The organism is Micromonospora sp. C51 (genome assembly GCF_018070435.1).
GTDB lineage: Bacteria > Actinomycetota > Actinomycetes > Mycobacteriales > Micromonosporaceae > Micromonospora > Micromonospora sediminimaris.
Map to the genome: position 1 here is coordinate 1 of NZ_JAGPXQ010000047.1, position 43455 is coordinate 43455.

Sequence of the window (43455 nt, forward strand, 5' to 3'; positions counted from 1 at the left end):
GATGGTGAGGAGGTCGGGGCGTGAGGTTGGAGCCGGGGCGGTTGGTCGTGCACCGCAACGTGCGGCGGGGTCGGATCGGCTGGGTCCGGCCGGCGCGGGTGGTCAGCGACGACGAGCGGGGGCTGCTGCTCTGGGTGGCCGAGGGCACGCCGGTGGCCGGCGAGGTCAACGAGGCCGGGCTGGGCATGCGGGCGGTGCCCTTCCGGGAGTGGCTGACCCCGACCTACCGGCTGGCGCAGGGCCGCTGGAACGGCCCACCCTTGTTGAAGTTCCTGCCGACCGGCGCGGCCCACTCCGTCTGGTGGTTTCGCGACGTGCGGGGCCGCTTCGCCGGCTGGTACGTCAACCTGGAGGAATCGGGCGTCCGTTGGGACGACGGCGGGCTGGCCGGTGTGGACATCGTCGACCAGGACCTCGACGTGTGGGTCCGTCCGGACCGCAGCTGGGAGTGGAAGGACGAGGACGAGTTCGTCGAGCGGCTGGCCTTCCCGGAGCACTACTGGGTGACCGACGAGGCGGCGGTGCGGGCCGAGGGTAAACGGGTGATCGCGCTGGCCGAGGCGGGAGTCTTCCCGTTCGACGGCACCTGGTGCGACTTCACCCCGCCGGCACACTGGACGACCCCCGACCGCCTGCCCGAAGGCTGGAATCGCCCGCCGGCACGCTGACCCGATTCATGTGTTCTTCGTCACGTGAGCCCCGCCTCGGGTGACCCTGGCCGGTGCGGTGTGAACGTTCCGGTGGGGATCTGGCAGAATGGCTGGCTGGTATCCGGCGCGTGTCCGGCGCCCTCTAACCCGGGCACGTCGCCAGTCCACCCGAGCAGTCTCCGGCCCAACCCCACTGTGCCGGTTGGCGCTCACCCGTGCACACCACCCGTACCGGGTCGGTGAGATCGCAACAGGAGCGAAACAACCGTGGCCGTAAAGATCCGGCTCCTGCGGATGGGCAAGATCCGCAACCCGCAGTACCGCATCGTCGTCGCCGACTCGCGCACCAAGCGCGACGGCCGGGCGATCGAGTTCGTCGGCATCTACCAGCCGAAGGAAGACCCTTCGGTCATCGAGGTCAAGTCGGAGCGGGTCCAGTACTGGCTCTCCGTCGGCGCCCAGCCCAGCGAGGCGGTGCAGCGGCTGCTGGAGCTGACCGGTGACTGGCAGAAGTTCAAGGGCCTGCCGGCCCCGCCGCCGCTGAAGGTCGCTGCCGAGCGGGCCGACCGCAAGGCGGCCTACGAGGCCGAGGCGAAGGCTGCCGCAGGCGTGGCCGACACCCCCGCCAAGCCCGCGAAGAAGGCCGCCAAGGCCGCCGAGGCGCCGAAGGCCGAGGAGGCCCCGAAGGCCGAGGAGCAGCCCGCCGCGGACTCCGGCGAGCAGGCCTGACATGGCGCTGCGGCCGGCGTTGGAGCACCTGGTCAAGGGCATCGTCGACCACCCCGACGACGTCCGCGTCCGGATGGTCGATTCCCGTCGAGGGAAGCGGCTGGAGGTCCGGGTGCATCCCGAGGACCTGGGCACCGTGATCGGGCGGTCCGGTCGGACCGCCAAGGCGCTGCGCCAGGTGATCGGCTCCATCGGTGGGCGCGGCGTACGCGTCGACATCGTCGACTCGTACTGATGCTGCTCATCGTCGGCAGGATCGGTAAGCCGCACGGAATCCGCGGTGAGGTCACCGTGGAGGTGCGTACCGACGAGCCCGAGACGCGCTTCGCCCCCGGCATGGTGTTGAGCACCGTGCCGGGGGTGAAAGCCGCCCAGCCCGCACCGGACGCTCCCGGTGTGCTGTTCCGGACGCCCGACACGTTGATCGTCGAGTCCGCGCGTCGGCACCAGGAGCGGCTGCTGGTCGCCTTCGAAGGGGTGCTGGACCGCGACGTCGCCGAGGCGCTGCGGGGCACCCTGCTCGCGGTGGACAGCGCTGAGGTCGCCCCGCCCGAGGATCCGGAGGAGTTCCACGATCATCAGTTGGTCGGGCTGGCGGTGGTCACGCCGACCGGCGAGCGACTGGGTGAGGTGGCCCGGATCGACCACGCTCCCGCCTCCGATCTGCTGGTGCTGCGGCGCCCCGAGGGGCAGACGGCGTTGATCCCCTTCGTCAAGGCGATCGTCCCCGAGGTCGATCTCGCCGGTGGCCGGGTCGTGGTGGACCCACCCGGCGGCCTGCTCGATCTCTAGCTGGCGGAGTCCCCTGATGCGCGTCGACATCGTGTCGATCTTCCCGGAGTACTTCGCCCCGCTGGACCTGTCGCTGATCGGCAAGGCGCGGGCCAACGGCACCCTGCGGCTGGCCGTACACGATCTGCGCGGTTGGACCCACGACGTGCATCGCACCGTCGATGACACCCCGTACGGCGGCGGACCCGGCATGGTGATGCGGCCGGAGCCGTGGGGCGAGGCGTTGGACGCCCTGGCGCCAGCGGAGCTGACCCCGCCGCGGCTGTTGGTGCCGTCGCCGGCTGGCGTGCCCTTCACCCAGGCGATGGCCCACGAGCTGGCCGACGAGCCGCACCTGCTGTTCGCCTGCGGCCGGTACGAGGGCATCGACCAGCGGGTTCTCGATCATGCGGCGACGCGGATGCCGATCACCGAGGTGAGCCTCGGTGACTACGTGCTCTTCGGCGGCGAGGTGGCGGTGCTGGTGATCCTGGAGGCGGTGACCCGGCTGCTGCCGGGGGTGCTCGGCAACGCCGGCTCGCTGGCCGAGGAGTCCCACGCGCACGGGCTGCTGGAAGCGCCGATGTACACGAAGCCGGCGACCTGGCGCGGACTGCCGGTGCCGGAGGTGCTCCGCTCCGGCGACCACGGCCGGATCGCCCGCTGGCGTCGCGACGAGGCGCTGGCCCGCACCGGCCACCGCCGGCCGGACATGCTCACCGGGCTGGATCCGCAGAGCCTGGACAAACGGGACGTGGCGGCGTTGGACCGGGCCGGATTTCAGGTGCCCGGACCGGATGTGGCAAAGTAGGGGGGTTGCCGCAGTCGTCTGCGCCCGTGGGCGGCTGCGAGGATCTCCGACCGGGGTCGGTCCGCACCGGCCACCACCCGGGGATCAGTATCACCCATCCGCGCGCCGAGTGACGGTGCGCCGTGAGCCTCACGAGGACGCAGCGATGAACATCCTGGACGCCCTTGACGCCCAGTCGAAGCGCACCGACCTGCCCGACTTCCGTGCCGGTGACACCGTCAAGGTGCACGCCCGGGTGGTTGAGGGAGCCCGGTCCCGGGTCCAGATCTTCCAGGGCGTCGTCATCCGCCGCCAGGGCGCTGGGCTGCGCGAGACCTTCACCGTCCGCAAGCTCAGCTTCGGCGTCGGCGTAGAGCGGACGTACCCGATCAACAGCCCGGCGATCGACCGGATCGAGGTCGTGGTTCGCGGTGACGTCCGCCGGGCCAAGCTCTACTACCTGCGTGAGCTGCGGGGCAAGAAGGCCAAGATCAAGGAGCTGCGCGAGAAGCAGCCGAGCTGACGTCGCGCCACGCCACGCCGCCCGAGCTGCGCGTATGCCGTACCGCCCAGGTCGCACTACCCTGGTCGTACGGGCGCAGCGCGGCGGTGACCCGCCTCCTGTGTGGCGGGTGACCTCCACTACCGCCCGGGGAGCCTCGACGAGGTTCCCGGGCGGTAGTTGTTTCTGCGGACCGGGGAGTGAGCGTGGTACAGGCGCTTGACGACAGCGGTGCGGCCGATCCGTGGCGTCGGCGCACCCGGCGCGGTAAACGGCAGATGCCGCTCTGGCAGGAGCTGCCGCTGCTGCTCATCGTCGCCTTCTGCCTGGCGGTGCTGATCCGTACCTTCCTCCTCCAGGCGTTCTTCATCCCCTCCGGGTCGATGGAAGACACCCTGCTCGTCGGTGACCGGGTGGTGGTCAACAAGGTCGTCTACAACGTCCGGAACCCGCAGCGGGGCGAGGTGGTGGTCTTCCGGGGCACCGACCAGTGGGTTCCGCAGGTGGATGCGCAGCCGCCGACCACCTTCGCCGACAAGCTCGGCCGCACCATCGGTGATCTGATCGGCGTCGGCCGTCCGGGCGAGAAGGACTTCATCAAGCGCGTGATCGCGCTGCCCGGGGACCGGGTGAGCTGCTGTGACGACCAGGGGCGGGTGCTGGTCAACGGCACTCCGTTGGACGAGTCGGCGTACGTGCTGCGGGACTCGCCTCTGGATGTCCCACCGAATCCACAGGAGTGCCGCTCCCGGCGGTTCGCGGAGATCGTCGTCCCGCCCGGTCACATGTTCGTCCTCGGCGACCACCGGCAGGTCTCGCTGGACGCCCGGTGTCAGGGCACCGTACCGATCGACAACGTGGTCGGACGGGCGTTCGCGGTGGTCTGGCCGTCCGACCGCTGGCATTCGCTGCCGATCCCCGAGACCTTCGCCACGGTCGCCCCACCCCCCACGGCGGGTGGGGCGGCCCCGGTACGCCCCGACCCCGACGGAGGTGTCGTCCTGCTCCTCCCGATTGCGGCCACACTATCCGTTCTCGCGCGTTCCGGACGGTGGCGCTCGATCGGGCAACGTAGGCTCCTTCCGTGATTGACGAGCAGACCGACAAGCCGCGCCACTCCTTCTGGAAGGAACTCCCCATCCTCCTCGGGGTGGCGATCCTGGTCGCGGTACTGGTACGCGCCTTCGTACTGCAGACCTTCTTCATCCCGTCGCCGTCCATGGAGAACACGCTCCAGATCGACGATCGGGTACTGGTCAACAAGCTCGTCTACCACACCCGTTCGCCGCATCGCGGCGAGGTGATCGTCTTCAAGGCGCCGCTGGAATGGAGCGGCAATCCGGCGGGAGAGGACTTCATCAAGCGGGTGATCGGCGTCGGCGGCGACCGGGTGGTCTGTTGCGACGACCAGGACCGCCTCCTGATCAACGGCACCCCGCTGGACGAGCCGTACATCTTCTCGGTCGACGGTCAGCGGGACAAGCCGGCGGACCAGGAGTTCGACGTGCAGGTGCCCGAGGGTCGGCTCTGGGTCATGGGCGACCACCGGTCCGCCTCCGGGGACTCGCTGGAGCACTACCAGCAGTCGGGGCAGAACATCCAGTCGGCGACCATCCCCGAGGACGACGTGGTGGGACGGGCGTTCACCATCTTCTGGCCGTTCGACCGGGCCCGGATCCTGACCGTGCCGGACGAGTTCGACGCGATTCCGCAGTCCTGACCAGGGCCGCCCGCTGCTCCGCCGACGACGGGCAGCGCCGGTTGTGCCGGGGCGTGGGCGGCGTCGCAGGAGTCTGGCAGTCTGGTGCGGTGACCGTCTACACCCCGAGGTGTGCCGCTCGCGTCCTGCTTGTCGACGCGAGCGGTCGGTTGCTGCTGTTCCGAGGTTTCGATCCCGCCCGCCCGGAACACGGCCGGTGGTGGTTCACCCCCGGTGGGGGACTGGATCCGGGGGAGACGTACGCCGAGGGCGCGGTCCGCGAGTTGGCCGAGGAGACCGGGCTGCGGCTGACCGTGACCGACGTCGGCCAGCCGGTGCACGCCGACGTCACCGAGTTCTCCTTCGGCGGCGTCTGGTACCGGCAGGAGCAGCAGTTCTTCCTGGTGCGGGTGGCGGCGCACGAGGTCGACACGGCGGGGTTCAGCGAGGTGGAGCGGGGCAGCGTGGTCGGTCACCGGTGGTGGACGGCGGACGAGTTGCGCGGCACCGGGGAGCGCTGCTACCCACTTGACCTTGCAGAGGTGCTGGGCCGCGCGTTGGCCGGCACGACGGCTGGCAGCGAGGGACAGGCATGCTGACTCCACCCCGCACCGTGGTACGCCGGGAGGCCGGGCTCTACGCGTTGGAGCGGGCCCTGCAACGGCGCGGCTTCCGGTACGTCGCCGGCGCCGACGAGGCCGGCCGCGGCGCCTGCGCGGGGCCGCTGGTCGCCGCCGCCGTGGTGTTGCCGGAGGGCCGACGGGGCGAGATCGACGGGCTGGCCGATTCCAAGCTGCTGACCCCGGCCAGCCGGGAACGGATCCATGACGAGGTCGTCGAGCGCGCGCTGGCGTACGCGGTGGTGGTCATCCCGGCCGACGAGGTCGACGCCCGGGGGCTGCACGTGTGCAATCTGGCCGCGATGCGCCGGTCGTTGGCCTCGCTGGCGGTCCGGCCGGAGTACGTGCTGACCGACGGGTTCGGCGTCGACGGCCTGGGTGTGCCCGGGCTCGCGGTGTGGAAGGGCGACCGGGTGGCCGCCTGCGTGGCGGCGGCGAGCGTGCTGGCGAAGGTCACCCGGGACAGGATCATGGTCGATCTGGACGCCGAGCATCCCGGCTACGGGTTCGCCGAGCACAAGGGGTACATCACCGCCGAGCACACCGCCGCGCTGCGCGAGCGCGGGCCGTGCCCGGAACATCGTTTCTCGTACGTGAATGTGGCCGCCGTCTCCGGGCTCGGCGACCGGCCACCCCGCTCTCGGCGACCGTTGGGCGCAAGCCGGGAAGAGCCGATGGAGCGCTCCGGCGCGGCAGGGGGTACCGTCGGCGTGGCGTTGGGCGAGCAGCCTCGGCCTCCGGCGCCGGTGGGGGAAGATGTGGTCATGGAAGGCGGAGTGCGATGAGCGCGGAAGATCTCGAGAAGTACGAGACCGAGATGGAGCTCCAGCTCTACCGGGAGTACCGCGACATCGTCCGTCAGTTCTCCTACGTGGTGGAGACGGAGCGCCGGTTCTACCTGGCCAACCAGGTGGACCTGCACGTTCGCAACTCCGACGGCGAGGTCTACTTCGAAGTCGAGATGCACGACGCCTGGGTCTGGGACATGTACCGTCCCGCGCGATTCGTGAAGAATGTCCGAGTGATGACGTTCAAGGACGTGAACGTCGAGGAGTTGGAGAAGCCGGACATCTCCCTACCCGCCGACTCCGGCTTCGGCGGCTGAACCGCGTACCCCTGAGGGCGGCGAAGGCGGACCCCCACCCGCCGCGATCGTCCCGTGCCCCGTCCACTGTGCTCCTCCCGGAGGTCAGTGTCCGACAGCTGCTCATAGCAGATCATCAGCTCGTGCGTGGACTGTCCACAGGATGCCTGGTCATCCACAGGTGGACCGTCCGGGGCGGCGAAGGTCGAAGGACCCGGCCAGGCTCGACGGTATGCGACCACGGATGCCGATACTTGGTGGCCTCACGACGCTTCTGCTGCTGACACCATCCGGATCGGCGGGCGGTGCGGCCGTGTCGAGCGAGAGATCGATTTCTCCAGCCGCGCCCCAGGCGGATGCCACACCGGACATCGCCGACACCAGGCCGTTCCGGTGGCCGATCGACGGCGTACCGCGGCCGGTTCGCCGGTTCGACCCGCCGCCCCGGCCGTGGCTGGCCGGTCATCGGGGAGTCGACCTGCTCGCCCCGGCCGCCACCACGATCCGGGCGGCCGGCGCCGGTGCGATCCTGTTCGCCGGCATGGTCGCCGATCGGCCGGTGGTCACCGTCGGCCACGCCGGCGGTCTACGGACCACCTACGAACCGGTCCAACCCGCCGTCACGGTGGGCACGGTGGTGCCGGCCGGGGCACCCCTGGGCACGCTGCTGCCCGGCCACTCCGGTTGTCCCGCCGCCGCGTGCCTGCACTGGGGACTGCGCCAGGGAGACGACTATCTCGACCCGCTGGCTCTGCTCGGCCTCGGTCGAGTCCGACTGCTGCCCGTCGGTGACCCCGTCGTCGCCCGGGTGCGTCCGCTCACCGCTGGGCGAGCAGACCGGGCAACCCGACCGCCAGTCGCTCGTACTCCTCGGGAGTGTTGTAGACCTGGCCGCACAGCCGCAGCCAGCCGCGTCCGTTCCAGGTCGTGACCGCGACCTGGGTGGCGAGCCGCTCGGCGATCCGGGTCTGCAACGCCCGGGCAGCGTCCAGGGTCGTGGCGAGGCCCGCCGGCAACGGAATGAGCCGCATGGCCACCGTCGGTCCGCCGGGGTCGGGCAGGTCGGCCGGCGGCACGCCGAGCGCGTCCCCCACCACCCGTTGCCCGTACGCGGCCAGTCCGGCGTTGTGCGCACGTACCCGGTCGACGCCGAGGCTGCGCAGCGTGTAGAGACCCGCCGGAGCACTCAACCAGGACGTGTAGTCCGAGGTGGCCTGCCACTCCAGCCGAGCAGGGAACCCCGACTCCTGTTCCCAGGAGACCACCAGCGGCTCGATCCGGTCCCGCCACGGGGCTGCCACCACGAGCACGGCGGTGCCGCGCGGGGCGTACCCCCACTTGTGCAGGTTGCCCACCCAGAAGTCGGCGCCGATGCTGCTCACCGATGCCGGCAGCATGCCCGGTGCGTGCGCGGCGTCGACCAGCACCGGAACGCCGTGCTCCCCGGCGACCCCGACGATCGCGGCGACCGGGAACAGCCGGGCCGTGGCCGAGGTGAGTTGGTCTACCACCAGCAGGCGGGTACGGCCCGGACGCAACCCGTCTCGCACGATCTGCACCACCTCTTCGTCGGTGGCGGTCAGCGGCACCCGCAGGACCCGGTGCGTCGCCCCGGTGCGACGGCACTCCCGGCGGATGGAGTAGTCGACGGCACCGTAGCCGTGGTCGGTGGTGAGCACCTCGTCACCAGGCCGCAGCCCGAGGGACTGAAGCACCACGGCGGCACCGGTGGTGGCGTTCGTGGTCAGGGCGCTGCCGTCGGGATCGGAGCCGAGGAACCCGGCCAGATGCCGGCGAGTGTGCGCGATCCGGTCGACCAGGCCCTGCGCGAAGAAGCGCAGCGGGTCGGCCTCCATCTCGTCACGCAGCCGTTGCTGGGCCCGCTGCGCCACGATCGGGACAGCCCCGAACGAGCCGTGGTTGAGATGACTGACCGCCGGGTCGAGCGAAAAGAGCAGACGGGCACCCGTGATCGGCTCGGGCGGCGGCGGGACGCTCACCCGATGATCATAGTCGCCTGGTGCCCTCGCGTGGGCCGCCTCGCTCGGGCGGTCCTGCGTGCGCGGCGGGTGTCAGGCGCGCGGGTGGGCCTGACGGTAGGCGGCCCGGAGTCGTTCCACCGAGACATGGGTGTAGATCTGGGTGCTGGCCAGCGAGGAATGTCCCAGCAGTTCCTGTACCGCCCGGAGGTCCGCCCCGCCTTCGAGCAGGTGGGTGGCGGCGGAGTGGCGTAGCGCGTGCGGGCTGGTCCGGGGCAGGCCCGCCGCCTCGGCGTAGCCGGCGACGATCCGGCGGGCCGTGGTCGGATGCAGTCGGCCACCACGGGCACCGAGCAACAGCGCATCACGGGAATCGGGGACCGCCAGCACCGGCCGCCCGTACCGCAGCCAGTCGTCGAGGGCGCGTTGCGCGGGCAGCCCGTACGGCACCGTCCGCTCCCGGCCACCCTTACCGTGTACCCGGACGACCCGCCGATGCTGGTCGACATCGGCGGTGTCGATCCCGCACGCCTCGCTGACCCGTACCCCGGTGCCGTAGAGCAGTTCGAGCAGCATCCGGTCGCGCAGTCGTACCGCCGCCCCGGTGCTGTCGGACGCACCTGTCGCGGGTGAGCCTTCGGCGGTCGCCGGACCGGTGCCCGGTGCGGGCCCACCGGGTGTCGGGCCGTCGGATGTCGGCCCGCTGGGTGGCGGTGTGGCCGGATGGCTTGCGGGTTTCTCGACGAGCAGGACCGCCTGCTCGGGACGAAGCACCGTGGGCAGCCTCCGGCGCGGTCGTGGACTGGCCAGCGTGGCGGCGACGTCGGTGGGCAGCAGCCCTTGCCGGTGAGCCCAGGCGCTGAAGGTCCGGGCCGTGGCGGCCCTGCGAGCCAGCGAGGTGCGGGCGGCGCCGGTCGTGCGCTGCCGGGCCAGCCAGCTGCGTACCGTGTCGAGGCTCAGCTCGGCCACCTCGGTGCAGCCCATCCGTCCAGCATGATCGAACAGCGACACCAGATCGGCGACGTACGCCCGCACGGTGTGTGCCGAGCGGTTGCGCACCGAGGCCAGATGCCCCGCGAACTCGTCCACCGCGTCCCGCAGCGGCGCCGGCAGCGCGTCGTGCATCGCCCGGGTGCTGCTGGCGGCCCGCCCCTGCCCGCCGATGCTGCCCACGGGAACCACCCTACGATCGGGACGCCCGGACGGCGAACAGGTGGCGCGCTCAGCCGGACGTGATCAGGCGGGTAGTGGGGCGTCACCGCCCATCCGCCCGCCCGGTGCCGGTCCGGGCCGGGTGGACCGCCGGCTGGGCGTGACCATGGCGTAACCGTCTTCCCGGCGCACCACCAATGCCAACTCCTCCAACAGCGGCAGTTTGCGCAACACCGTGCGGACCGCAAGGCCGGCCCGCGCGGCGAGGGCGTCCACACCGATACGGCCGCGTCGCGGCATCGCCTCCACGATCGACCGGGCGTCGTCGTCGAGCAGATCGGTGGGGCGTTCGGGCCCACGCGGCACCGGGGCCAACTCGCCGATCCGACCCACCTCCTCCAGCACCTGGGCGAGGCCGGTCACCAGCCGTGCCTCCGGATGCTCCCGAAGCACCTCGTGAGCGCCCACCGACATCGCCGAGGTGACCGGGCCCGGCACCACCATCGCCCGTCGACCCAGGGCGATGGCCCGCCGGGTGGTCTGCGTCGCGCCGCTGCGGGCCGCCGCCTCGACCAGCACGGTGCCCCGGGTGCCCGCCGCGATCACCCGGTTGCGGATGAGGAAGCGGGGGCGCAGCGGCTCCGCGCCTGGCGGCCACTCGCTGACCAGCAGACCGGTGTCGGCGATCCGGTCGAACAGCGCCGCGTTGCCCATCGGATAGGCGCGGTCCACACCGCAGGCGAGCACCGCGACGGTGAGACCACCGGCGTGCAGCGCCCCGCGGTGCGCGGCGGCGTCGATGCCGAACGCGCCGCCGGAAACGACGGTCCAGTCCCGGTCGGCCAGGCCGTAGCCCAGATCCGTGGCGATGTGGGTGCCGTACGCCGTGGCGGCTCGGGATCCCACCACCGCCACGGACCGGTCCAGCGCCTCGGCCAGCGGCCACGAGCCGCGTACCCAGAAGCAGAGCGGCGGTGCGGTCTCGACGTCCACCCGGCGACGGGCGTCCGTCAGGCAAAGCGTGCGCAGCTGCTCCACCGTCCCGGGCCACTCGTCGTCGCCCGGGATGACGACCCGGACACCGAGCCGGTCGGCGCGCCGCAACGCCTCGGCGGCGACCACCCTGGCATCACCTGCACGGCTGCGCGCCGCCACTGACTCGCGTAGCGCCTGCTGTGGTGCTCCGCCGTCCAGCAGCAGGTCCAGCGCGCCCACCGGACCGAACTCGTCGACCAGCCTGTGCACCGACCGCGTACCCGGCTCGGTCAACCAGGTCAACGCCACCCGCGCCAGGGCCAACTCCTCGTGACTGCTCATATGCGCTCTCCCGTCCTGAGTGCGATGGCCTCGCCGACGTCCCCCGCGTCCGGCCGTGCCCGCCCGTCCATGTCGGCGATCGTCCAGGCGAGTCGGACGACCCGGTCGAATCCGCGGGCGGAGAGCGACCCGGAGTCGAGCCGGGACCGCAGCTCGACGGTGACCCGACCGGGCAGTCGCCACGGCGCTCGACGCAGGTCCGGACCGGGTATCTGGGCGTTCAGCCGCCGACCCAGCGGTGCCCAGCGCTCGGCCGCCGCCGCCCGTGCCGCAGCCACCCGCCGGGCGACCACCGCTGAGGACTCGTGACTGGTCGTCTCCATCAGTTCGGCGGCGCGCATCGGTGGTAGCCGCACCTGGAGATCGATCCGGTCGAGCAGCGGACCGGAAAGCCGGCCGAGGTAACGACGGCGGGCCAGCGGGGGACATTCGCATCGGTCGTCGCCGGCCGGGTTCGCGCACGGGCAGGGGTTGGCCGCGATGACCAGTTGGGCGCGGGCCGGGTACTCGGCGCTGCCCCGGCTGCGGGCCAGCAGCACCCGGCCGTGCTCCAACGGCTGACGCAGTGCCTCCAGCGCCGCCTTGCTGAATTCGGGCGCCTCGTCCATGAGCAGCACCCCGCGGTGGGCGAGCGAGATCGCACCGGGCCGGGCGAGCCCTGACCCGCCCCCGACGATCGAGGGGACGGTCGCGGTGTGATGAGGTGCCTGGAACGGTGGGCGCCGGATCAACTGGCCACCTGCCGGCAACAGACCGGCGATCGAATGCACCGCGGTGACCTCCAGCGCGGCCTCGTCGTCCAGTTCCGGCAGGATCGACGGCAGTCGCTCGGCGAGCATCGTCTTGCCCGCTCCCGGAGGACCGATCAGTGCCAGGTGGTGGCCACCTGCGGCGGCGACCTCCAGAGCGCGGCGGCCCAGACCCTGCCCGGCGACCTCGGCCAGGTCGGGACCGGGTGCGGACGGCGGCGGAGCGTCGACCGGCGGCTCGATCAGCGGCGTGCCGTCGCGGACGAAGGCGACCAGCCGGTGCAGGGTGTCCACGCCGCGGACCAGCAGCCCGGGAACGACCGCCGCCTCGGCGGTGTTGCCGGCCGGGACGATCACCCGTTGAACGCCGGCCTTCGCCGCCGCGGCGACCATCGGCAGTACGCCCCGGACCGGCCGCACGGTGCCGTCCAAGCCCAACTCGCCGAGGACCGCCACGCCGTCCAACGGCAACAGGGGAAGCTCGCCGGAGCCACCGAGCAGCGCCACCGCGATCGCCAGGTCGAAGGCCGAACCGAATTTGGGCAGGGTCGCCGGCAGCAGATTGAGGGTGATCCGGCGGTTCGGCCACCGCTGGCCGGAGTTGACCACAGCGGCCCGAACCCGGTCGCGCGCCTCGTGCAGGGCGGTGTCGGGTAGCCCGGAGATCACCACCCCCGGCAGGCCGGCGGCGAGATCCACCTCCACCTCCACCAACTGCCCGGTCACCCCGACCAGACCGACGCAGAGCACCCGGGCGTAGCTCATCGCGCCACCTCGCTTCGCTCGGCGTCACGATGAGCCGTCAACACGCTGTGCCGGATGATTCGCTCGCTGCGCTCACTCATCGCGCCACCTCGCTTCGCTCGGCGTCACGATGAGCCGTCAACACGCTGTGCCGGATGATTCGCTCGCTGCGCTCGCTCATCGCGCCACCTCGCTTCGCTCGCTCATTGGAAGGCGTCCTTGACGTGCTCGACGTGTGCCCGGCCGATGCGGGGCAGCAGCACCGAGATGACATCGAAACGGACCTCGTCGGCGGTGGTGCCGGTGGCGGCGAGCCAGGCAGCGGCGAGCCCCCGTAACCGGCGGGCCTTGCGGGGCACCACCGCCTCGGCGGGGCTGCCGTAGGTCGCGGTGCGCCGCGTCTTCACCTCGCAGAAGGCGAGCACCGGCCCATCCCAGGCGATGATGTCGATCTCTCCGGTGCGGCAGCGCCAGTTGCGGGCAACCGGGCGCAGTCCCGCTTCGATCAGGTGACGTACGGCGCAGCGTTCCCCGTACTCGCCGATCGCCTGGTTCCGCTTGGTCATGAGCGGCACCCTGCTCCCGTACGGGGTCCTGCGGCGACCCCGCCCTGCTGGCCTGTGGACAGCCGAGGGTGTTGTGGACGAACGGACGATCATGGCCTAGATGTGCTAAAGCGGCCTTTGTCCCTGGTCAGGTGCGGGGTCGGATGGCGCACGAACCGCCGGTCGCATACGGTGCCGGGCGTGGACGGACGACGCAGTTTCGACGACCAGGAGTCGCGCTGGTATCCGGGCGACCGTGAGGGTGGCTACGCGGACCCGCAGTGGCGTCCGGTGGGAGCGGGGCACTACCCCGGCGACGAGCCGCACGCGGTACCCGAGCAGCGCGGCGACGATGACGACCGGTACGGCTCTCCGCGACCCGGTGCCCTGACAGATCCGCTCGGGGATGTCGCGGCGGAGACCGAGCGCTACCGGGCGTCGCGTTCCCGCCGGGCGGAACCGGCGGAACCGGACGTCTCCGGTGAGTTGCCGGTCGATCGCTCCGGCTGGCGTGCCGCCCGCGAGGCGGGCCCGACCAGCGGCGGGGCGCCGGTGTCGGCCGATCCGACCCGCGCCGCGCTGGCCGGATACCCGATCGTCGGGGCCAAACGTGGGCCCGAGGTGACAAACCCGTTGGAGCAGCCAACCGGGCCGGTGCCGTCGGTGGCCCCCCGGACGGAACCACCGGTGGGGGAGGCCCCGCCCGGCTCCGCCGACGCCGTGACCGCTCACCCGGTGACGGGTCACCTGGCAGCGGGTCACCCGACCCCTGGTCACCCGACGGGCGGCGTCCAGCCCGGGGTGCCGGCCGGGGACGGCGTCTACCGGACGCGGCGTCCGGTGCTCGCGGTGCTCTTCGCCGTGCTGGTCGTGATCTTCGAGCTGCCTGCGCTGCGGGTACTGCTGCACGGCGCGACCGCCGACCCGGTCGCCGCCGGGGACGTGTTGGCGGGCACGTTCCTGGTCTGCGGGCTGCCGATCTTCGCGGCCGGCCTCTACGGGCTACGGACGACCGGGTTGTCGCTGAGCGACGGCGCGCGCGGATGGCTGCGACCGCCGACCGCGTACCTGACGGTCGGCCTGGCGCTCTTCCTGGTTGCCGCGATCGCCGCCGGTTGAGCGGAGTCTCGCCGCACCCGGGCGTGGCACGGTCGGGAGGGCGCGTACACTGGTCAACCGGCGACCGCCTCGTGCGGTCGACCTCGCGTGCCCTCCTCACGAGTCGTCGTGCGGCGGCGGCCTCCCTGGTCCCGACCCCGGTCGGGCCCACCATGGTCGACGACCGGGCACCAGGACGCCCGGCCGCCGGCCGGGCGAGACAACCAGGGACCGCTAGGAGTACGAATCATGGCCGTCGTGACCATGCGTCAGCTGCTGGAAAGTGGTGTTCACTTCGGGCACCAGACCCGGCGCTGGAACCCGAAGATGAAGCGCTTCATCTTCACCGAGCGTAACGGCATCTACATCATCGACCTGCGTCAGACCCTCGACTACATCGAGAAGGCGTACGACTTCGTGCGCAACACGGTGGCCGAGGGCGGCAGCATCCTCTTCGTCGGCACGAAGAAGCAGGCACAGGAGGCGATCGCCGAGCAGGCGACCCGCGTCGGCCAGCCGTACGTCAACCACCGCTGGCTCGGCGGCATGCTGACCAACTTCCAGACGGTGTACAAGCGGCTGCAGCGGATGAAGGAGCTGGAGGCCCTCGGTGACCTCAGCGGCACCGCCGCCGGCTACACCAAGAAGGAGACCCTGCAGCTCTCCCGCGAGAAGATCAAGCTGACCCGCACCCTGGGCGGTCTGCGGGACATGCAGAAGCTCCCGGCCGCGGTCTGGGTGGTCGACACCAAGAAGGAGCACATCGCCGTCGACGAGGCCCGCAAGCTGGGCATCCCGGTGATCGCCGTGCTCGACACCAACTGCGACCCGGACGAGGTCGACTTCCCGATCCCGGGTAACGACGACGCGATCCGCTCGGCCGAGCTGCTGACCAGGGTCGTCGCCGCTGCCGTGGCCGATGGCCTGATCGCCCGCTCCGGTCGTCGCCGGGGCGGCGACGAGAAGCCGGAAGCGGGTGTCGCCACCGACGAGCCGTTGGCCGAGTGGGAGCGCGAGCTGCTCGAGGAGCCGAAGAAGGCCGCCGAGCAGCAGCCGACCGCCGAGCAGCCGACCGCCGAGCAGCCGACCGCCGAGCAGCCCGCGGCCGAGCAGCCGGCCGCCGTCTCCGGCCAGTGACCGTACCGCCGTCCGGTCACCGTCCGTTTCACCGACGGTGACCGGCGGCGGGTAGACCGGGCACGAACCTCTCGGAACCGGGTAATCGTCACCTCAGACCATTCCACGCAGTCTCAACACCGAAGAGAGAGCCATGTCCCAGATCACCGCCGCGGACGTCAAGAAGCTCCGCGACCTGACCGGCGCCGGCATGATGGACAGCAAGAAGGCCCTGACCGAGGCCGAGGGCGACTTCGACAAGGCCGTCGAGATCCTGCGCGTCAAGGGCGCCAAGGACGTCGGCAAGCGGGCCGGCCGGACCGCCGCGAACGGTCTGGTCGCGCACTCCGGTAAGGCGCTGCTCGAACTCAACTGCGAGACCGACTTCGTCGCGAAGAACGACAGCTTCATCGCGCTGGCGCAGCAGCTGGTCGAGCACGGCGAGCGCGCCGGTGTCAGCAACGCCGAGCAGCTGCTCGCCACCGAGATCGACGGCCGTACCGTCGCCGACCTGGTTCAGGAGCAGTCCGCCAAGATCGGCGAGAAGCTGGTGCTCAACCGCTTCGCCAAGCTCGACGGCACGGTCGCGGTCTACCTGCACCGTAAGGCGCAGGACCTGCCGCCGGCGGTGGGCGTGCTGGTGCAGTACACCGGCAAGGCCGACGAGGCGGGCGACGCCGACGCGCGTGGCGCGGCGATGCAGATCGCCGCGATGCGGCCGCAGTACCTCACCCGCGACGAGGTGCCGGCCGAGGTCGTCGAGTCCGAGCGGCGTATCGCCGAGCAGACCGCCCGCGAGGAGAACAAGCCCGAGGCCGCGCTGCCGAAGATCGTCGAGGGCCGGGTCAACTCCTTCTTCAAGGACTTCGTCCTGCTTGAGCAGTCCTCGGTGACCGACAACAAGAAGACGGTGAAGCAGGTGCTGGCCGAGGCCGGCATCGAGGTCACCGGCTTCGTGCGGTTCGAGGTCGGCCAGGCCTGAGCCGGCTCGGGGCGCACCGCGCCCGTGGGCTGGGAGCAACGACGAGACGAGGAGGCCGCCGGTGTACGCGACACACACCGCGGCCTCCTCGTCCCATAAGGTCGGCAGCGGCAGGTACGCGCACCTGAGCGCGCCAGTGGGGGAAGGACGGGCGGATGACGCAGGTTGTGAGTGACCGGACGTTGGCGGCGGACGATCCGACGGCACCACCGCCCGGCCGGGCCCGGCGGGTGGTGTTGAAGCTGTCCGGTGAGGTCTTCGGTGGTGGCGCCATCGGCGTCGACCCGGACGTGGTGCAGGCAATCGCCCGGCAGATCGCCACCGTGGTACGACGGGGTGTGCAGGTCTCCGTGGTGGTCGGCGGCGGCAATTTCTTCCGTGGCGCGGAGTTGCAGAAGCGGGGCATGGACCGCGCCCGGGCGGACTACATGGGCATGCTCGGCACGGTGATGAACTGCCTGGCCCTCCAGGACTTCCTGGAGAAGGAGGGCATCGAGACCCGGGTGCAGAGCGCCATCACGATGGCCCAGGTGGCCGAGCCGTACATCCCGCTGCGGGCGATCCGGCACCTGGAGAAGGGCCGCGTGGTCATCTTCGGCGCCGGCGCGGGCATGCCGTACTTCTCCACCGACACGGTGGCCGCCCAGCGCGCGCTGGAGATCCACGCGGACGTCGTGCTGATGAGCAAGAACGGCGTGGACGGCGTCTACACGGCCGATCCCCGGATCGATCCGACCGCCAGCAAGTTCGACTCGATCACCTTCTCCGAGGTGCTGCGTCGCAACCTCCGGGTCGCCGACGCGGCCGCCTTCAGCCTCTGCATGGAGAACGGCCTGCCGATGCTGGTCTTCGGCGCGCAGGGCGACGACACCATCGTCCGGGCCGTGGGTGGCGACAAGATCGGCACGCTGATCACCACCTGAGCCGACCGCCGACGGCGATCTCGGCGGTCCCGGTGACCCGACAAGCCCACGACGAGCACAAGAAGGAGGCGAGGAGACCGGTGATCGACGACACCCTCCTCGAGGCCGAGGAGAAGATGGAGCGTGCGGTCGAGCACGCCAAGGAGGAGTTCGGCGCCATCCGCACCGGTCGCGCGACTCCAGCCATGTTCTCCAAGGTCATCATCGACTACTACGGCAGCCCGACCCCGCTGACGCAGATGGCGTCGGTGGCCGTTCCCGAGCCGCGGATGGCCATCATCAAGCCGTACGACAACTCGCAGATCAACGCGATGGAGAAGGCGATCCGCGACTCGGACCTCGGGGTCAACCCGAACAACGAGGGCAACCAGCTGCGCATCCTGCTCCCGCAGATGACCGAAGAACGCCGTCGCGACATGATCAAGGTGGCCCGGCACAAGGGTGAGGAGGCGAAGGTCGCCATCCGCAACATCCGCCGCAAGGGCAAGGAAGAGCTGGACCGGCTCGTCAAGGACGGCGAGGTCGGCGAGGACGAGGGCCGTCGCGCGGAGAAGGAACTGGACGACCTGACCCAGCGCTACGTGTCGCACGTCGACGAGTTGGTCAAGCACAAGGAGTCCGAACTCCTGGAAGTCTGACGCCGAGGTCACCGCCCGCTTGATCATGAAGTTGATGTCCTCGCCACCGGCGTGGCGTGGTGACAACTTCATGATCAAGGAGGTGGGAGCGGACACCGGTACGTCCTGCCGGGCGGACGGGTGCAGTAGGCTCGGCACGATTCCCGGTGACCCGACGGTGAACGGTGGGGATCGGCCAGCCGACAGGCCGGCACATCAGACGGAGCGCCTCGCGCGGGTAGGGGATGGTAGTGGCTGTGCGTCAAGTGGTGGATCTCGTACCGCTCCCCCCTGGTGCGTGATGTCCCACCTCGACCCCTACGGCGGCGCCGAGGCCCGTGACTGGGATCGCCCGGACCGACCCACCTCGCTGCCCTGGCCGGACCCGGACGTGGAACCCGGTCCGTGGGGCCGCGGCCCGCAGCCCGGTGCCGAGCTGTACGCCAACCCGCGCACCCGACCGGGTCCGCAGGCCGAGCACCCCTACGCCCGCCGCCCCGACGACCGGGGTGGCCCGGCCGGTGCCGAGTTTGGCGAGCCGTACGACGCTGACCCGGATCGACGCGGCCGGTACGTCGGCGACCGGCCGGCCCAGGAAAGCCGGAACGGACGCGGACCCGCCAGCTGGGACCAGCCACCGCACGGGCGCAACGGAGTCCGCGACCTGGACCACGGCGACGCGCCCACCGCGCAGATCGCGCCGGTACGGGTGGGTGACGGTCGGGACCACGGCGACGCGCCCACCACCCAGCTGACGCCGGTGCGGGACCATGACGACGCGCCCACCACCCAACTCGCGGCGGTGCCGCCCGGGGACGTAGCCCCCGAGACACCACAGCACGACGGGCCGGACGCCTCGGGCCGGCGTCACCGGGGCCGCCGTCGGGCCGGTGCCGGCCGGCCGGCCACCCAGTCGGGGGCGAGCCGCGCCGGGCGGAACCTGCCGGCGGCCATCTCGGTCGGCGTGGGCCTGGGCGCGGCGGTTCTGCTGCCCCTGTTCCTCTACACCCCGGCGTTCCTGCTGGTGCTCGCCGCCGCGTTCGGCGTCGGCATCTGGGAGATGTCCCGCGCGGTGCGTCGTGGCGGCGCCGAGGTGCCGCTGGTGCCGCTGGTCGCCGGTGGGGTGCTCACCGTCACCCTGGCGTGGTTCGCCGGGCTGGACGCGCTCCTGCTCGGCCTCCTGGTCACGGTGGCGGGCACCTTGGTCTGGCGGCTCGGCGACGGTACGGCCAACCTCCGGCGGGACATGACCGCCGCGACCCTGATCTCGGTGTACGTACCGTTCCTCGGCGGTTTCGCCGCCCTGCTCGCGTCGTCTCCCGGTGATGGTGCGCTGCGGGTGCTGGTGACGCTGGTGGCGGTGGTGCTCTCCGACACCGGTGGGTACGCGGCCGGTGCCAACTTCGGCAAGCGGCCGATGGCCCCGACGATCAGCCCGAAGAAGTCCTGGGAGGGCTTTGCCGGCTCGGTCGGCGCGGCGGCGTTGGGCAGTGCCGTACTGCTCTGGCTGCTGTTCGACGTGGCACCCTGGTGGGGTGCCGTGTTCGGGATGGCGGTCTCCGGCGCCGCGGTCCTCGGCGACCTCGCCGAGTCGATGATCAAACGGGATCTCGGCGTGAAGGACATGAGCAACCTGCTGCCCGGCCACGGCGGCCTGATGGACCGGCTCGACTCCGTCCTGTTCGCGGTGCCGACGGCGTACCTGCTGCTCGTGGTCTTCGTTCCGGCGGTGAACTGAGGCATGGCCCACGCCGGCGGGACCGGGGCACGGACGGGGCGGGAGCGGATCCGGCACCTCCGCAGGGGTGCGTTCCGAGCCGGGCGTGCCAGACTGGACGTGCTATGACGAGTCTTCCCCTGATGCCGGTCGACCCGGACGCGCCTGGCGCACGTCGGGCGGCGATGCCACCGCAACACCTCGCCGACCTCGACCTCGACGGCCGAAAGGACCTGGTCACGAAGCTGGGCGAGTCGGCGTTCCGGGCCCGGCAGGTCTCCACCCACTACTTCGGCCGGCTGGTCCGCGACCCCGCGCAGATGACCGACCTGCCGGCGTCGTCCCGCGACCGCCTCGCCGACCAGCTGCTGCCCCGACTCCTCACCCCGGTCCGCGAGCTGGCCTGCGACGACGGCGCGACCCGCAAGGCGTTGTGGCGGTTGCACGACGGCTCGCTGGTGGAGAGCGTGCTGATGGGCTACCCGGACCGGGTCACCGTCTGCATCTCCAGCCAGGCCGGATGCGGCATGGCGTGCCCGTTCTGCGCGACCGGTCAGGCCGGCCTGACCCGCAACCTCTCCACCGCCGAGATCGTCGACCAGGCGGTCTACCTGGCGGGCGTGGCCGCCTCCGGCAAGGTCGCGGGGTCACCGCCGAGGCTGTCGCACGTGGTCTTCATGGGCATGGGGGAGCCGCTGGCGAACTACAACCGGGTGATCGCCGCGATCCGCCGCCTGGTCGCGCCGCCGCCCGAGGGGCTCGGCCTGTCGCAGCGGCACATCACCGTCTCCACGGTTGGGCTGGTGCCGGCCATCCACCGACTGGCCAGCGAAGACCTCTCCGTGACTCTTGCGTTGTCGCTGCATGCCCCCGATGATGAGCTGCGCGACGAACTCGTGCCGGTCAACCAGCGCTGGAAGGTGTCCGAGGTGCTGGACGCCGCCTGGGCCTACGCGGCCCGCACGGGCCGTCGTGTGTCGATCGAGTACGCGATGATCAAGGACGTGAACGACCAGCCGTGGCGAGCTGACCTGCTCGGCCGGCTGCTGGCCGGCAAGTTGGCCCACGTGAACCTGATCCCGCTCAACCCGACTCCGGGCAGCCGCTGGGACGCCAGCCCGAAGCCGGTCGAGCGGGAGTTCGTCCGGCGGTTGCGCGACGCCGGGGTGTCCACCACGGTGCGGGACACCAGGGGTCGCGAGATCGACGGAGCATGTGGGCAGCTGGCCGCCGCGGAGGACAGTGGCACCGACCCGGCCGGGGAGATGACGGCGTGACCGGGCGTGGCGAACGAGACCAGGAGACATAGTGGCGAGTCAGGGTCAGCGTTTCCGGCGTAAGGCGCTCCGCCGGGGATACAAGGTTGACGAGGTGGACGCCTTCCTGGACCGGGTCGAGGCGACACTCGCCGGGCAGCCGGTCGGAGCGCCGGTGGCCTCGCAGGAGGTCCACGACGTCGTCTTCCGGGTTCGCTTCAACGGCTATGACGAGTGGCAGGTCGACCTGCACCTCGACCGGGTCGAACGGCAGCTGGCGGAGCTGGAGGAGCGCGGCGGCATGTCCGGTCGCGGCGATGGCCGGATGGGCCCGATGGAGCGGATGGGCCCCGGCATGCGCGAGGATCGCGGCATGTCCCCGGTGCCGCAGCCGCCGATGCCGCCCCGGACGATGCCGGCACAGGCCGGCCCGCCCTACGGCCGCTACGACGAGCCGACGGGCGCCTTCGCCGGTGGGTACGACAACGCTCCCCGGGGTGGTTACGACGGCCCGCGTGGCGCCGCCGCACCGATGGGCCCGGGCGGGCCGATGGGTCCTCCCGGCGGCATGGGTCACGGCGGGCCTCCGCCGCGTGGACTGCCCGCCGGCCCGGGCGGCTACGGTCCGCCGGACGCGCCGGGTGGCTACGGCCCGCCGGACGGTCCCGGCGGCTACGGTCCGCCGGACGAGCAGCGCTTCGACGGGTTCGAGGCGGGTCGGCACGGCCGTACGGACATGACCGCCGAGATCAGGCTGCCGGACCGGGACCCGCGGCGTGGCCCGGCGGGACCGCCCGGCCTGCCGCAGCAGGCGCTCGGCGGGCCTCCGATGGGCGGCCCTCCGGCGATGGGCGGCCCGCCCGCGATGGCCGGTCCCGCGATGGGTGGGCCTCCGATGGCCGGCCCGCCCGGCAGCGACCTCTACCGGGTGGACCAGATCCGACGTAGCTTCCAGGTCCGTCGCTTCGGCAGCGGGTACGACCCGGACCAGGTGGACCGGTTCTTCGAGTCGCTGCTCGGCGGGATGGCCGGGCGCAACCAGATGCCGGTGAACCCGAAGGACCTGGACACGCTGCGCTTCGGGCTGGTGCAGGGCGGCTACTTCGAGGCCGAGGTCGACGCCGCGCTGAAGAACGTGCAGGACATCCTCTTCGGCCGCTGACCGACAGCGATGCGCGAGGGCCCGCCTCCGGGGAACCGGAGAGCGGGCCCTCGCGCTTGCTCGCCCAGGTGGGTGCGGCGGTCGGCCGCCAGGTCGCGCAGAGCCCGGTCGCTCAGCAGCGCAGGCCGTTGCGGGCTGACCAGATCGTCAGGAGCGCAGGCCGTTACGGCGCAGCACCACGTCACCGATCACGATGAGCAGCAGCAGCGCGGCCAGGCCGATCAGCCAGAGGTTCTCGACCCTGCCCTCGTGGTTGCCGCAGAGCATGGCCAGCAGCACGAACGCGGTGAGCACCGCGCCGATCCGCCCGGCCTTACGGTGCCCGGGCTTGTGCTGGTCTGGCGACGTTACCGGCTCGCTGCCTGCCACTGTCGGTCCTTCCTCGCGAACGGATCTCCGGCTAGTCTGGCACGTCCCCCGCGAAGGTTTCCGGCCAGGGCCGATGGGCCCCGCTCTGGTGGGTGGAAGGGCACTACCGGCGTCGCGGGGCGAGGACCAGACTGCCTCCGGTAGCGTTCTGGGGCGTACACCTTGATTGTCTTTTTGAGGGGGAACTGCGGTGCGAGTGACCGGTACGGGGCACGCCAGCATGCGGATCGACACGCCCGCGGGCAGCATCCTGTGCGACCCGTGGGTCAATCCGGCCTACTTCGCCTCCTGGTTCCCGTTCCCCGACAACTCCCAGCTCGACTGGGAGGCCCTCGGTGACGTCGACTACCTGTACGTCTCCCACCTGCACCGGGACCATTTCGACGCGGCGCACCTGAAGCGCTACGTGTCGAAGAAGGCGACCGTGCTGCTGCCCGAGTTCCCCACCTCCGAGATGGAGGACGAGTTCCGCGAGCTGGGCTTCACGAACTTTCTGAAGACCCGCAACGAGGAGGTCGTCGAGCTGGACGGCGGCCTCAAGGTCATGATCCAGGCGCTGACCAGCCCGACCGACGGTCCGATCGGTGACTCCTCGCTCTGGGTGGAGTACGACGGCGTCCGGCTGCTCAACCAGAACGACGCCCGCCCGACCGACCTGAGCACCTTCGCCGAGTTGGGCCACGTGCACGCGCACCTGCTCCAGTTCTCCGGCGCGATCTGGTATCCGATGGTCTACGAGCTGCCGAACGCGGCGAAGACCGCCTTCGGCAAGCAGAAGCGGGATCGGCAGTTCGACCGTACCTGGCGTTACATCGACGACCTCAAGGCCGACCACGTCTTCCCGATCGCCGGCCCGCCGTGTTTCCTCGACGACGAGCTGTGGCAGTTCAACGACATCTTCGGCGACGAGGGGAACATCTTCCCCGACCAGTCGGTCTTCCTGTCCGAGTACGCCAAGGTAGGCGGCACCAACGGCATCGTGCTGCTGCCGGGCAGCGTCACCGAGGTCACCACCACCGGGGCCACGACCACCCACCCGATGCCGGTGGAGGAGTTCTTCGCCAACAAGGTCGCCCACCTGGAGGAGATGCGCGAGCGTAAGCGGCCGATCATCGAGGCGGAGAAGGCGTCCTGGCGGCACCCCGAGGTCGACGTGCTCAAGGAGCTGAAGCGGCGCATCGAGCCGCTGCTCGACGAGTCGATCTACCTGGCCAAGGGGGTCGGCGGTCCGGTCCGCTTCGACCTGGTCGGCTACGACGACGAGAGCATCGAGTCGATCGTGGTCGACTTCCCCGGCAAGCAGGTGCGGCCGTACGCCGACGAGAAGGTCCGCTACCGGTTCCGCACCGAGCGGGCGCTTGTGGAGCACCTGCTGCACATCGGCGAGGTGGACTGGGTCAACTCGCTCTTCCTGTCCTGCCGCTTCTCCGCCGCCCGGATCGGGCAGTACAACGAGTTCGTGTACGCCTTCTTCAAGTGCCTCTCCACCGAGCGACTCCAGTACGCCGAGGGCTGGTACGACGAGCACGAGCGGGCGGTGGACGCCGAGGACATCACCATCGGCGACTGGGTGGTGCAGCGTCGTTGCCCGCACCTGAAGGCGGACCTGAGCCGGTTCGGCATCGTCGACGGCGACCAGCTCACCTGCCAGCTGCACGGCTGGCGGTTCGACCTGCCCAGCGGGCGCTGCCTGACCAGCGTCGGTCACAAGGTCCGCGCGCACCGGGTCGGCGAGGAGGCTCCCGCCGCGGAGGTCACCCAGCCGTCGAGCTGAGGCGCCGCCTACCGACCGAGGTCGGCGAGGATGCGCTGGGCGGCGTTGTGGCCGGCGGCACCGATGACGCTGCCGGCGGGGTGACAGCCGGCGCTGCCCGCGTACACCCCGTCCACGCCGGTGGCGTACGGCATCCGGTCGGCGAACGAGACGGTGTTGTCGACGTGGTGGATGTGCCCACCGGTGATGCCGAAGTGCGCCTCGATGCCGGGCGGCGGCAGGGGCACCGCGTCGGCGATCAGGTCGCCGGTGCCGGGGGCGTACCGTTCGCAGATCCCGACCAGCCGGTCGACGTAGCCGGGCAGCTCCGCGTCCCAGGTGGTGCCGGCCAACTCGTACGGCACGGACTGCACGAACAGCGCCGACGAGTGGTGCCCGGCCGGGTCGGCCAGCGACGGGTCGACGGTGGTGTGCAGGTACCACTCGATGGTCGGCTCCTGCGGCAGCCGTCCGGCCCGCACGTCCGCCCACATGGCGCGCAGCGCCGCCATCGGTGACTCGCCGGTCCCGCCGGCCAGCGTCGCCGAGCCGGGCAGCAGGTGGATCGTCGAGCCGAACGGGCTCGGCGCGCCCTCGGGCAGGCAGGAGAAGCGGGGCAGGCCACGCAGCGCCAGGTTCAGCTTGAGGGTGCTGCCGGTGCGCCGGACCGCCGCCATCCGTCCGCTGAGCGTGGTCGGCAGCGCGCCCTCGGGCAGCAGCTCCATCAGCCGGTACGGGTCGCAGGCGCCGAGCACCACCTCGGCGTCGATCTGGCGGCCGTCGGCGAGCACCACGCCCCGGGCAACACCTCCGTCGAGGGTGATCGCGGCGACCGGGGCACCGGTGACGATCCGGGCGCCGGAAGCCCGGGCCGCGTCGGCGAAGATCCGCGACACGGTACCCATGCCGCCTTCGGCGATCATCCAGGTGCCGCCCGAACCGGGCAGCCGGCACATGTTGTGCACCAGGAAGTTGTGCCCGGTGCCGGGGTCGTCGGGGCCGGCGTTGAGCCCGGACAGGCCGTCGGTGACCGCGTACATGCTGACCAGCAGCTCGGAGCGGAAGTCGAAGCGGGCCAGGTAGTCGGCGACGGAGCCGCGTACCAGGTCGATGAAGACCTGGCGCAGCGCGGGACGGACGTAGCGTTCGGCGGTCTCCTCGGCGCTGAGCGGCTCGGCCAGCCAGGCCGGGGCGAGGTCCTCGCGCAACGCGGCCAGCTCGGCCTGCAACGCCTCGTCGGCGGCGGCGTCGGCGGGGGAGAAGAATTCGGCGAGCTGCGCCCGGGTGGCCTCCGTGTCGGTGCCGAAGAGCAGGTACGGCGAGCCGACCCCGCCGGGGGTGGGCAGGAAGTAGTGCGGGTCGCGGCGCAGCACCGGGATGCGGACGTCGAGCGCGGCCAGCAGCTCCGGCGGCATCAGCCCGAGCAGGTACGACCCGGTGGAGTGACGCAGCCCCGGCACCTTGGGGAACGGGTTCTCGGTGCGGGTCGCCCCGCCGATCACCTCGGCGGCCTCCAGCACCAGCACGTCCAACCCGGTCCGAGCCAGCAGGATCGCCGACACCAACCCGTTGTGCCCCGCCCCCACGACGACGACGTCCGCCCGCCCCGGCACCTCACCACCCACCATCCCCGCACCCTAACCCCTATCCGCCCCCCACCGCCCGGCCCTGCCCCCGACCTCGTCGATCATGAGGTTAGCGGCGGTCTTGATCTTCATTGGTGCCGCTAACCTCATGATCAACAGGGCTGGAGCGGCGGGTGCGCCAGGAGGAGAGGGCCAGGGTGGCGGAGTAGCCGGCCAGCACGATCACGTGGAACAGGTAGAGCCAGAGCAGGATCGCCACTGCGGAACCCACCTCGTCCAGCCCACCGAAGGGCACGCCCAGGTCCAGTGGCAACGAGGCGAAGAGCACGAAACCGTGCAGGAAGCCGGACAGGTTCGCCGCGGTGAACGAGCCCATCCCCAGCGTGGAGAGCCAGTCCGGCGAGGCCGGGCCGACCACCCGGAACACCCACATCAGCACCGGCGTGAGCACCAGCCACACCGCCAGGAACGACAGCACCACCCCCAGCGCGCCGGCCCAACCGCCGCGCCGGACCAGCCCGGTGGTGGTCGGCAGGGCCAGCAGGATCGACAGCAGCAGCGCCGGGGCCGGCGCCAGCAGCGGCAGCAGCAACAGCCGGCCCCGCCAGCCGATCAGGTGTTCGTCGGAGCGGGGCGCGGCGACCGAGACGAACGCCCGGCGCAGCCCTTCGCCGTACAGCGACGCCGGCAGCAGCGCGGCCAGCGCCAGCCACGGCGTCAGGCCGACCCCGGCCTCGACAAGTGCGGCCACCGCGTGCGGCGCACCGATCGCGTCCGGCAGGGCCTCCACGGCGTACCCGGTGAGCCGCCGAACCTGGGACGCTCCCGCCAGCAGCGAGGTGAGCCAGATCGCCAGCAGGGCCACCGGCACCACGGCGATCGCACCGTAGAACGTGATCGAGGCGGCGTGCAGCGACAGATCCCGGCCACGGACCGGGCGGAACGCCGCCCTGGTGATCCGCCTCGTCCGCTCCCACGCACCGCCCATCGCGCTTCATTTCCCCGTCATCCCCGCCGGCAACCGTCCCCGTTGCGCGGGTCGCACCCGGCCGACGGATCAGCGGTCGGGTCTGTTCGGTGGACCGGGCCGTGAGGTAGCGAGAAGGCGCCCGGCGACGGGCCTGGCAGGGATGCGGCTGCTCAGGCCCGTCGCCGTTCGGTTCGGTCAGCCGAATGCCCGGTACAGTCGCCAGTCGGCGGAGAGGACGACCTTCTTCGATTGCCCTGTGTCGGTCTTCGACGGGTGGTAGATGTGCATGTTGCCGTTCGACTCGTACCGGACCCACATGTCGGGCACCCCGTCGCGGTTGACGTCGGGAATGCTGATGACGACGCCGATGGCCGCCTCGGTCCACGACGTGCCGTAGCGGACGTCACCGTCGCGGGAGTTGTTGGCCAGCTTCAGCGAGTCGAGGCTGACGCTGCCGGACACCGCACCGGGCAGACCGTGCCGGACGTACATGTTGCCGTTGTCCAGGTTCCGCCAGAGCAGGTCGGGTGTCCCGTCGATGTCGATGTCGATGATGTTGACGACATCGCGGCGCGCCCAGGCGTCGTGGTTCATCAGGGTCGCCTCCGCAAAGGCGGCCCCGGTGTACCCGGACAGCACCCAGAACTCCGGGCCGGAGCGTAGCGCCAGGTCGGGCCGTTTGTCGCCGGTGATGTCGCCGACCGCCTTGATCTGGGTCCAGGTCGACGGGTTCGGCGCGTTGGCCGGGAGCATGACGCGGAGCCGATGGTCCACGTTGAAGCTGCCGTACCCGTCACCGGGATAGAGCCAGAAACCGCCGTCGGGGGTACGGGCGAACAGGTCGGTGATGCCGTCACCCGGGTACGCGTCGGAGTGCTTGGTGATCAACGCGGCCTGGCCGGTGGTCGGGTTCCACCAGTGACCGGGCGGGTTCAGGGCACCGGCGCTGTCGTACGAGGAGTACAGCCAGCCGTACAACTCACCGTTGTTGGGCCCGGTCCCTTCGGGCTCGCGGTCGCCCGCGTACGTGCGCAGCTTGCCCTCGTTGTCAACGAGGATCAGGTCGGGTATGCCGTCGCCGCCGGTGTCGCCGGGGCCGTCACCTGCGGCGCGCGGCGGCACGTAGATGGCATAGTCCGTCCTGGCGCTGCGGTTGCCGACCGCGTCGTAGGCGTACACGAGCAGGGTGGTGGGGCCGGCGTGTCGCGGCTTCAGGTCCGGTACCACGGCTGCGCCGTTGACGGCCGGCACGTACCTGGTGTCCTGGCTCTCGAACGAGTAGCTGAACTGGGTGGCGCCGGCGGCGCTGAAGCTGACGGCTCCCGTCTCGCCGAAGTGCACGGTCGCCCAGGTCGCGCCGTCCGGGGTGGCCCGCGGGAACACGTCGCTCGTCACGGTGGGCGCGGGCGGCGCCGAAGCGTCGATGGTCAGTCGGCAGGGATCGGTGCCAGGCGGGAAGTAGCTCGACGTGGCATCCGAGTGGTCCTCGGCACGTACGTCCCAGGAGTAGGTGGCCTTGTCCTCCAGACTGCTGGACGGCACCTGGAGTTTGCCGATGCCGTTGGAGTCGGCGGTGACCACCGTGCCTGACGGGACGGTCGAGCCGGTCTTCCAGAAGCGGAAGCGCAGCGCCTTCAGGTTGTTGTCGGGGTCGCTGGCTTTTGCGCGCAGCTCAAGATTGGTGCGTGCGATGGTGACACCACCGCCGGGGCCGGGTACGCAGTCGCCGCCGGGTACGCTCTCGCCGTCCGTCGGTTCCCTTGGCGGCGTGTTGTAGACAACCGTCAGCTCGGTGCTGCTGACCTTGAACCTGCGCCAGGTCAGCGTGTCGCCTTCACTTGTCGCCCGCATGCCGAGGGTCACGTTCGACCAACCGCCGTCGGCACCGTTCTGGGCGATCTTCTTCACGTCGAAGCTGACGTAGTCGTCGGCGCAACTGCTTCCGTAGCCGAAGGCGAACGACTTCTTCTGCTGCACCTCGACCCAGCTCGGCTGCTTCTTCCAGGTGGTGGCGGAGGAGATGGAGCCGGTGCGCCACACCTCCATCTGGCGCGCGGTGCAGTTCCAGGAATGGTTGTTGAACACCTTGAACGTGGCCGACTCGACCGTCGCGCCCTTCATGCTGCTCTTGAAGCCCATGCGCCAGAAGGAGCGGGCGGTCAGCGGAGTCCGCTCCTCGTAACCGACCCGGGCGTCGGTGCTGCCGGAGTTGAAGTTGGTGCCGTTCCAGGTGTTGGTGCTCGGGTGCTGCTTGTAGACCGTCGCCCAGGCCAGTGTGCCGCTGCGCAGCGTCGGGTCGAGGAAGAGCGGAAACATCGCGTCCGCGTCGGCGAGCAGGCCGGTGGCGGCGACGTCCAGGTGCAGTCTTACGTCACCGCTGCCGTCGCCGTCGAGGCTGATCGGCATCGGGGCGTGCCGGGCGCCCGCCTCCACCCCGTTCAGCCCGGAGAGGTTCAGCACGTCGGCGGTGGTGGCGACGGCGGTGCGCAGGGCCGGCTGGGGCGACGTCGGGTCCTGGCCGGCAGAGTCCCAGGCGAACGGGGTGGGCATCGAGGCGATCTCGACCTGGCTCGCGGCGTCGAGAATCTGCACGCTGCCGGTCTCCTGGTCGTGGCGGAAGATCGCCGTCGGGGATCGCAGGACGTAGGTGAGGGACCGGACCGCCTCGATGGTGGCGCTGTCCCGGTTCTTGACGATCAGCAGCTGCCCGAATCCGCCCTCGTCGCGGGCGACCACCAGCAGATCGACGCCGGGCCGAACCTCGGGATAGAGCAGGCGCGGGCCGTCGAGCACCGGCTCCGGCAGCTCACCGGGCCACAGGTAGGTGACGGTGTGACCGTCGATCTCGACCTCGGCGAGGGGTGTGTCCACTTCGGTGCGGGCGACCAGGCGCATCGCCTGGACGGAAGGGCTCGTGGACGGCGTGGCGTCGGGTCGCGTCGCGCCGCCGAAGAACCGCACCGGGGTGGGCGGGTTGACCGGGCGGACGCCGAGGCCGTCCGGTGCGTCGGCGTCGTGGGTCAAGGTGAGGTCGATCGGCGCCCACTGCCCGGTGGCGTTCCTGGCCCGCTGGGGGATGGCGTGGGTGGTGGTGCGCCACTGCCCGGCCGGCAACGCCCAGGTGAGCGACGTGGCCGTGGTCGCGGTCTCGACGAGCACCTCGGTACCCGTGCGGAGCGCCTCGGCCATCGCGGTCGCCTCGTCGAGCGGTGGCTTCGACGCCGGGGCGGCCTCGGTGACGACCCCCGGCCGACTGTCGCCTCCGTCGATTCCCGGCCACCACGGCAGGGACGCCGCGATGACGGCGACCAGCAGGAGACCCATGGTGCAGATCAGCCGGGTGCGCGTACGCATGAACGGGCTGAGCAGGCGAGGCGCTGTCACGGCGGTCTACTCCCGTGGGCCGGGCGGACAGGAAGGTCGCGAAACCCGCCCCGTCAGCCGGGCCGAGGGGCAGAAACGCGGGCACACGATCGCACGTCACCAGGGCATCTCGTCTATCCCGTCAACGTTACCGATTCGTGATGTTTACTTTCTGATCATTGACCGGTACGCCGGAGTTCGATCTTGTGTGGGTGGGTTTGCCGGCATCGCTTGTCGGACATAGCCGAATTGGCCATCCAGTCGAGTTGCTTGCGTTTCACGATCCCCTGCGGCGTTTACGGCGTGACGTGGATCACATTCACATATGGAAGATCACCGTATGTGACCTTGAGCTCTGATCTGCCCTGACGGAGAGTGCTCACGCACGTGCCGATCCGGCACGTGTCCTCGCGGTTCTTCCGCGAACCTCCTTTTCGTCTTCACGCCTGGGTGGGAGTCGACGCGCATGCCTGGTACCGGTTTGCTGGCCCGGCGGCGGGGGCGTCCCGCCCGTACGGCGTTCATCCTGGCGCTGTCCATGACCATGACGGTCACGGCCCTGCCCGCCCCGGCCTTCGCGGTGCCGGGCCCGGGCATGAGCCGTGGCGCGATCGACCTTCCGGAGATCCCGGAGGTGGAGCAGATCGCGCCCAACGAGCAGGCCGTGACCGACCTGCTCACCGACGAGCCGGAGCCACTCGACCCGTACGAGCCGTCCGCAGTGGACGCCTGGGACGAGGACAGCGGAACGGTGGACCTGACCGGGGTCGCCGCCGGTGAGGCGTTGCCGGTCGACGACCTGCCGGTCGCCCTCGGCGTACCGGAAGGCGGTGACCCTGCCGCCCTCGCCGGCACCTGGGCGGTGGATCTGGCCGCCCCCGAGGCGTCGCACGACGTCGGGGTCGCCGGCCTGATCATGAAGATCACTCCGCCGGCCACCGCGGACCCCACGGCCGAGGTCGCCCTCAGCGTCGACTACACGCCCTTCGCCGACTTCTACGGACCACAGGCCGCCGACCGGTTCGGCGTCGTCCTGCTGCCGGACTGCGTCTTCGACGACCCGGACGGCGGCGACTGCGCCGACGGTGGCGCGGGCGTCCAGTCCACCGAACCGGCCGGTGTCACCGGCCAGGCCGTCTCCAGTGAGGTGGAGATCCTCCCGGTCGCCGGGGCGTCCGCCCGCAGCGCCGCGATCGCGGGCGTCGACGAGGGGGCCGGTGACCGCCGGATCGTCACCGGCAGCGTGCCGGTCGGGTCGCTGGTCGGGACCGACAGCGCGGTCGCCGGCCGATCCGCGTTCGGGGCCCAGTCCAGCGCGGCGGACGCCAACGTCGTCGGGGTACTCGACACCGGCGCGTCGGCTTCCGGCGACTTCACCGCCACCCCGCTGCTGTTCTCCGGATCCTGGGCGGCGGGTTCCTCCTCGGGCGCGTTCACCTACTCGTACCAGGTGCAGGTGCCCGAGACGGCCGGCGGCCTGACGCCGAAGGTGGCGCTGTCGTACTCGTCGCAGTCGGTGGACGGGCGCACCTCGGCCACCAACAACCAGGCTTCCTGGATCGGCGACGGCTGGGACTACGCAGCCGGCGCGATCACCCGCACCTACGTCAACTGCCGGCAGGACTCCAAGAAGCCCGGCTCGAACAACAGCGAGCACCGGACCGCGGACCTCTGCTGGGGGTCGAAGAACGCCACCCTCTCCCTCGGCGGGATGACCACCGAGCTGGTCCGGGACGACAGCACCGGAACCTGGACCACCGCCAACGGCGACGGGTCCAAGGTGCAGCTGCTCAAGGACACCGGCCTGGACAACGGTGACGCCGACGGTGAGTACTGGGTCGTCACCACCAGGGACGGCACCCGCTACCACTTCGGCCGGCACCGCCTGCCCGGCTGGACCACCGGCCAGCCGGTCACCAACTCGGTGCTCACCGCACCGGTCTACGGCAACCACTCCGGTGAGGACTGCTACCAGGCCGGCGACTGGGCCGATTCGGCCTGCACCCAGGCGTGGCGGTGGTCGCTGGACTACGTCGAGGACATCCACGGCAACGTGATGAGCCTGTGGTGGGCCAAGGAGGAGAACCGCTACGCGCGGAACTTCAACTTCAAGTCCCCGGTGAAGTACGACCGTGGCGGCTACCTGACCCGCATCGACTACGGGCAGCGCAGCAACAACGTCTACGGCACCGCACCGCTGGCCCGGGTCAGCTTCGACGTGGCGGAGCGCTGCTTCGCGGAGGGCTCCCAGACCTGCTCCGAGTCGAACTTCAACAGCCAGATCCCGCACGACTACCGCATCTGGTACGACACCCCGGCAGACCTGAACTGCATCTCGGGCCGGAAGTGCTGGAACGCCTCACCGTCGTTCTTCACCCGCAAGCGGCTCGACAAGATCACCACCTGGGCGCAGCGGCGCAGCGGCTCCACCAGCTTGCAGAAGGTCGACGAGTACCAGCTCACCCAGTCCTTCCCGACCCTGCTGACCGGCCCCAACACCGCCCTGTGGCTGGAGTCGATCCAGCGGACCGGGTACGGCGTCGACGGCGACAAGGTCGCGCTCAACCCGGTGCGCTTCGCCCACAACCCGGAGGACATGCCCAACCGGGTGCGCAACGACAACCGGCCCAGCTTCTCCCGGCTGCGCGTCGCGCGGGTGATCAACGAGTACGGCGGCGAGACGGTCGTCACCTACAAGGAACCCACCGGCTCCTGCGCCACCGGCTCCGGCCTGCCCGGCAAGGACGACACCGCCGAGCTGAAGGCCAACACCCGGCTCTGCTTCCCCAACTTCTGGCACCCGGATCCGGCCAAGGACGACGTCATCGACTGGTTCCACAAGTACGTGGTGGAGTCCGTCGAGGAACTGCCCGCCATCGACGGCGCCGCCTCCTCCACCCTCACCACGTACGCGTACGACAACGCCGGCTGGCGTCTCGCCGAGCCGGAGTTCAGCAAGAAGTCCCGCCGCACCTACTCCCAGTTCGCCGGCTTCGAGCAGGTCACCGTGCTCACCGGGCCACCCATCGCGGAACTGGGCAGCGAGCAGACCAAGTCGGTCACCCGCTACTTCCGGGGTATGGGCGACAGCGTGTCCGTGAAGGACAACGTGGGCACCGGCGAGGAGATCGCCAAGGACCGGGAGCCGTTCGCCGGCCGGGTCGCCGAGGAGTTGACGTACGCCAAGGCCAGCGACCCGGACGCCAACTGGCTCACCCGTAGCGTCACCTACCCCACGGCTACCGAACTCGCCTCCCGCGACCGGGACGACGGGCTCGACCCGTTGAAGGCGTGGCGGGTCACCGACACGCGGCAGAAGGCGGTGTCCCGGTCCTCCGGCACCGGCGACGACACCCGCACGCTGCGCACGGTCGAGACCAAGACCACCTACGAGAGCACCCACGGCCTGCCGGAACGGATCGAGTCACTCGGTGACACCGGCAAATCCGGTGACGAGTCCTGCACGTTCGTCGAGTACACGCACCGCACCGACAAGAACCTCATCGGCCTCACCAGGCAGATCCGCAGCAGCCCGACGACCTGTGCGGCCGCCGACTTCGACGACCTGACGACGCTCTCCTCCGCCGGCCGGGTCGGCTACGACGGCGCCGCCTACGGTGCCGCCCTGCCGAGCACCACCCGGGGCCTGGCCACCCAGACCTGGTCGCTGAAGGCGGACGGCTCCGGCTTCCAGAACGACGGCACCACCACCTTCGACGCCATCGGCCGGGTGCTGACCCGCACCGACCCGGACAACAAGGTCTCCCGGATCACCTACACCCCGGCCAGCGGCCAGGCGTACGCGGTGAGCGAAGAGAACTCCCTCGGGCACAAGCAGACCCGCGAACTGGATCCGGGCCGCGCGGTCACCCTCAAGACCACCGACCCGAACAACCAGGTCAGCCACGCGGAGTACGACGCGCTCGGCCGCCTCGTCGAGGCGTGGGGCGCGGGGCGTACCCCGTCGCCGGCGCTGGTGCCCGACTTCCGTGCCGAGTACGCCCTCCCGGCGATCGTGCCCGACCCGGAGAACCCCGGCGAGAGCATCCGCAAGCCGCCGTACGTCACCACCTTCGCTCGGGGCCACGAGGACCGGATCCAGACCTCGGTCACCATCTACGACGGGCTCGGCCGGGAACGGCAGTCCCAGGTGGAGGCGACCGGTGGCGGGCGGCTGATCACCGACACGCTCTACAACTCGGCCGGCGAGGTCTGGCAGACCAACAACGCCTACTTCGCCGAGGGCTCGCCGATCGGTCGGCTCTTCACGCCCGAGTCGGACACGGTGGTGCCCAACGCCACCCGCTACACCTACGACGGGCTCGGCCGGGTGGTCGAGGAACTGCCACTGCTCAACGGCACGGAGTACCCGAGCCGCGCCACCCGGTACAGCTACGGCCTCGACCACTCCACAGTCATCAACCCGGCGGGCGCGGCCTCGTACCGGCTCCACACCGACGGTCTCGGCCGCACCACGCGGGTCGACACCTTCCGCGACGCCGCTCGCACCGACTTCACCTCCATGCGCTACGAGTACGACGCGCGGGGGCAGCTCGCCGAGGCCACCCACTCGGCCAACCCGGTCCCGTGGACCTGGACGTACGACCAGCGCGGCCGGCTGACCCGGACCACCGACCCGGACACCGGCGCCACCACCATGACGTACGACCACCGGGACCGGCCGCTGACCAGCACCAACGCCCGTGGCATCACGGTCTGGAACGGGTACGACGAACTGTCCCGCCCCACCCAGCAGCGGCTCGGTGGCAGCGGCGGTGAACTGCTGGCCGAGTACACCTACGACACGGTGGCCGGCGGTAAGGGTCTGCCGGCGACGTCGACCCGGTACACCGACGGCCTGCCGTACACCCAGTCGGTCGGCGGCTACACCGAGGACTACCAGCCGACCTCGACCACGTTGACGCTCCCCGAGTCGATCGCCACCACCTGGGGTCTGAACCGGGAGTACCGCTACGACTACACGTACACCGACACCGGTCTGACCGAGTCGGCGACGCTGCCGGCGGTCGGCTCGCTGCCCAGCGAGAAGCTGCTGGTCCGCTACACCAAGGACGGCCTGCCGCTGTCGGTCTCCGGCAAGGACTGGTACGGCTCGGAAACGGTCTACTCGCCGTACGGGCAGGTGCTGCGCTCCACCCTGGGCGCACACCCGTACCGGGTGTGGACCATGGCCTCGTACGACGACGCCAGCGGCGCCCTCACCCGACAGCAGGTGTTCCGCGAGGTCACCGGCAACCACCTCGTCTCGAACCGTTCCTACGGCTACGACGACGCCGGCAACGTCACCTCGATCCGCGAACACGCCACCACCATCGCCGAGCGGCAGTGCTTCACCTACGACCCGCTCGGCCAGCTTCGCAACGCCTGGACCTCCCAGGACCAGGCGTCGTGCAGCGCCGGTCCGGGCACCGCGACGGCACCGAACGCGGCGGCGGGGGTCGACGGCACCGGCTACTGGCAGGAGTACGAATACGACCTGCTCGGCAACCGGACCAAGCTGGTCGAGCGGGACCTGACCGGCCGCACCTCCACCGGCCCGATCGAGACCACCTACGGGTACGGCTACGGCACCGAGGAGGGCGACCAGCCGCGCACCCTCGACGCCGTCACCAAGACCTACACCACGCCGCAGGGCGCGGCCATCGTCTCCGAGGCGAAGCGGCTGTACGAGCTGACCGGCGAGACGAAGTCGGTCACCTCCACCCGCAACGGGGACCAGCAGGAGCTGTCCTGGACGTACGACGGCCAGGTCGAGCGGATCACCGGCTCCGGCACCAAGGGCCGCACCGCGTACATGGGTCTGGCGAGCAAGTGCATAGACCTGAGTTCCAGCCTGGCCGAGCCGAACCGACCCATCCAGCTGTACACGTGCAACGCGACCATCGCGCAGAAGTGGGCCTTCGTCCCGGCGCCGGAGCAGACCAACGCCAACCTGGGCGCCCTGTCGATTTTCGACTCCTGGTGCGCCCAGCCGGCCGGCACCACCGCCGGGTCGGCGTTGCGCCTGCAACGGTGTGACGGCACGGCGGCGCAGCAACTGGAGCGGCTGTCGACGGGGCAGTTGAAGCATTCCGCCTCCGGCCTGTGCCTGGCGGTGCAGGACGCCGCCATCGCCGACTCAACGCCGATCGTGCTCGCGGCCTGCGCCGGTGGTGCTCCCGAGCAGTTGTGGGAGGCACAGGACGAGACGCGGCACATCTACGGGCCGGGCGGCACCCGCCTGCTGAAGATCCAGGGGCAGCAGGCCACCCTCGACCTCGGCGACGCCCAGGTCTCGGTGCAGAGCGGCGGGATGCTGCTCAACACCCAGCGTAGCTACGCCACGCCGGGCGGGATGGTGACGCGGTACGCCTACGGCACCAGCACCGGATCCAACCTGGTGGCCGTTGCCAGCGACCACCAGGGCAGCCCGTCCGCCGAGGTGGCCCTCGCCAACGGTATGCAGATCCGGATCCGTAAGCAGGATCCGTTCGGCAACCAGCGGATCGCCGACACACCGGCCAATCTCCAGACCAACCGGGGCTTCCTCGGCGCGGTCCGCGACGACACGTCGGGCTTCGTACCGTTGGGTGCCCGGCTGTACGACCCGGAGGTGGGTCGGTTCCTCTCCGCGGACCCGGTGCTGGACCTGAGCGACCCGGTGCAGAACAACGGCTTCACGTACGCCCACAACAACCCGGTCACCCACTCCGACCCGTCGGGCCTGTCGGTGGCGTTGACCGCGTCGGAGACGGCGGCGGCGCTGGCTGGTGCAGGCTTGTCGTCGGCGATGATCGCTCAGGCGCAGGCCAACATGGGCCGCTCGCTGATCTCGGTCATCCTGGATTCGGCGTGGTACATCCTCAAGGAGTTCATTGGCATCAACGACGCCCTGAACTGCTTCGGCGGTGACATGTGGGCGTGCGGCAGCCTCATCCTCAACGCCATCCCCTGGACAAAGGTCGCCAAGATCCCGGCGGTGATCCGGGCGGTCAACCGTACGATCAACGCGATCCAGGCATGGCAGGCCGCGAAACGGGCCGCCGAGGCGGTGCTGGCAGCGGCACGAGCTGCCGAGGCCGCCGCGTTGCAGGCGAAGAAGCTCGCCATCGAACGGGCCAAGAAGGCTGCCCAGGCGGCGAAGAAGAAGGCCGCCGACAAGGTCAACTCGACAAGCAACAAGGCGACCCAGTCGGCGAAGAAGACGGGTAACGGCCCGCAGAAGGAAGCCCAGGCCAAGTCCAACCCGAAGGGCTCGTCGGCAGCCTCCGGCGGCGCCGGCGGCAAGGGCGGTAGCGGTGGCGGTGGCAAGGGCGACTCGAAGCCGGGCGGCTCCTCGGGTGCCTCCAACCGCAGCAACGGCGGCTCCAGCGGCAGTGATGCGGGTTCGTCGGGTGGTGAATCCTGCCCCATCCGCAACAGCTTCGTGCCGGGCACGAGGGTGCTCATGGCCGACGGCTCAACCAAGGCGATCGAGGACGTCAAGCCCGGCGACAGGGTGGTGGTCACCGATCCGGAGACCGGTCGTACCGAGGTGGACACGGTCACCGCCGCGATCACCGGCGACGGTGTCAAGGACCTGGTGAAGGTCGTCATCGACACCGACGGCGACCAAGGCAGCGAAAATGCCGAGGTCACCGCCACCGACGGCCACCCGTTCTGGGTGCCCGAGCTGGGCGAGTGGATCGACGCCACCGACCTCCAGCCTGGACAATGGCTCCGAACCAGCGCCGGCACCTACGTCCAGATCACCGCCATTGACCGCTGGAGCGTCCCCCGCGCCATCGTCCACAACCTAACCGTCGCCAACACCCACACGTACTATGTGGTAGCCGGTGGCACACCGGTTCTGGTCCACAACTGCGGCGGTCGCGCGGAGGTATACCTGGATCCGCATGAAGGTCCTACGGGGCATGCATCAATCCGTATTCTCGGAGAGGTTGACGGGGAGTCATTCGACCTGCACACCGAGCTGGTTGGATTTAACCATGCCACTGTTCAGAACTTCTCTGGTTCGGTGCACCCGGGAACGAGGATTCTGGATCTTTCACTTCCTGATCCAGAGATCGCAAGGGACTTCGTGCGCCGTCGAACTGCTCAGGGAGATGCCGGTCGTTACAACATGGCGACAAATAACTGTGTTACGTATGTAGCATGTGCGCTACGCGCGGGTGGCCATTACGACGCGCCGAACACGGCGGATGAGGCGATGACCTGGCTATGGAACAAGGTGGGCGGCGAATTCCGTGTGGTTGGGGGCTGATTTTGATGGGCTGGGTTGGGCTGAAGGAGCTTCATGGTGAGCGAGGCTTGGGAGAAGTTCTATGGACCGGACTTTCCGCCGGTGCGGTCCCCGCCGTCAGAGCTTAAGGTGCCAGACAGCGCCCCGGTGTCCAACCTGGCAATGCTGATGCTTCCTGCGCCAACCATCGGCAACGACGTTGTTGAAGTTTTGGGGCTTTATCTCGCGGCCGATGCGCGAATGAACGTCTGGTATGCGAGGGGTGCCGGGAAAAGTAAACCGACCGGCCGGGAATTGGCCGAGATTCGGTCGTTTAGCATGGAGATTCTTTGGCGCGTTTATGAGGCATGGAAAAGACTTGAGGATGTCGCCCGCATGGACGATCGGGAAGATTTCGACGAGTCGTATCGGGCTCTTCTTGGCACACTCCGGCAGGCGGTATCGGAAGTCTGTAGCCGCATGGGTGAGTCTTTAGCGGACTTAGGAAGCCCGTGGCGAATCGATTAACGCCTTTGCCTGGCTGTTGTAGGTGAGGACGATAGCCGCAGGAGATTCGGAAGCGGCTCGACGTGGCCACCCCCGCCCTTGGCAGCCGCACCGCCGGTCCGGTTCGCCAGGGTACGGATGCGGGTTTGAGGCTCGGGCGAGGCTGGAGTGTTATCCGCAGGGTCGACCGTGAAGGCGCAACTGCTTGCAGCATCACGGGGGCAGCATGGACGGGTCACGGCAGCACGGACCAGGCGTAGGCCGCTCGGGCGGCGGGGCGATCGACAGCTTCCTGACCTGGCTGGTTCATCCGGTGACGGTGGCGGCCACCGCGCTGCTGATCCTCAACGACCACGTGCTCAAGGCGGCCTATCCCGGCTGGTTGACGGGAAAGCTCAGCGACGCCGCCGGGCTGGTGATGGCACCACCGTTGCTGGCCGTCGTACTGGTGCTGCTGCTGGCCGGGTGCGGTCGACTGCCAGTGTTGCGGCGTACGGGCAGGGTTGCTCGGCCTGGTCCTGGTCCTGGGCCGGGCGTCGCGCCGGCCGACCTGCTGGCGGCCGTCTCGATTTTCATCGTTGGGGTGGGATTCACGGCGGTGAAGGCCACTCCGGAGGGGGCGGCCACGGCGTCCGCGGTGTGGAGCGTGGTGAACGGACCGTCGGTGATCCTGGCCGACGGCACGGACCTGCTGACGCTGCCGGCGCTGGGCCTGGCCTGGTGGACGTGGCGCTCGGCGGCGGCCCGCCCGACCCTGGCGCGCTGGCTGCGGATGGTGTCGGTGCTGGTGGTGTTGCCGGTCGCCGGGCTGGGCGTCGCGGCCACCTCCGCTCCCCAGTACGACGACGCTGTCGCCTTGTACGAGTGGCAGGGCGTCGCTGTGGTCGGCATCGGCAACGCCTATCACGACTCCCGGGAGCCCTACACGTGGTGGATCGGCGCGGACGACGGACCGACGTTCTCGGAGCTGCCGGAGGGCGGCTACGAGCTGTTCTCGAAGCAGCCGCCGCCAGTCGCGTCGGGAGAGGACTGTTCGGCGCGGGATCCGGGGCACTGTTTCCGGATCGTGCCGCGCCGCCTGGCGGTGCAGGAAAGCCGGGACGGTGGGGCCAGCTGGCGCGTCGCCTGGCAGGTCGACGAGGACGCCCGGCAGCGCCTGGCGACGGCGATACCTGGTTTGCGTGATGCTGATGAGTACCTGTCGTCTCGCGCGTTGCTGGTGCGGGATCAGCCGGACGGTGGAGTGGCCGTGCTGGTGGCAAACGGTCGGGACGGCGTTGCCCGCCGCGACACCGCGGGCCGCTGGGAGCGCATCGGGTTCGGCACAGTTGCCGGTGACGGCTTCCGGCACGAGCAACCCGCGACACCGATCCCGGGTGTCGCCGAGGCGACCGTCACCGTCGGCTTGCGGGTCGCCGTACCGCTGTCGGTCGCGGTGGGAAGCCTGGTGGTGCTTGCCGGCTGCGCCACGTTGCTGGCGCGGCGGTACGGCTGGTTCGTGATTCCACTTGCCGCCGTTGGCGGCGCGCTCGGTCTCCTGGCGCTCGCGCTGTACGTCCCCTACGCGTTGCGTGGCGCGACCTCGGACGACGCAGTGGGATCGGTCCTCGTGGTGGCGCTGATCGTAGGGATGACGGCGGTGCCGGCGGGCTTTGCCGTGCTCTTCGGCAACGTCACGGAGCCGTTGCCGGCCCTGACCGGCCGGATCTGTGTCGCGGGCATCCTCGCCGGGGCGATGGTGCCACTGCCGTTGCTGCTACGTCTGCTTACCGGTTGGCCTCCGCAACGTGCGGCGGTGGTCGTCGTGCCGATCGTCGCGGTGGTCGTGATGGTTGTCGGCATGCCGTGGGCCATCCGCTACGCCATACGCCGGGTGCCGACACGAGGGTCCTCATCGGCAGGCACACCGCCGTGGACGCCACCCGACCCACCGTGGCCGGAGACTGCTGACGCGCCGCGAACCGCCTGATCGGGTGCTCGACGGCTCATTGCCGCGCAGGTGCCCGGGTGTGCGTCGGGGCGGCGGCAGCGCCCGGGGCCGTCGAGTGGGGTGTCGCACCAGACTCGGGTACGCCGGCTTTGGTGGTCTTCTTCGCTGAGGGTGGTTTCGCCGAAGTCGATGACCGTCAGGTGGCCGAGGGAGTCGCGGAGGGCCACGGCGAGCGCGGTCGCCTCGTCGAAACTGGTCAGGGTGGTGGGTAGGTGGATCACCCAGCGGGGTGCGTTCATCGAGACCCGCGACTGCGGTGGCGGTGGGCGGCCTGACGGGACTGCCACTGGCGCAGCGCCTGGCGGATGCGTTCGGCTTCGGTGTTGGCGGTGGTCAGCTCGCGGTGCAGGCGTTCCAGCTCGTCGGCGAGCCGGTTGAGGTAGGCGTACACCTGGTCCGGGTCGAGGCCGCGCCAACGGGTGTCGAAGGTGGCGACGCGGACGTGCTGGGGAAGTGGGCGCTCCCCGGACAGGTAGATCATGGGCGGGCGGCTTCCTGCTCGGCGAGCATCGTCTGGATTTCCTGATCGGTGAGGCCGCGCATGGTGAGGATGCGGCGGCCCCACCGGTGCAGGCGGCAGGGATGGGGTGCCCGGTCGTTGCGGCAGCGTTGGCCGTCGGGCCATTGCTGTGCGGCGTGCACGCTTATCGCCCGGAGCGCGAATGTGACATCTTCGGCGGTGATGTAGGGAGGCAGCGGAATCTCGCCGAGGGCTTCGTCGATCGAATCCATGATCCTCCTCTGTGGAATGGTCGCGGGGCCGGAGCGGACGCCGGGATGAGGTTCGTGGGAAGCGTCCGCTCCGGCCGTGACCTGCCAGGGGGATTGGCTGGTCATCCACGATGGTCATTTCACTACTGGCCTGGCGCAATCTTTTGCGCGAGAATGCGAATCAAGGGATGAGGTGCCTTACGCGACAACAGCAGAGGAGATGACGTGGACGACCCGGGAAGCACCGTCCCGCGTAGGCAACTCGGCAGGTATTTGAGAGAACTTCGCGAAAACGCGCACGTAACTGTGGTCGCGGCTGCGAAGGAACTGGAATGGTCGACGCCGCGAATCTGGCGGTACGAAACCGGCCAGGTCCCCATGCACCCGAACGACGTGGAGGCCATGTGCCGGGTGTACGGCGCGACCCCCGAAACCATCCAGACCATGCGGTCGCTGGCCCGGGAGACCAAGGCGCACGGCTGGTGGCACAGCTACGGCGAGGCGATCGAGGACTGGTTCAAGCTGTACGTCGGCCTGGAGGCCGCCGCCACAAAGATCCGAAAGTACGAGGCCGACCTGGTACCCGGCCTGTTGCAGACGGTCGAGTACATGACCGAGGTCATCGCGACGAACCATCCGGATCTGTCCCGGGCGGAACAGCAGCTCAAGGTAGATGTTCGACTGCGCAGACAACGTCTGCTGGCTCGGGCGGTGCCCCGCGCGCCCTACTACGACGTGATTCTCAGCGAGGCGGTGCTACGTCGGCCGCTGCGTGACCGGCTCGCGATGGCCCGGCAACTCGACGCGCTGGTGGTGGCGGGTCGACAGCACAACATCAAGATCCGGGTGCTTCCGTTGGCCGCCGGGCTGTTCCGCTCGGCCGACACGGGCACCTTCACCATGCTCGATTTTCCCACCGACGTGCGGGAACCGGAGCCGACCACGATCTACATGGACGGTCCGTGCGGCGCGGTCTACCTTGACAAGCCGCACGAGATCCGGACCTACGAGGAAGTTTGGCGCTCGCTCGGCGAGCGGGCGCTCGATGTCGATGACTCCCGTGAGCTGGTCACGGCGATCGCGAAGGAGATGACCCATGAGACGTGACGGAGTGTGGCGCACGTCGTCCCGGTCCGGCAGCGGCGAATGCGTCGAGGTGGCGGGTTTCGCTGAAGCGGTCGGCGTACGCGACAGCAGGGACCGGCAGGGCGCGGAGCTGAGCTTCGCCGCGACGAGCTGGACCCGGTTCGTCGCCGCCACCCGCGCGGGCCGGTTCGCCCCCCACGCCTGAACCTGGCATGACCCGCCCGGTGCCGACCGAACCCGGTCGGCACCGGGCCACGTCTTCGCAGTGCCGGGCCGGTCAAAGCACGATCAGGAAACCGGTTCGGTGGAGCTGTTGGACCTACGGCACGGCCTTTGTCATTTCACCGCACCAAGCCGTCGCGCTGCTCAAGGTCGCTCACCCTTAGCGTCGCTCCTGGTCGTCCGCACGCCATCCACCTGCTGCTGGCGCTGCTCACCATCGCGGCGGTTCCCAGCCAGGCAATAGCCGAGGACCACGCGGCGCGTAGTTCGCGCTCACCGGCCTCGACGGCCTGTCCGCCGCCCGCTCGACGTATCCGACGAAATCTTGGACAGTTTCCGTTCGCAATTAACTATTCAGTCCCATGACATCTGTCAGTGATGAAGTCCCGATACATGTGTCAGTTGGTAGGGATCTTGGGCGGGCTGGTACATGGTGCCTGGCATGGCTTCTCGGCGGCATGTCTTGAACCTGCTC

General features: G+C 70.3%; 35 protein-coding genes and 2 pseudogenes. 26 read left to right on the forward strand and 11 right to left on the reverse strand.

The annotated features are described in order from the left end of the window. Positions 1-20 precede the first annotated feature (20 nt). The 12 genes and pseudogenes from KBX50_RS28385 (at position 21) to KBX50_RS28440 (ending at position 7776) form a co-directional block, all read left to right on the forward strand. Positions 21-668 carry a DUF402 domain-containing protein gene (locus tag KBX50_RS28385; protein ID WP_210940944.1) on the forward strand — a complete coding sequence of 216 codons (648 nt, stop codon included), beginning with the start codon at positions 21-23 and terminating at the stop codon, positions 666-668. Positions 669-917: 249 nt separating this feature from the next. Continuing rightward, positions 918-1379: a 30S ribosomal protein S16 gene (rpsP, locus tag KBX50_RS28390; RefSeq protein WP_210940945.1), complete on the forward strand. Its 462-nt coding sequence runs from the start codon at positions 918-920 to the stop codon at positions 1377-1379. A gap of 1 nt (position 1380) precedes the next feature. Further along, positions 1381-1614: an RNA-binding protein gene (locus KBX50_RS28395; RefSeq protein WP_013732101.1), complete on the forward strand. Its 234-nt coding sequence runs from the start codon at positions 1381-1383 to the stop codon at positions 1612-1614. A 2-nt stretch (positions 1615-1616) separates the two neighbouring features. Continuing rightward, on the forward strand, positions 1617-2171 hold the full coding sequence (gene rimM / locus KBX50_RS28400; protein WP_210940971.1) for a ribosome maturation factor RimM: 555 nt from the start codon (positions 1617-1619) through the stop codon (positions 2169-2171). 16 nt (positions 2172-2187) lie between these two features. After that, positions 2188-2961 carry a tRNA (guanosine(37)-N1)-methyltransferase TrmD gene (trmD, locus tag KBX50_RS28405; protein WP_210940946.1) on the forward strand — a complete coding sequence of 258 codons (774 nt, stop codon included), beginning with the start codon at positions 2188-2190 and terminating at the stop codon, positions 2959-2961. 145 nt (positions 2962-3106) lie between these two features. Further along, positions 3107-3463: a 50S ribosomal protein L19 gene (rplS, locus tag KBX50_RS28410; RefSeq protein ID WP_093401691.1), complete on the forward strand. Its 357-nt coding sequence runs from the start codon at positions 3107-3109 to the stop codon at positions 3461-3463. Between the two features lie 185 nt (positions 3464-3648). Further along, positions 3649-4517 (forward strand): annotated as a pseudogene (gene lepB / locus KBX50_RS28415) (signal peptidase I). 9 nt (positions 4518-4526) lie between these two features. Next, positions 4527-5162, forward strand: coding sequence for a signal peptidase I (gene lepB / locus KBX50_RS28420; protein ID WP_210940948.1), 636 nt, complete (start codon positions 4527-4529; stop codon positions 5160-5162). Positions 5163-5251: 89 nt separating this feature from the next. After that, on the forward strand, positions 5252-5740 hold the full coding sequence (locus KBX50_RS28425; protein WP_210940949.1) for an NUDIX hydrolase: 489 nt from the start codon (positions 5252-5254) through the stop codon (positions 5738-5740). Next, complete coding sequence (locus KBX50_RS28430; protein ID WP_210940950.1) at positions 5734-6546, forward strand: ribonuclease HII; 813 nt, start codon at positions 5734-5736, stop codon at positions 6544-6546. Before KBX50_RS28425 ends, KBX50_RS28430 begins: the two co-directional genes overlap by 7 nt. Continuing rightward, complete coding sequence (locus KBX50_RS28435; protein ID WP_007075222.1) at positions 6543-6866, forward strand: DUF2469 domain-containing protein; 324 nt, start codon at positions 6543-6545, stop codon at positions 6864-6866. Before KBX50_RS28430 ends, KBX50_RS28435 begins: the two co-directional genes overlap by 4 nt. A 211-nt stretch (positions 6867-7077) precedes the next feature. Continuing rightward, on the forward strand, positions 7078-7776 hold the full coding sequence (locus KBX50_RS28440) for a murein hydrolase activator EnvC (RefSeq protein ID WP_210940951.1): 699 nt from the start codon (positions 7078-7080) through the stop codon (positions 7774-7776). On the opposite strand, the gene KBX50_RS28445 is transcribed toward KBX50_RS28440, so the two are convergent. From KBX50_RS28445 to KBX50_RS28465, 5 genes are all read right to left on the reverse strand, one after another. Further along, positions 7664-8845 (reverse strand): aminotransferase class V-fold PLP-dependent enzyme, encoded by a 1182-nt coding sequence (locus KBX50_RS28445; RefSeq protein ID WP_210940952.1) that lies wholly within the window; start codon positions 8843-8845, stop codon positions 7664-7666. The two genes, KBX50_RS28440 and KBX50_RS28445, sit on opposite strands and share 113 nt — an antisense overlap. 72 nt (positions 8846-8917) lie before the next feature. Next, positions 8918-9949 (reverse strand): tyrosine recombinase XerC, encoded by a 1032-nt coding sequence (locus tag KBX50_RS28450; RefSeq protein WP_210940972.1) that lies wholly within the window; start codon positions 9947-9949, stop codon positions 8918-8920. A 111-nt stretch (positions 9950-10060) separates the two neighbouring features. Then, entirely contained in the window at positions 10061-11293 is a 1233-nt protein-coding gene (locus KBX50_RS28455; RefSeq protein ID WP_210940953.1) for a DNA-processing protein DprA, read from the reverse strand. After that, positions 11290-12807, reverse strand: coding sequence for a YifB family Mg chelatase-like AAA ATPase (locus KBX50_RS28460; protein WP_210940954.1), 1518 nt, complete (start codon positions 12805-12807; stop codon positions 11290-11292). The genes KBX50_RS28455 and KBX50_RS28460 overlap by 4 nt, the downstream gene beginning before the upstream one ends. Positions 12808-12989: 182 nt before the next feature. After that, a complete protein-coding gene (locus KBX50_RS28465; protein ID WP_210940955.1) occupies positions 12990-13352 on the reverse strand; it encodes a YraN family protein in 363 nt (120 codons plus the stop codon). Positions 13353-13495: 143 nt separating this feature from the next. Between KBX50_RS28465 and KBX50_RS28470 the strand changes: the two are divergent. The 8 genes and pseudogenes from KBX50_RS28470 to KBX50_RS28505 all read left to right on the forward strand — a co-directional run bounded on the left by KBX50_RS28470 (position 13496) and on the right by KBX50_RS28505 (position 22202). Beyond that, positions 13496-14450: pseudogene (locus tag KBX50_RS28470) on the forward strand (hypothetical protein). A gap of 228 nt (positions 14451-14678) precedes the next feature. Next, positions 14679-15566 carry a 30S ribosomal protein S2 gene (gene rpsB, locus KBX50_RS28475; RefSeq protein ID WP_210940957.1) on the forward strand — a complete coding sequence of 296 codons (888 nt, stop codon included), beginning with the start codon at positions 14679-14681 and terminating at the stop codon, positions 15564-15566. 133 nt (positions 15567-15699) lie between these two features. Continuing rightward, on the forward strand, positions 15700-16527 hold the full coding sequence (gene tsf, locus KBX50_RS28480; protein ID WP_093401682.1) for a translation elongation factor Ts: 828 nt from the start codon (positions 15700-15702) through the stop codon (positions 16525-16527). Between the two features lie 155 nt (positions 16528-16682). Continuing rightward, positions 16683-17450 (forward strand): UMP kinase, encoded by a 768-nt coding sequence (gene pyrH, locus KBX50_RS28485; protein ID WP_093401681.1) that lies wholly within the window; start codon positions 16683-16685, stop codon positions 17448-17450. Between the two features lie 80 nt (positions 17451-17530). Continuing rightward, positions 17531-18088, forward strand: a complete 558-nt coding sequence (gene frr, locus KBX50_RS28490) for a ribosome recycling factor (RefSeq protein ID WP_093402027.1) — start codon at positions 17531-17533, stop codon at positions 18086-18088. 280 nt (positions 18089-18368) lie between these two features. Beyond that, positions 18369-19805, forward strand: a complete 1437-nt coding sequence (locus KBX50_RS28495; RefSeq protein WP_210940958.1) for a phosphatidate cytidylyltransferase — start codon at positions 18369-18371, stop codon at positions 19803-19805. Positions 19806-19909: 104 nt separating this feature from the next. Further along, a complete protein-coding gene (rlmN, locus tag KBX50_RS28500) occupies positions 19910-21061 on the forward strand; it encodes a 23S rRNA (adenine(2503)-C(2))-methyltransferase RlmN (protein WP_210940959.1) in 1152 nt (383 codons plus the stop codon). Positions 21062-21092: 31 nt separating this feature from the next. After that, a complete protein-coding gene (locus KBX50_RS28505) occupies positions 21093-22202 on the forward strand; it encodes a DivIVA domain-containing protein (RefSeq protein WP_210940960.1) in 1110 nt (369 codons plus the stop codon). A gap of 147 nt (positions 22203-22349) precedes the next feature. Here KBX50_RS28505 and KBX50_RS28510 read toward each other — a convergent pair whose 3' ends face one another. Continuing rightward, a complete protein-coding gene (locus KBX50_RS28510) occupies positions 22350-22571 on the reverse strand; it encodes a DUF2631 domain-containing protein (RefSeq protein WP_210830984.1) in 222 nt (73 codons plus the stop codon). 190 nt (positions 22572-22761) lie between these two features. Between KBX50_RS28510 and KBX50_RS28515 the strand changes: the two genes are divergently transcribed. Next, positions 22762-24345 carry a Rieske 2Fe-2S domain-containing protein gene (locus tag KBX50_RS28515; protein ID WP_210940961.1) on the forward strand — a complete coding sequence of 528 codons (1584 nt, stop codon included), beginning with the start codon at positions 22762-22764 and terminating at the stop codon, positions 24343-24345. Between the two features lie 8 nt (positions 24346-24353). Here the strand turns inward: KBX50_RS28515 and KBX50_RS28520 are convergent, their stop codons facing one another. From KBX50_RS28520 to KBX50_RS28530, 3 genes are all read right to left on the reverse strand, one after another. Then, complete coding sequence (locus KBX50_RS28520; protein ID WP_210940962.1) at positions 24354-25952, reverse strand: NAD(P)/FAD-dependent oxidoreductase; 1599 nt, start codon at positions 25950-25952, stop codon at positions 24354-24356. Positions 25953-26019: 67 nt separating this feature from the next. Beyond that, the gene (locus KBX50_RS28525; RefSeq protein WP_210940963.1) at positions 26020-26898 is read right to left on the reverse strand and encodes a YhjD/YihY/BrkB family envelope integrity protein; all 879 of its coding nucleotides are present in this window, start codon (positions 26896-26898) and stop codon (positions 26020-26022) included. A 177-nt stretch (positions 26899-27075) separates the two neighbouring features. Continuing rightward, the gene (locus KBX50_RS28530) at positions 27076-30264 is read right to left on the reverse strand and encodes a DNRLRE domain-containing protein (protein WP_210940964.1); all 3189 of its coding nucleotides are present in this window, start codon (positions 30262-30264) and stop codon (positions 27076-27078) included. A gap of 445 nt (positions 30265-30709) precedes the next feature. On the opposite strand from KBX50_RS28530, the gene KBX50_RS28535 reads away from it, so the two are divergent. The 3 genes from KBX50_RS28535 to KBX50_RS28545 all read left to right on the forward strand — a co-directional run bounded on the left by KBX50_RS28535 (position 30710) and on the right by KBX50_RS28545 (position 40940). Next, positions 30710-38506, forward strand: coding sequence for a ricin-type beta-trefoil lectin domain protein (locus KBX50_RS28535; protein ID WP_210940965.1), 7797 nt, complete (start codon positions 30710-30712; stop codon positions 38504-38506). 33 nt (positions 38507-38539) lie between these two features. Further along, positions 38540-38992: a hypothetical protein gene (locus KBX50_RS28540; RefSeq protein WP_210940966.1), complete on the forward strand. Its 453-nt coding sequence runs from the start codon at positions 38540-38542 to the stop codon at positions 38990-38992. Between the two features lie 205 nt (positions 38993-39197). Next, on the forward strand, positions 39198-40940 hold the full coding sequence (locus KBX50_RS28545; protein WP_210940967.1) for a hypothetical protein: 1743 nt from the start codon (positions 39198-39200) through the stop codon (positions 40938-40940). Between the two features lie 256 nt (positions 40941-41196). Here KBX50_RS28545 and KBX50_RS28550 read toward each other — a convergent pair whose 3' ends face one another. Further along, complete coding sequence (locus KBX50_RS28550; RefSeq protein WP_210940968.1) at positions 41197-41442, reverse strand: DivIVA domain-containing protein; 246 nt, start codon at positions 41440-41442, stop codon at positions 41197-41199. After that, positions 41439-41693 carry a hypothetical protein gene (locus KBX50_RS28555; protein WP_210940969.1) on the reverse strand — a complete coding sequence of 85 codons (255 nt, stop codon included), beginning with the start codon at positions 41691-41693 and terminating at the stop codon, positions 41439-41441. The genes KBX50_RS28550 and KBX50_RS28555 overlap by 4 nt, the downstream gene beginning before the upstream one ends. Positions 41694-41897: 204 nt before the next feature. Between KBX50_RS28555 and KBX50_RS28560 the strand changes: the two genes are divergently transcribed. Together KBX50_RS28560 and KBX50_RS28565 are read left to right on the forward strand one after the other, a co-directional pair. Next, complete coding sequence (locus tag KBX50_RS28560) at positions 41898-42779, forward strand: helix-turn-helix transcriptional regulator (RefSeq protein WP_210940970.1); 882 nt, start codon at positions 41898-41900, stop codon at positions 42777-42779. A gap of 4 nt (positions 42780-42783) precedes the next feature. Next, a complete protein-coding gene (locus KBX50_RS28565; protein ID WP_210940973.1) occupies positions 42784-42963 on the forward strand; it encodes a DUF397 domain-containing protein in 180 nt (59 codons plus the stop codon). Positions 42964-43455: the final 492 nt, after the last annotated feature.

Excerpts from the sequence above, each read along its gene's own strand:
- pyrH (WP_093401681.1), top strand. The coding sequence starts at position 16,683 with ATGACGCAGGTTGTGAGTGACCGGACGTTGGCGGCGGACGATCCGACG.
- KBX50_RS28440 (WP_210940951.1), top strand. The coding sequence starts at position 7,078 with ATGCGACCACGGATGCCGATACTTGGTGGCCTCACGACGCTTCTGCTG.
- KBX50_RS28495 (WP_210940958.1), top strand. The coding sequence starts at position 18,369 with ATGTCCCACCTCGACCCCTACGGCGGCGCCGAGGCCCGTGACTGGGAT.
- KBX50_RS28465 (WP_210940955.1), bottom strand. The coding sequence starts at position 13,352 with ATGACCAAGCGGAACCAGGCGATCGGCGAGTACGGGGAACGCTGCGCC.
- KBX50_RS28535 (WP_210940965.1), top strand. The coding sequence starts at position 30,710 with ATGCCTGGTACCGGTTTGCTGGCCCGGCGGCGGGGGCGTCCCGCCCGT.
- KBX50_RS28435 (WP_007075222.1), top strand. The coding sequence starts at position 6,543 with ATGAGCGCGGAAGATCTCGAGAAGTACGAGACCGAGATGGAGCTCCAG.
- KBX50_RS28540 (WP_210940966.1), top strand. The coding sequence starts at position 38,540 with ATGGTGAGCGAGGCTTGGGAGAAGTTCTATGGACCGGACTTTCCGCCG.
- rpsB (WP_210940957.1), top strand. The coding sequence starts at position 14,679 with ATGGCCGTCGTGACCATGCGTCAGCTGCTGGAAAGTGGTGTTCACTTC.
- tsf (WP_093401682.1), top strand. The coding sequence starts at position 15,700 with ATGTCCCAGATCACCGCCGCGGACGTCAAGAAGCTCCGCGACCTGACC.
- KBX50_RS28550 (WP_210940968.1), bottom strand. The coding sequence starts at position 41,442 with ATGATCTACCTGTCCGGGGAGCGCCCACTTCCCCAGCACGTCCGCGTC.
- rplS (WP_093401691.1), top strand. The coding sequence starts at position 3,107 with ATGAACATCCTGGACGCCCTTGACGCCCAGTCGAAGCGCACCGACCTG.
- trmD (WP_210940946.1), top strand. The coding sequence starts at position 2,188 with ATGCGCGTCGACATCGTGTCGATCTTCCCGGAGTACTTCGCCCCGCTG.
- KBX50_RS28450 (WP_210940972.1), bottom strand. The coding sequence starts at position 9,949 with ATGCACGACGCGCTGCCGGCGCCGCTGCGGGACGCGGTGGACGAGTTC.
- KBX50_RS28545 (WP_210940967.1), top strand. The coding sequence starts at position 39,198 with ATGGACGGGTCACGGCAGCACGGACCAGGCGTAGGCCGCTCGGGCGGC.
- KBX50_RS28430 (WP_210940950.1), top strand. The coding sequence starts at position 5,734 with ATGCTGACTCCACCCCGCACCGTGGTACGCCGGGAGGCCGGGCTCTAC.
- KBX50_RS28520 (WP_210940962.1), bottom strand. The coding sequence starts at position 25,952 with ATGGTGGGTGGTGAGGTGCCGGGGCGGGCGGACGTCGTCGTCGTGGGG.
- rlmN (WP_210940959.1), top strand. The coding sequence starts at position 19,910 with ATGACGAGTCTTCCCCTGATGCCGGTCGACCCGGACGCGCCTGGCGCA.
- KBX50_RS28525 (WP_210940963.1), bottom strand. The coding sequence starts at position 26,898 with ATGGGCGGTGCGTGGGAGCGGACGAGGCGGATCACCAGGGCGGCGTTC.
- KBX50_RS28460 (WP_210940954.1), bottom strand. The coding sequence starts at position 12,807 with ATGAGCTACGCCCGGGTGCTCTGCGTCGGTCTGGTCGGGGTGACCGGG.
- KBX50_RS28455 (WP_210940953.1), bottom strand. The coding sequence starts at position 11,293 with ATGAGCAGTCACGAGGAGTTGGCCCTGGCGCGGGTGGCGTTGACCTGG.
- KBX50_RS28395 (WP_013732101.1), top strand. The coding sequence starts at position 1,381 with ATGGCGCTGCGGCCGGCGTTGGAGCACCTGGTCAAGGGCATCGTCGAC.
- KBX50_RS28555 (WP_210940969.1), bottom strand. The coding sequence starts at position 41,693 with ATGGATTCGATCGACGAAGCCCTCGGCGAGATTCCGCTGCCTCCCTAC.